The organism is Nocardioides pollutisoli (assembly GCF_040045055.1).
Lineage (GTDB): Bacteria > Actinomycetota > Actinomycetes > Propionibacteriales > Nocardioidaceae > Nocardioides > Nocardioides tweenelious.
The window spans coordinates 1-57671 of sequence record NZ_JBDZDU010000001.1; the positions used below are offsets into that span (position 1 = coordinate 1).

48 protein-coding genes and 2 tRNA genes are annotated in these 57671 nt (G+C 71.2%); 18 read left to right on the forward strand and 32 right to left on the reverse strand.

Annotation, left to right across the window (positions count from 1 at the left end):
* Positions 1–532 precede the first annotated feature (532 nt).
* Positions 533–1591 carry an alpha-hydroxy-acid oxidizing protein gene (locus ABLE68_RS00005; RefSeq protein ID WP_348869007.1) on the reverse strand — a complete coding sequence of 353 codons (1059 nt, stop codon included), beginning with the start codon at positions 1589–1591 and terminating at the stop codon, positions 533–535.
* A gap of 1 nt (position 1592) precedes the next feature.
* Positions 1593–2864: a tyrosine--tRNA ligase gene (gene tyrS / locus ABLE68_RS00010; RefSeq protein ID WP_348869008.1), complete on the reverse strand. Its 1272-nt coding sequence runs from the start codon at positions 2862–2864 to the stop codon at positions 1593–1595.
* A gap of 87 nt (positions 2865–2951) precedes the next feature.
* Between tyrS and ABLE68_RS00015 the strand changes: the two genes are divergently transcribed.
* Together ABLE68_RS00015 and ABLE68_RS00020 are read left to right on the forward strand one after the other, a co-directional pair.
* Entirely contained in the window at positions 2952–4325 is a 1374-nt protein-coding gene (locus tag ABLE68_RS00015) for a serine/threonine-protein kinase (protein WP_348869009.1), read from the forward strand.
* Between the two features lie 34 nt (positions 4326–4359).
* Entirely contained in the window at positions 4360–7563 is a 3204-nt protein-coding gene (locus ABLE68_RS00020; RefSeq protein WP_348869010.1) for a response regulator, read from the forward strand.
* A gap of 3 nt (positions 7564–7566) precedes the next feature.
* Here ABLE68_RS00020 and ABLE68_RS00025 read toward each other — a convergent pair whose 3' ends face one another.
* Positions 7567–7779 (reverse strand): DUF3099 domain-containing protein, encoded by a 213-nt coding sequence (locus ABLE68_RS00025; RefSeq protein WP_348869011.1) that lies wholly within the window; start codon positions 7777–7779, stop codon positions 7567–7569.
* A gap of 62 nt (positions 7780–7841) precedes the next feature.
* Between ABLE68_RS00025 and ABLE68_RS00030 the strand changes: the two genes are divergently transcribed.
* On the forward strand, positions 7842–8051 hold the full coding sequence (locus ABLE68_RS00030) for a hypothetical protein (protein WP_348869012.1): 210 nt from the start codon (positions 7842–7844) through the stop codon (positions 8049–8051).
* Between the two features lie 131 nt (positions 8052–8182).
* On the opposite strand, the gene ABLE68_RS00035 is transcribed toward ABLE68_RS00030, so the two are convergent.
* The 11 genes from ABLE68_RS00035 to ABLE68_RS00085 form a co-directional block, all read right to left on the reverse strand.
* Positions 8183–8569, reverse strand: a complete 387-nt coding sequence (locus tag ABLE68_RS00035) for a YybH family protein (RefSeq protein WP_348869013.1) — start codon at positions 8567–8569, stop codon at positions 8183–8185.
* A gap of 57 nt (positions 8570–8626) precedes the next feature.
* Positions 8627–10267 carry a PucR family transcriptional regulator gene (locus ABLE68_RS00040; RefSeq protein ID WP_348869014.1) on the reverse strand — a complete coding sequence of 547 codons (1641 nt, stop codon included), beginning with the start codon at positions 10265–10267 and terminating at the stop codon, positions 8627–8629.
* A gap of 108 nt (positions 10268–10375) precedes the next feature.
* Positions 10376–11482: an o-succinylbenzoate synthase gene (gene menC / locus ABLE68_RS00045; protein ID WP_348869015.1), complete on the reverse strand. Its 1107-nt coding sequence runs from the start codon at positions 11480–11482 to the stop codon at positions 10376–10378.
* On the reverse strand, positions 11479–12360 hold the full coding sequence (locus ABLE68_RS00050) for a GNAT family N-acetyltransferase (RefSeq protein ID WP_348873214.1): 882 nt from the start codon (positions 12358–12360) through the stop codon (positions 11479–11481). Before ABLE68_RS00050 ends, menC begins: the two co-directional genes overlap by 4 nt.
* A 23-nt stretch (positions 12361–12383) precedes the next feature.
* The gene (locus tag ABLE68_RS00055; RefSeq protein WP_348869016.1) at positions 12384–13529 is read right to left on the reverse strand and encodes a M20 family metallopeptidase; all 1146 of its coding nucleotides are present in this window, start codon (positions 13527–13529) and stop codon (positions 12384–12386) included.
* Positions 13529–16810, reverse strand: a complete 3282-nt coding sequence (locus ABLE68_RS00060) for a serine hydrolase (protein ID WP_348869017.1) — start codon at positions 16808–16810, stop codon at positions 13529–13531. The genes ABLE68_RS00055 and ABLE68_RS00060 overlap by 1 nt, the downstream gene beginning before the upstream one ends.
* On the reverse strand, positions 16807–17544 hold the full coding sequence (locus ABLE68_RS00065) for an ABC transporter ATP-binding protein (protein ID WP_348869018.1): 738 nt from the start codon (positions 17542–17544) through the stop codon (positions 16807–16809). Before ABLE68_RS00065 ends, ABLE68_RS00060 begins: the two co-directional genes overlap by 4 nt.
* The gene (locus ABLE68_RS00070) at positions 17541–19442 is read right to left on the reverse strand and encodes a dipeptide/oligopeptide/nickel ABC transporter permease/ATP-binding protein (RefSeq protein ID WP_348869019.1); all 1902 of its coding nucleotides are present in this window, start codon (positions 19440–19442) and stop codon (positions 17541–17543) included. Before ABLE68_RS00070 ends, ABLE68_RS00065 begins: the two co-directional genes overlap by 4 nt.
* A 15-nt stretch (positions 19443–19457) precedes the next feature.
* Positions 19458–20456 carry an ABC transporter permease gene (locus ABLE68_RS00075; protein WP_348869020.1) on the reverse strand — a complete coding sequence of 333 codons (999 nt, stop codon included), beginning with the start codon at positions 20454–20456 and terminating at the stop codon, positions 19458–19460.
* Positions 20457–20458: 2 nt separating this feature from the next.
* Positions 20459–22027, reverse strand: a complete 1569-nt coding sequence (locus ABLE68_RS00080) for an ABC transporter substrate-binding protein (protein WP_348869021.1) — start codon at positions 22025–22027, stop codon at positions 20459–20461.
* Between the two features lie 37 nt (positions 22028–22064).
* Positions 22065–23453 carry a serine hydrolase domain-containing protein gene (locus ABLE68_RS00085; RefSeq protein WP_348869022.1) on the reverse strand — a complete coding sequence of 463 codons (1389 nt, stop codon included), beginning with the start codon at positions 23451–23453 and terminating at the stop codon, positions 22065–22067.
* A 230-nt stretch (positions 23454–23683) separates the two neighbouring features.
* Here ABLE68_RS00085 and ABLE68_RS00090 point away from each other — a divergent pair, with 230 nt between their 5' ends.
* Positions 23684–24085 (forward strand): SHOCT domain-containing protein, encoded by a 402-nt coding sequence (locus ABLE68_RS00090; protein WP_348869023.1) that lies wholly within the window; start codon positions 23684–23686, stop codon positions 24083–24085.
* Between the two features lie 70 nt (positions 24086–24155).
* On the opposite strand, the gene ABLE68_RS00095 is transcribed toward ABLE68_RS00090, so the two are convergent.
* Both ABLE68_RS00095 and ABLE68_RS00100 read right to left on the reverse strand, forming a co-directional pair.
* Positions 24156–24458 carry an SHOCT domain-containing protein gene (locus ABLE68_RS00095; RefSeq protein WP_348869024.1) on the reverse strand — a complete coding sequence of 101 codons (303 nt, stop codon included), beginning with the start codon at positions 24456–24458 and terminating at the stop codon, positions 24156–24158.
* Positions 24459–24471: 13 nt separating this feature from the next.
* Positions 24472–24909, reverse strand: a complete 438-nt coding sequence (locus tag ABLE68_RS00100) for a DUF6325 family protein (protein WP_348869025.1) — start codon at positions 24907–24909, stop codon at positions 24472–24474.
* 123 nt (positions 24910–25032) lie between these two features.
* On the opposite strand from ABLE68_RS00100, the gene ABLE68_RS00105 reads away from it, so the two are divergent.
* The 4 genes from ABLE68_RS00105 to ABLE68_RS00120 are packed head-to-tail and all read left to right on the forward strand — an operon-like array spanning position 25033 to position 29513.
* On the forward strand, positions 25033–27774 hold the full coding sequence (locus ABLE68_RS00105; protein WP_348869026.1) for a cation-translocating P-type ATPase: 2742 nt from the start codon (positions 25033–25035) through the stop codon (positions 27772–27774).
* Positions 27771–28535, forward strand: a complete 765-nt coding sequence (locus ABLE68_RS00110) for a CYTH domain-containing protein (protein WP_348869027.1) — start codon at positions 27771–27773, stop codon at positions 28533–28535. Before ABLE68_RS00105 ends, ABLE68_RS00110 begins: the two co-directional genes overlap by 4 nt.
* A 2-nt stretch (positions 28536–28537) precedes the next feature.
* Positions 28538–29026, forward strand: coding sequence for a DUF1269 domain-containing protein (locus tag ABLE68_RS00115; protein WP_348869028.1), 489 nt, complete (start codon positions 28538–28540; stop codon positions 29024–29026).
* Entirely contained in the window at positions 29019–29513 is a 495-nt protein-coding gene (locus ABLE68_RS00120) for a hypothetical protein (protein ID WP_348869029.1), read from the forward strand. Before ABLE68_RS00115 ends, ABLE68_RS00120 begins: the two co-directional genes overlap by 8 nt.
* Here ABLE68_RS00120 and ABLE68_RS00125 read toward each other — a convergent pair.
* Positions 29494–31128: an MFS transporter gene (locus ABLE68_RS00125; protein ID WP_348869030.1), complete on the reverse strand. Its 1635-nt coding sequence runs from the start codon at positions 31126–31128 to the stop codon at positions 29494–29496. The two genes, ABLE68_RS00120 and ABLE68_RS00125, sit on opposite strands and share 20 nt — an antisense overlap.
* 132 nt (positions 31129–31260) lie before the next feature.
* On the opposite strand from ABLE68_RS00125, the gene ABLE68_RS00130 reads away from it, so the two are divergent.
* Positions 31261–31839 carry a hypothetical protein gene (locus tag ABLE68_RS00130; protein ID WP_348869031.1) on the forward strand — a complete coding sequence of 193 codons (579 nt, stop codon included), beginning with the start codon at positions 31261–31263 and terminating at the stop codon, positions 31837–31839.
* Here the strand turns inward: ABLE68_RS00130 and ABLE68_RS00135 are convergent.
* Both ABLE68_RS00135 and ABLE68_RS00140 read right to left on the reverse strand, forming a co-directional pair.
* Complete coding sequence (locus ABLE68_RS00135; protein WP_348869032.1) at positions 31812–34499, reverse strand: helix-turn-helix transcriptional regulator; 2688 nt, start codon at positions 34497–34499, stop codon at positions 31812–31814. The genes ABLE68_RS00130 and ABLE68_RS00135 overlap by 28 nt on opposite strands.
* A 287-nt stretch (positions 34500–34786) precedes the next feature.
* A tRNA-Ile gene (locus ABLE68_RS00140) sits at positions 34787–34863 on the reverse strand.
* Positions 34864–34963: 100 nt separating this feature from the next.
* On the opposite strand from ABLE68_RS00140, the gene ABLE68_RS00145 reads away from it, so the two are divergent.
* From ABLE68_RS00145 to ABLE68_RS00160, 4 genes are read left to right on the forward strand one after another with little or no spacing between them, the layout of a single operon-like run.
* Positions 34964–35380 (forward strand): hypothetical protein, encoded by a 417-nt coding sequence (locus ABLE68_RS00145; protein WP_348869033.1) that lies wholly within the window; start codon positions 34964–34966, stop codon positions 35378–35380.
* The gene (locus ABLE68_RS00150) at positions 35380–36765 is read left to right on the forward strand and encodes an anaerobic C4-dicarboxylate transporter family protein (protein WP_348869034.1); all 1386 of its coding nucleotides are present in this window, start codon (positions 35380–35382) and stop codon (positions 36763–36765) included. The genes ABLE68_RS00145 and ABLE68_RS00150 overlap by 1 nt, the downstream gene beginning before the upstream one ends.
* A 31-nt stretch (positions 36766–36796) precedes the next feature.
* Positions 36797–38149 (forward strand): M20/M25/M40 family metallo-hydrolase, encoded by a 1353-nt coding sequence (locus ABLE68_RS00155; RefSeq protein WP_348869035.1) that lies wholly within the window; start codon positions 36797–36799, stop codon positions 38147–38149.
* Positions 38149–39630, forward strand: coding sequence for an MFS transporter (locus ABLE68_RS00160; RefSeq protein ID WP_348869036.1), 1482 nt, complete (start codon positions 38149–38151; stop codon positions 39628–39630). The genes ABLE68_RS00155 and ABLE68_RS00160 overlap by 1 nt, the downstream gene beginning before the upstream one ends.
* 65 nt (positions 39631–39695) lie before the next feature.
* On the opposite strand, the gene ABLE68_RS00165 is transcribed toward ABLE68_RS00160, so the two are convergent.
* The 6 genes from ABLE68_RS00165 to ABLE68_RS00190 form a co-directional block, all read right to left on the reverse strand.
* A tRNA-Asn gene (locus ABLE68_RS00165) sits at positions 39696–39768 on the reverse strand.
* Positions 39769–39835: 67 nt separating this feature from the next.
* Positions 39836–40369, reverse strand: a complete 534-nt coding sequence (locus ABLE68_RS00170) for a hypothetical protein (RefSeq protein ID WP_348869037.1) — start codon at positions 40367–40369, stop codon at positions 39836–39838.
* Positions 40366–42240: a DNA primase gene (gene dnaG / locus ABLE68_RS00175; protein WP_348869038.1), complete on the reverse strand. Its 1875-nt coding sequence runs from the start codon at positions 42238–42240 to the stop codon at positions 40366–40368. Before dnaG ends, ABLE68_RS00170 begins: the two co-directional genes overlap by 4 nt.
* 20 nt (positions 42241–42260) lie before the next feature.
* On the reverse strand, positions 42261–43175 hold the full coding sequence (locus ABLE68_RS00180) for a 2-hydroxyacid dehydrogenase (RefSeq protein WP_348869039.1): 915 nt from the start codon (positions 43173–43175) through the stop codon (positions 42261–42263).
* A 15-nt stretch (positions 43176–43190) separates the two neighbouring features.
* On the reverse strand, positions 43191–45110 hold the full coding sequence (locus tag ABLE68_RS00185) for a potassium transporter Kup (RefSeq protein ID WP_348869040.1): 1920 nt from the start codon (positions 45108–45110) through the stop codon (positions 43191–43193).
* Between the two features lie 65 nt (positions 45111–45175).
* Complete coding sequence (locus ABLE68_RS00190; protein WP_348869041.1) at positions 45176–45655, reverse strand: helix-turn-helix domain-containing protein; 480 nt, start codon at positions 45653–45655, stop codon at positions 45176–45178.
* A 57-nt stretch (positions 45656–45712) separates the two neighbouring features.
* On the opposite strand from ABLE68_RS00190, the gene ABLE68_RS00195 reads away from it, so the two are divergent.
* On the forward strand, positions 45713–46555 hold the full coding sequence (locus tag ABLE68_RS00195) for a S41 family peptidase (RefSeq protein ID WP_348869042.1): 843 nt from the start codon (positions 45713–45715) through the stop codon (positions 46553–46555).
* Here the strand turns inward: ABLE68_RS00195 and ABLE68_RS00200 are convergent.
* The 6 genes from ABLE68_RS00200 to ABLE68_RS00225 all read right to left on the reverse strand — a co-directional run bounded on the left by ABLE68_RS00200 (position 46530) and on the right by ABLE68_RS00225 (position 52611).
* Positions 46530–47744, reverse strand: a complete 1215-nt coding sequence (locus ABLE68_RS00200; protein WP_348869043.1) for a deoxyguanosinetriphosphate triphosphohydrolase — start codon at positions 47742–47744, stop codon at positions 46530–46532. The two genes, ABLE68_RS00195 and ABLE68_RS00200, sit on opposite strands and share 26 nt — an antisense overlap.
* 40 nt (positions 47745–47784) lie before the next feature.
* Positions 47785–48666 (reverse strand): VldE C-terminal domain-containing protein, encoded by an 882-nt coding sequence (locus ABLE68_RS00205; protein ID WP_348869044.1) that lies wholly within the window; start codon positions 48664–48666, stop codon positions 47785–47787.
* 145 nt (positions 48667–48811) lie between these two features.
* Positions 48812–49948, reverse strand: coding sequence for a tRNA dihydrouridine synthase DusB (gene dusB, locus ABLE68_RS00210; RefSeq protein ID WP_348869045.1), 1137 nt, complete (start codon positions 49946–49948; stop codon positions 48812–48814).
* Between the two features lie 158 nt (positions 49949–50106).
* The gene (locus ABLE68_RS00215) at positions 50107–50805 is read right to left on the reverse strand and encodes a hypothetical protein (RefSeq protein WP_348869046.1); all 699 of its coding nucleotides are present in this window, start codon (positions 50803–50805) and stop codon (positions 50107–50109) included.
* Between the two features lie 26 nt (positions 50806–50831).
* The gene (locus tag ABLE68_RS00220; protein ID WP_348869047.1) at positions 50832–52232 is read right to left on the reverse strand and encodes a glycine--tRNA ligase; all 1401 of its coding nucleotides are present in this window, start codon (positions 52230–52232) and stop codon (positions 50832–50834) included.
* A 58-nt stretch (positions 52233–52290) separates the two neighbouring features.
* The gene (locus ABLE68_RS00225) at positions 52291–52611 is read right to left on the reverse strand and encodes an antibiotic biosynthesis monooxygenase family protein (RefSeq protein ID WP_348869048.1); all 321 of its coding nucleotides are present in this window, start codon (positions 52609–52611) and stop codon (positions 52291–52293) included.
* A 61-nt stretch (positions 52612–52672) separates the two neighbouring features.
* On the opposite strand from ABLE68_RS00225, the gene ABLE68_RS00230 reads away from it, so the two are divergent.
* The 4 genes from ABLE68_RS00230 to ABLE68_RS00245 are packed head-to-tail and all read left to right on the forward strand — an operon-like array spanning position 52673 to position 55767.
* Positions 52673–53566 carry a metal ABC transporter substrate-binding protein gene (locus ABLE68_RS00230; RefSeq protein ID WP_348869049.1) on the forward strand — a complete coding sequence of 298 codons (894 nt, stop codon included), beginning with the start codon at positions 52673–52675 and terminating at the stop codon, positions 53564–53566.
* The gene (locus tag ABLE68_RS00235) at positions 53563–54363 is read left to right on the forward strand and encodes a metal ABC transporter ATP-binding protein (RefSeq protein WP_348869050.1); all 801 of its coding nucleotides are present in this window, start codon (positions 53563–53565) and stop codon (positions 54361–54363) included. Before ABLE68_RS00230 ends, ABLE68_RS00235 begins: the two co-directional genes overlap by 4 nt.
* A complete protein-coding gene (locus tag ABLE68_RS00240) occupies positions 54360–55367 on the forward strand; it encodes a metal ABC transporter permease (protein WP_348869051.1) in 1008 nt (335 codons plus the stop codon). Before ABLE68_RS00235 ends, ABLE68_RS00240 begins: the two co-directional genes overlap by 4 nt.
* A complete protein-coding gene (locus tag ABLE68_RS00245) occupies positions 55354–55767 on the forward strand; it encodes a Fur family transcriptional regulator (protein ID WP_348869052.1) in 414 nt (137 codons plus the stop codon). Before ABLE68_RS00240 ends, ABLE68_RS00245 begins: the two co-directional genes overlap by 14 nt.
* Here ABLE68_RS00245 and ABLE68_RS00250 read toward each other — a convergent pair.
* Positions 55764–57389 (reverse strand): sensor histidine kinase, encoded by a 1626-nt coding sequence (locus tag ABLE68_RS00250; RefSeq protein WP_348869053.1) that lies wholly within the window; start codon positions 57387–57389, stop codon positions 55764–55766. The genes ABLE68_RS00245 and ABLE68_RS00250 overlap by 4 nt on opposite strands.
* Between the last annotated feature and the right edge of the window lie 282 nt (positions 57390–57671).

Below are 57671 nucleotides of genomic sequence, written 5' to 3' on the forward strand. Positions count from 1 at the left end.
CCGCCAGCGTTCGTCCTGAGCCAGGATCAAACTCTCCGTTGAAAACAAAAAGTTGCCCCTGACAGGAGACACTGACAAATTGTCAGAATCATTGTCAAAGAAATCGTCAACCAACCCGAACCCCCAAAGGGACCCAAGCCAGATCGACGGGTAAAACAAACAAACTAATTCGTCGACTATGACACACTGTTGAGTTCTCAAGAATCAGACGCACACCACGATTGAACCGATTTCTCGGCCGCTCTGCGGCGACTGGGTTAAACTTAGCGGCTGAATTCCTGCGGTGCAAATCCGCTTTCTTTCCGCCTCACTCCGCGCACGCACAACCGCTTCGAATTCTTCGCCGTGGCTTGCGCACACACCGAGGCATCCGAATCGATGCTGTGATGGAGTGGTCTGCCCGGGGCCGGAGGCCCGACCTGACTGGTCTTGCCTCCCGCCGCTCCCTGGCGACTCGGAGAACATTAGGCGAACACGGCACCGAGTTCAAATCGAGTAAACGTGAGCCGGACCACAGGCACGTTTGCGCAGGTCAGAGGGGGTTTGGCCGCCGACGCGCGGCGAGGCCGTGCGTGTCGGACACCGTCCTGGCGCCGGCCAACCGGAGCGCCTCGACGGTCTGCACGAGCAGCTCGCGGTGCATCCGGGCCACTCCGCCGGCACCGTCCACGAGCGCCAGCACGGGTGGGCGACCCAGGAACACCAGGTCGGCACCGAGGGACAGGGCAGCGACGACGTCGAGCCCGGAGCGCACTCCCCCGTCGACGTACACCTCGGCGTCGTCACCCACCGCGGCGACGACCTCGGGCAGGCAGTCGGCCGTGGCCTCTGCCCGGTCGAGCTGGCGACCGCCGTGGTTGGAGACCCACACGGCGGTGGCGCCGGCCTGGACACTGCGGACGGCGTCCTCGCCGCGGAGCACGCCCTTGACCACGACCGGGAGGCCGGTCCGGTCGGCCAGCCAGCCGATGTCGTGAGGCCCCAGGTCGAGTGCCTTCTCGGACCCGGGCTGGTCGTCGTAGCCGGGGTCGAAGTTCACCCGCAGCAGTCCCGGGTCGACGGTGTCCCACACGACGTCGGTGCCGGGGGCGGGGTACTTGGTGCCGACGACCGGCGTGTCGACGGTGAGCACGACTGCGCGCGCACCAGCCGCGACGGCACGCTCGAGCAGCGGCTCGGCGAGGATCCGGTCGGCAGGCAGGTAGGCCTGCAGCCACCAGTGCACGCCCGTCGCGCCGATCTCGGCGAAGGGTGTGCCGGCGTTGCTGGACACCACCATCACCGCGCCGGCAGCGGCGGTCGCCGTCGCCATGGCGACCTCACCCTCGGGGTGCACCGCACGCTGGAGCGTGGTCGGCGCGACCCCCCACGGCACGTCGAGGGGATGGCCGAGTGCCTCGACGCCGACGTCGACGTGGGTCACGTCGTGGAGCACCCGCGGCCGGAGGCGGAAGGAGCGCCAGGCCTCGACGGCCTCGGCGGTGGTCACCGAGCTGCGCGCCCCTTGGAGGAGGTAGTCGAGGACCGGGGCGGGCAGGGACGCGCGGGCACGCTCCTCGAGGGACTCGAGCCAGCGCGCCTCGTCGCTCAAGTCAGCGGACCTCGACGCCGGCGAAGTTCTTCTTGCCGCGCCGCAGCACCAACCAGGTGTCGCCGATCAGGTCCGCTGCACCGGGCACCAGGTCGGGATCCTCGACGCGCACGTTGTTGAGGTAGGCGCCGCCCTCGGAGATGGTCCGCCGCGCCTCGCCCTTGCTCTTCGCGAGCCCGGTGGCGACGAGGAGGTCGACCACGCTGGGCACGCCCTCGTCGCCGTCCACGCTGGTGCTCCCGGCCTCGCGGAGCGCGGCACCCAGGGTCGAGGTGCTGAGCCCGGTCAGGTCACCGCCGCCGAACAGGGCGGCCGAGGCCTCCCGGATCCGCTCGGTCTCCTCGGCGCCGTGGACCAGCGTCGTGACGGCCTCGGCGAGGGCGCGCTGCCCGGCACGGAGGAAGGGCTTCTCGGCGTGCTGCGCCTCGAGCTCCTCGATCTCCGGTCGCGACAGGAAGGTGAAGACGCGCAGCAGCTCGCCCACCTTCTCGTCCTCGACGTTGAGCCAGAACTGGTAGAAGGCGTACGGCGACATCATCTCCGGGTCGAGCCACAGGGCACCGCCCTCGGTCTTGCCGTACTTCGTGCCGTCGGCCTTCGTCATCAGCGGCGTGGCGATCGCGTGGGCGTGCCCGCCGTCGGCACGCCGGATCAGCTCGACGCCCGCGGTGAGGTTGCCCCACTGGTCGGAGCCGCCGAACTGCAGCGTGACGCCGTGGTCGCGGTAGAGGTTCAGGAAGTCGAGCGACTGCAGCAGCACGTAGCTGAACTCGGTGTAGCTGATGCCGGCCTCGAGCCGGGTCCGCACGACGTCGCGGGCGAGCATCCGGTTGACCGGGAAGTGCTTGCCGATGTCGCGGAGGAAGTCGATGGTCGACAGGCTCGCGGTCCAGTCGTAGTTGTTGACCATCGTGGCCGCGTTGTCGCCGTCGAAGGACAGGAACGGCTCGATCTGGCGGCGGACGCGCTCGACCCAGTCCTTGACCGTGTCGAGCGTGTTGAGCGTGCGCTCGCCCGACTCCTTCGGGTCACCGATCATGCCGGTCGCGCCGCCGACCAGGGCGTACGGCGTGTGGCCGGCGTCCTGGAGCCGCTTGGCGGTCAGCACCTGGACCAGGTGGCCCATGTGGAGGCTCGGAGCCGTGGGGTCGAAGCCGACGTAGAACCGGACGCTCCCCTCGGACAGCGCCGTGCGGAGCGCGTCGAGGTCCGTCGAGTTCGCGATGAGTCCGCGCCACTCGAGGTCGTCGAGGAGGGTCGGGTCGATGGCCACGGTGAACCTTTCCAGTCCGGATGTGCGGACCAAGCCTGCCATGGGCACCGGCGTCTAGGCTCATCGGATTGTGGGAAGGGATGTCGAGTGATCGCAGGCAGGTACACCGTCGACCGGGAGGTCGGTCGCGGTGGGTCAGGTGTCGTGTGGCTCGGCCGCGACGAGGTGCTCGGCCGCGAGGTCGCCCTCAAGAGGCTGGGCTTCGCCCCCGGCAGCGGCAGCCCGGACCTCGACCGCGCCGAGCGCGAGGCGCGGCTGGCGGCCCGGCTCAACCACCCGCACGTGGTCGCGGTCTACGACCTGGTGCAGGACGGCGACGACCAGTGGCTGGTGATGGAGTACGTCGCCGGCGAGACCCTGGCGGCGCTCGTCAAGCGCGAGGGCCCGCTCCGTCCCGACCAGGCCGGACCGATCATCGAGCAGGCGGCCGACGCCCTGGCCGCTGCGCACGCGGCCGGGATCGTCCACCGCGACGTGAAGCCGTCGAACATCCTGGTGACGCCCACCGGGCAGGTGAAGCTGTCCGACTTCGGGATCGCCCGGGCGCAGGCTGACGCGTCGCTGACCCAGACCGGCCTGGTGACCGGCTCTCCGGCGTACCTCGCCCCCGAGGTCGCGTCCGGCCAGACCGCCACCGAGGCGAGCGACGTGTGGTCGCTCGGGGCGACGCTCTACCACGCGCTGGCCGGGAGTCCGCCGTACGACGTGGGCGACAACGTGCTGGGTGCGCTCTACCGGATCGTGCACGAGGAGCCGCCGCGGCTCGCGAACGCCGGGTGGCTCGGTCCCGTCCTCGAGGGGACGATGACGCGCGAGCCCGGCGACCGCTGGCCGGCGACCGCTATCCGCGACGTCCTGATGGCCGGACCGTCGGCGCCAGTGCAGGTCGTGGTCCCCCGGCTTCCGGCGCCGGAGCCGGCCGTGGCGCACACGCAGCAGCTCACCTCCGGCGTACCTCCCGTGCCGCCGGTGACGCCACGGCGGAGGGGTCCGTTGCCGTTCCTCGCGGGGGCTGCGGCCCTCGTCGCCGTCGCGGTGATCGCCTGGCTCCTGGTCACGAGCGGCGACGACCCGAGCCCGTCCGCCGGCGACAAGGGGTCGTCCTCCGGGAAGCCCTCCTCGGGCTCGTCGTCGCCGCCGGCGAGCACGGGCGACGTGACCGCGGACGGGATGGAGAACTTCATCGAGGACTACCTCGCGACGGTGACCAGCGACCCCCAGACCGCGTGGACGATGCTGACCCCGGACTTCCAGGCGCAGAGCGGCAACTTCGGGCAGTACCAGAAGTTCTGGAGGCAGTTCCAGACCGCCGACATGACGACGTCGCAGGCCGACCCGGCGACCAAGCAGATCAGCTATCACGTCGAGTACCTCCACCAGGACGGCCAGAAGACGAGCGACGACGTGACGCTGCAGCTCGAGGGCACCGACGGGAACTACCTGATCGCGGGTGAGAGCTGAGGCTGGCCCCTATCGTTGTCCTCCGGGAGGGCTGATGGAGCTGGCGGCGCTGTACCGGGACATCGTCGAGAGGTCACCGGACGCGATCTGGGTGTGCGACCTCGAGGGCCGCACGATCTTCGCCAACCCCGCGATGCGCGCGCTCTACGGTGCCGACGAGGAGCAGATGGCGCGCACCACCGTCTACGACTCCCTCGACGAGCAGGGCAAGGTCGAGTTCGCCGCCCACCTCGAGCTCCTCAAGCGGGAGGGCGGCAACCCCGAGGACGTCGACGTCCTCTTCTGGCGCAGCGACGGTACGTCGCTCTGGGTCCTCGTCAGCGAGGTCGAGCTGCGCGACGAGGCCGGCACCATCGTCGGCTTCACCCACCGGATCAGTGACTACAGCGGCCGACGTCAGGCGCTGGACGCCCTCACCGAGAGCCGGGAGCGGCTGGCCGAGGCGCACCGGATCGCCCGGCTCGGCAGCTGGGAGTGGGACGTCCCCGCCGACGAGATCCATGCGTCCGAGGAGCTGTGCGCGCTCTACGGCTTCGATCCGGAGGACTTCCCCGCGTCGTACGAGAGCTTCCTCGAGGTCGTGCACCCGGACGACCGTCTCTCGGTCCACGAGGCTGTCGGCCAGGCGCTGCTCCGGCCCCGTGAGTTCCTGTTCGTGTGCCGCATCCAGGGCGAGGACGACTGGGTCTGGACGCGCGGACGGGGTGTCTCGGTCGCCGACGACAGCGGTCGGGTCGTCTGGATGTCGGGCACCCACCAGGACATCACCGGCACCAAGATGGCCGAGATCGCGCTCGAGGACCAGGTCGCGCAGAACACCCTGATGCAGGCCGTGGCGAGCGCCGCCAACGAGGCGCGCACGCTCGCCGAGGTGCTCGGCCAGGCCCAGCACCTCGTCCTCCTCCACGACGACTGGGAGCGCGGGCGCGCCTTCATCCCGGCGGAGGACGGCACCGGCGTCGTCCCCCTGTACGTCGCGGACGCCGACCAGGACGCCGACCTGCAGACGCCCCAGGAGTCGGCGATGGAGCTGGCGCTGGCCAACCGCGCCTTCCACGAGCGGGCCTCGGTGTGGGACGACAGCCGGCTGACGATCGCCTTCCCGGTGTCGTACGCCGACGAGGTCTGCGCGGTCGTGACGATCACGTCCGCTCCCCCGCTCTACCGCTTCGAGATGATCGAGTCGATGGTCGAGCAGGTGGCGGTGCAGCTCGGCCGGGTCGCGGAGCGCGAGCGCGCCGAGCGCGAGCTCGCCGACGCGCGTGACGGCGCCATGGAGGCATCGCGGCAGAAGTCGGAGTTCCTCGCGACCATGAGCCACGAGATCCGCACGCCCCTCAACGGCGTGATCGGGCTCAACGACCTGCTGCTGCGCACCGGCCTGGATGCCGACCAGCTGCGTCTCGCCTCCGGGGTGCAGGTCGCCAGCCGCGCGCTGCTCGCGATCATCAACGACGTCCTGGACTTCTCGAAGATCGAGGCCGGGATGCTCGAGCTCGAGAGGCTCGACTTCGAGGTCCGCGCGGTCTTCGACCAGGTCGCGAGCGTGCTGGCCGAGGCGGCGCGGGCGAAGGGCCTGGAGCTCATCGTCTCCTGCCACCCCGACGTGCCGGAGGTGCTGGCCGGCGACCCGACCCGGCTCGCCCAGGTGCTCACCAACCTGGGCTCGAACGCCGTGAAGTTCACCGAGTCCGGCGAGGTCTACGTCCGCGCGACCGCGACCCCGCGCGACGGCGGCGGCACGCTGCTGGAGGTCAGCGTCACCGACACCGGGGTCGGCGTCCCCGAGGGCGACGTCGACAGCCTCTTCGAGGCGTTCACCCAGGCCGACGCGTCGACCACGCGCAGGTACGGCGGCACCGGGCTCGGCCTGGCGATCTCGCGCGAGATCGTCGACGCGCTCGGCGGTGAGATCGGTCTGCGCCCCAACCCCGCGGGCGGCAGCGTCTTCTGGTTCACGGCGGAGTTCGGCGAGCCGACCGGCCCGGGGGTCGATCCCGACGACGAGTACGCCCGCAGCTGGCTCGCCGGGAGGCGGGTCCTGGTCGTCGACGACAACGCGCACAACCGGCTGATCCTCGAGGAGCAGGTCGCCCGGTGGAAGGTCCGGTGCGTGAGCGCTGTGGACGCCGATGCCGCGGAGGTCGCGCTGGCGCAGGCGATCGCCGACGGCGACCCGTTCGAGGGCGTGCTCCTCGACCTGACGATGCCCGACCGCGACGGCATGGACCTGGCGCGGGCCGTGCGGGCGAACCCGGCGTACGACGACCTGCGCCTGATCATGCTGACCTCGACGACCTCCCTGACCCCCGAGCAGCTGGCCGAGGTCGACCTCGCGGCCTGCCTCTCCAAGCCGACGCTGGCCTCGGAGATCCGCTCGGCGTTGCTGACCCACCTGGCCGGGACCGGGCCGCGGCCGAGGCCGGAGGTGCCGGCCTCCGGCGGCCGTTCGACCATCCCTCGGGTGCTGGTCGTCGAGGACAACCCGGTCAACCAGCTGGTGGCGGTCGGACTGCTCGAGGCGCTCGGCTACTCGTCGCTGACCGCGGAGGACGGGGAGGCCGCCCTGGTCGCGCTCGCCGAGGAGGACTTCGATGCCGTGCTGATGGACATCCAGATGCCGCGGATGGACGGGTACGCCGCCACGCGGGCGATCCGGGCGGCGGAGACCGACGTCCGGCTGCCGGTGATCGCGATGACCGCCGCCGCGGTCGAGGGTGAGCGCGAACGCTGCCTCGCGGCCGGCATGGACGACTTCCTGACCAAGCCGGTCGACCCGAGCGCGCTCGCCGCCGTACTCGACCAGTGGATAGCGGGGAGCGAGGAGCCGGCCCGACCCCGTAGCCTGCCGACCGTGTCCGACACCGACCCGTCGCCCGTCCAGGGCCTCGAGCTCTCGCGGCTCGACGAGCTCCGCGACCTCGATCCCGGCAACACCGCCTACCTCGACCGGGCGATCGGCAACTTCGTCGCCAACACCCCTGGCACGCTCGCCGCGATCCGCGAGGCCGTGGCCGACGGTGATGCAGCGACCCTGAAGGCGGTCTCCCACAAGCTGGCCGGCGGAGCCCTCAACCTGGGTGTCGTCGCGGCCGGGCGCACCGCCCAGCAGATCGAGCTGGTCGCGGACACCGGCTCGGTCGACGGTGTGGAGCACCTCCTGGAGCTGCTCGACACCGCCCTCGAGGACGGCCGCGCGGCGCTGCTCGCCTACCAGGCGGCGTACACCACGTCCTGACGGTCAGCGGTCGTCACCGGTCGGCGGCGCCGACCGGTCGAGTGCTCCCTGGTTGCCGACGAACGCGGCCACCGGCGGGATCAGCGCGGCGACGACGCTCATCACCACCGCCGCGGTGGTCGACCACAGCCGGACGACGTTCCAGGCGAGCAGGATCAGCACCACGCACGTGCCCATGAGCACGAAGTAGGTCCGGTGCCGGCGTTGGCGATCCATCGTCTCGACCGTAACGCGGCGCCGAGGGTTCGCGGTGACACCCAACGGGTACGACGTCCACCATGAAGACCCTGATCCTCGTCATCGTCCTGCTCTGGCTGGCCATCGGCGTCGCTGCCGCGTGGCAGCGCGGCTACTTCGGCGACGACCAGGACCTCACCTGCAAGACCGGAGGCGACACGGCGCTCACGATCGTCGCCGGTCCCCTCAACTACGTCGGCGCGAACCCGAAGGTCGACTGCGACGTGAAGGTCCCGCAGCCGTCCAACTGACGACTCCCCCGACCCCGGCCTGGTCCTGCGCCCCCGGGCCCGCAGGACCAGCCCGACCGCGACGCTAGGCCGGGCAGCTGCCGCGCGACGATGACCCAGGTGGGCCATCTCCGTGGCAGTACCACTGACGCTCAGCCGAGCGGGTCGGTGTGGTGGCCGATCATCGCCCAGCGGCCGCCCTCGCGGCGGTGCATGCTGGTCGCCCGGATGTCGACGGGTCGCGGCACACCGTCGATCTCGACGGACCCGCGCTCGAAGCCGACCACGAAGCCGAGGTCGGACGTCTCGACGTACCGCCGCTCCTCCCCGTCGACGCGACCGCCGAGGCGGGCTGCTGCCTGGTGGTCCCAGGACGCCTTGACCGCGGGCCAACCGACCAGGAGCTCGCCGAAGGGGCTCATGTAGGTGACGTCGTCCGCGTGCGACCAGTGCGCGAGCATCGGCTCCGCGTCGCCCGCGAACATCGCGTTCAGTGCTGCGTAGAACTCGGCGCTCGCGTGCTCGAGGGTCGTGGTCATGAGTGCTCCTGTGCCGGCCCGAGCTGTGGTCCGAGAGGTACGGCGAGCATGGCACGGTCAGGACTGGGGCGCGAGCACCCGCAGCTGCAGCATCGCGACGAACCGGGCCTCGGGGTCGCTCAGGTTGATCTCGCCGACCTCGGCCAGCCGGCGCAGCCGGTAGCGGAAGGTGTTGGGGTGGACGTAGAGCGCCTCGGACGCGGCGATCACGTCACCGAACGCGTCGAGCCAGGCCTGGAGCGTCTGCACCAGGTTGGCGTTGTGGCGCTGGTCGTAGTCCATCAGCCGGGCGAGCGAGCCGGTCGGCCGATCACCCCGCGAGGCCGCCAGGTCGCGCAGCTCGAGCATCAGCGACTCGACCTGGATGTCGGCCAAGCGGGCGACGCGTCGTTCGCCGCGAGCACCGCGCAGCACCCGGAGCGCGCGGTCGGCGCACGCCCGGGCGTGGGCGAGGCCGGCGAGGTCGGTGGCGATGGGGCCGATGCCGATCACCGGGCGCAGCCGGCCGCCGACCCGGTCGAGGAACTCGTTGGCCAGGCGTACGGCGCGCTCCTCACCGTCGTCGGCGCTGCCGGCGACCGGGACCAGGCCGTAGGCGACGCCACCCACCAGCGCGGCAGCGGAGCGCGGGTGTGCGGCGCCGAGGTGCAGCGCGAACGCGTCGGCGAGGCGTTGCCGCTCGTGGGCGAGCGCAGCGCCGTCGGGCACGATCGAGACGTCGTCGCCGTCCGAGAGCGCCACCCCCAGGACCATCAGGGGTTCGCCGGAGAGGCCGAGCCGGTCGAGCGCCTCGCGGGCGCCGGCACCACCCTCCAGCGCCGAGCTGAGCAGATCGGCGCGGAGCCGGCGCTGGACGTCGGCGCCGGCGCGGACCCGGAGCAGGTGGAGCGCGACCAGCTTGGCGGCGTCGCAGAACGCGTCGGTGCGCTCCTCGCTCAGCCGCTCGGGCACCGCGGCCCAGATCGAGCCGAGGACCTCGTCGCCCGCGCGGACCGCGACCGCGACGCGCGGCATCGAGAACGCCCCCTCCCCGTCGTGGGCGGGCTCGATGAAGACCGGCCTGTCACTGCGGTGGAGCTCGCGGAAGACGCCGCGCTCGTTGAGGATCCGCGAGTAGCGCTCCGGCACCTGGCGGCCCAGGATCGTCTCGACCCGCGACGGGTCGGCCTCGTCCTGGCGACCGGAGAACGCGAGCACCCGCGAGCTGCGGTCCTCGATCGTGATCGGTGCGTCGAGCAGGGCGGCGATCGCGTTGGCGACGGCGAACAGGTCACCGGACGGCAGGCCGCCCAGCGACTCGGACTCGGCGACACCGACGTCGCCCTCGGCCAGGAGCGAGCGCAGCATCGCGGCCAGGTGGGCCCAGGGCGCTCCCCTGCTCAGGCCGAGAAGGGCCACCCCTGAGGCGTCGACCGCGTCGCGGACCTCCGGCGTCAACGGGACCGGTGCGCGGAGCACGAGCCCGACCGCCTGCTCGCGACCGAGCTGGTCGAGCAGGGCGACGACGTCATCGGGGGCGTCGACACCGACGCCGAGGACCAGAGCGTGCCGGGGCAGGACCGGGGCGTCGGTGGGGTCGTGGATCACGACTCCCCCGATGTCGTGCGTCGACCCGGGATCGCCGTGGACGAGGTCGAGCAGCGTCGCTCCGAGGTCGTCGAGGACGCGACCGAGGCTGGCGCGGGGACGACTGTTCATGCCCGAGTTCATGGGAGGCAGCACCATCTGACGGTAGGGGTCTTCCCGTCAGCCTACTTCGTCCGCGCCGACCAGATCACTCGTCCTGTTGGTCGGAGCCGACAGCACTCAGGCGGGGACCCACTCCGTCGACACGGTGACCGCCGCCAGCTCGTCCTCGAGAGGTACGACGCCCAGTCCCGGGCCGGTGGGCACGGAGAGGTGGCCGTCGGCGAGCACGAACGGCTCGGTGATGTCGGTGCGGTAGTAGCGCCCCGACCCCGACGTGTCGCCCGGCAGCGTGAAGCCGGGCAGCGCGGCGAGGGCGACGTTCGCGGCCCGGCCGAGGCCGGTCTCGAGCATGCCGCCGCACCAGACCGGGATCCCCGCGGCGACGCAGACGTCGTGGATCCGGCGCGCCTCGAGGTAGCCGCCGACGCGGCCGGGCTTGATGTTGACGATCGCGGCCGCACCGAGCCGGATGGCCGCCGCGGCCGAGCGGGCCGACGTGATCGACTCGTCGAGGCAGACCGGCGTCGCGATCTGGCGGGCCAGGTCGGCGTGGCCGAGCACGTCGTCCTCGTCGAGGGGCTGCTCGATGAGCAGCAGGTCGAAGGGGTCGAGGCGGGCGAGGTGGCGCGCGTCGCCGATGGAGTACGCCGTGTTGGCGTCGACCTGCAGGAGCACGTCGTCGCCGTACGTCTCCCGGACGGCACGCACGGGCTCGATGTCCCAGCCGGGCTCGATCTTCAGCTTGATCCGGACGTAGCCCTCGTCGAGGTAGCCGCCGACCGCGTCGAGCAGCTGCGGGACGCTGTCCATGATGCCGACCGAGACACCGCACGGGACACGGTCGTGGACCGCCCCGAGCTCGCGGGCGAACGACCGGCCCTCGACGCGCAGCTCGGCGTCGAGGACGCCCATCTCCAGCGCGGCCTTGGCCATCCGGTGCGCCTTGAACGGCTCCAGCACGGTCGCCACCCGGTGCGCCTCGAGCGGCCCGCCGGCGGCCAGGGCCGGGACGAGGAAGCGACGCAGCACGTCGGCGGCGCCCTCGAGGTACTCCTCGGAGTAGAGCGGGTCGACCATCGCGACGCACTCGCCCCAGCCCTCGCCCTCGTCGGTGACGACGCGCAGGAGCAGCAGCTCGCGCGAGGTCTGGGTCCCGAAGGACGTCCGGAACGGCGACACCAGCGGCATCGAGATCCGACGCAGCTCCACACCCTCGAGCTTCACAGCCCTCTCCTCACGACGTACCAACCGGACCGGTCGAAGCCGGTGATGCTCGCGCCCTCGGCGACCAGGGCGGTGAGCGCCTCGCGCACGGCGGTGCGCCAGCGCTGCGCCGCCGCCGGGTCGGCGACCCGCAGCGACTCGATGTCGGGGGGTACGGCGACCAGCGAGGTCGTCCCGTCCAGCCGGCCGGGCTCCGGCTCGCCGGACTCGGTGACGCCCAGCGCGACCACGGCACCGGCAGCCAGCTCGTCGGCCACGAACGCCGGCGAGGTCGCGCCGGCGCAGGCCGCGACGACGCGCGGGTCGCGGAGCTGCCAGCTCACGAGCAGCCGGTCGGACTCGTCCCCGCCGTTGATGGCGTCGCGCATCGCGCCGTAGAAGTCGGGGAGGTACTCGACCGGCCGGGCGCCGAGCTTGACCAGGTTGAAGTAGGCGTTGCGGCTCACCAACGGGTCGAAGGTCCAGACGATCTCCGAGACCCCGCGCAGCATCGCCCAGGCGCGCTGGTGCAGCTTGAGCGCGAAGCCCACGTTGCGGCTGGTCGCTCCGGCCGCCACACCGGCGATGTGGCTGTGCAGCGCGTCCTCGGCCGGCGCGTGGAAGAAGCCCACGCACGCGCCCACGAGCGTGTCCTCGTGGAAGGCGCCGCCCACGTAGTTGCCGGCCTTGGTGAAGGCCCGCAGCAGCTCGAGGGTCATCGGCGGGTTGTCGCCGCGGCCCCAGATCGTGGCGTAGAGGGCCACCACCTCCAGGAGCTCGGCGATCTCGGTGACCTCGCGCACCGTCACGCCCGCGGCCTGGGCCGCGGCGTCGGCAGCCTGGACGGCACCGTCGAGGTCGGGTGCGCGGGAGGTGGTCAGGTTGGTCACGGTCCCCATGCTGCTGAGGTTCTCGCTGCTCGTCATGGTCGGTGCGCACCAGTCGTCTCGAGGTGGTTGGTCGCGGGCAACGGGTCGGCGAGGAGATCGGCGACCAGGGCGGCCAGGAGGGCGGTACGGCGGGGGATCTCGGCCACCAGCACGTGCTCGTCGTCGGCGTGCGCGCCACCCCCGACGGCGCCGAGCCCGTCCAGCGTGGGGGTGCCGACGCCGGCGGTGAAGTTGCCGTCGGAGGCGCCGCCGACCGCGACCGCGGTCAGGGGCGGGAGGCCGAGCCGGTCCGCGACCTCGCGGGTGCGCTCGAAGAGCGCCGTCGAGGACGCGGCGTCGAGGGGCGGACGGTTGGGTCCGCCGAGGACCTCGACCACGGCCCCGGGCAGCACGGGGCGGAGCGCCTGCATCGCCGCGTCCACCCGGTCCTGCTCCGCGACCGTGCGCACCCGGACGTCGACGGCGAAGCTGCCCTCGGCCGGGACGGTGTTGGTCGTGGTGCCGGCCCGGGCAGCGGTCGGCGTGACGGTCGTGCCGAGGGCCGGGTCGCCGAGGGCGCTCACGGCGAGCGCCTGGTGGGCCAGCTCGAGGGTGGCGTTGACGCCGAGCTCGGGCTCGAGGCCGGCGTGCGCCGCGCGGCCGGTCACGCGCACGTCGTACAGCGAGACGCCCTTGCGCTCGGTCTTCAGCGCGCCGCTGTCGGCGGACGCCTCCAGCACGAGCGCGGCCTCGGCCCCGCGGGCCTCGTCCTCGATCAGCCCGCGCGAGCTGGGCGAGCCGAGCTCCTCGTCGCCGGTGATCAGGAGCGTGACGCCCGTGGGGTCGTCGAGGGATGCGACGGCGTGGAAGGCCATCACGACGCCGGTGAGCATGTCGAAGCAGCCGGGGCCGCGGACGACGCCGTCGACGTTCGACCACGGGTGCGTGGTGAGCGAGCCGATCGGCCAGACCGTGTCGTGGTGGCCGACGAGCAGCACCCGGGTCGGACCGGTGCCGAGGCGCCAGCGCAGGTGGGTGCGCCCGTCGAGGACGATGCGCTCCGGCTCGGCGCCGAGCCGGTCGGTCCCGATCCGGGCGACGAGGTCCGCGGACCGGGCCACGGCGGCCAGGTCCGAGGACGGCGACTCGCACTCGACGAGCTCGCGCAGGTCCTCGAGGAGGAGAGCGAGGTCGTCCATCAGTCCACCCGCGGGGTCGCGCGCACGCCGAAGTGGACGTAGCGCTCGCCGGTCGGCAGCTCGTAGAAGGTCACCGGCGCCCAGGTGTCCGCGCCGGGCGGCTTGAGGGCGAAGAGCGCGGGGCCGACCGGGACGAGGTCGTACTCGTCGACGGGGTCGGGCACCATCTCCGCGATCGGGCCCATGACCGTGGTCCGCAGCCGCGGGCCGTCGTCGCCGACGAAGACCTCCATCCGGACCGACGCCCGCTCGTAGGTGCCGACGTACGGCGTCACGTCGACCTCGACCGGCTCGGCCGGCGGCGCGAACGGCGTCGACATCTCCACGCCGGCGACCTCGGCGTAGATCTCGCGGTAGAGGTCCTCGTAGAGGTCGCGGGTGTTGCCGCCGTTGGCGAGCAGCGCGACCGCCACTCCGCCGTGGTCGGCGGTCCCCGGGAGGATCCGGAGGAACCCGGCCTGGCCGAGGGTGTTGCCGTCGTGGCCGATCAGTCGGGTGCCGTTCCAGTCGAACCGGATCCAGCCGAGGCCCCACGAGTCGCCGAGGATGAACTTGTCGGGCAGGTCCGCCTGGTGGGTGGTCATCAGCGCCGTCGACTCGGCCGAGAGCACTCGCGTGCCGTCGGTGGCGAGGCCGTCGGAGAGGTGCATCCGGGCGAAGGCCAGGACGTCGCGGACCGTCGCCTTGATCAGCCCGGCCGGGCCGACCGAGCGCGGCAGGTCCCAGACGGGTGTGGGGACCTGCTCACCGTCCGCGTCGACGTGGCCGACCGCCGCGGCGAAGAGGATCGCCTCCTCGGCCAGGGTCACGGTGTGGGTCAGGCCGAGAGGCTTGAAGAGCCGCTCGGTCATCGCCTGGTCCCAGGTCAGGTCCGTGAGCACCTCGATCACGCGGCCGAGCAGCGACCAGCCGGAGTTGCAGTAGGACCACGTGGCGCCGAGCGGGTGGTTCTGGGCGACGTCGGCCAGCAGTGCGGTGTACTTCTCGAGCGCGTCGTCGCCTCGGCCGGTGTCGGTGAAGACGTCGCCGTCGATCCCGCTGGTGTGGGTGAGCAGGTGCCAGATCGTCACCTGCTTGGTGACGTCGGGATCGGAGAGCTGGAGCTCGGGGAGCACCTCGACGACCGGGGTGTCGAGGGCGATCCTGCCCTCGTCGATGAGCTGCATGACGACGGTCGCCGTCCAGACCTTGCTGATCGAGCCGATCTGGAAGACCGAGTCGGTGGTCGCGGGCTGGCCGGTGCGCTTGTTGAGGACGCCGTACGCCGCGTCGGCGATGTCGTCGCCGTCGAGGATGCCCAGCTGCGCACCGGGCACGTGGTGCTTCCGGGCGAGCACCTCGAGCCGGCGCTGCCAGTGGGCGCGGTCGAGGCGCGGGCGGCCGTCGCGGTCGACGTACTGGTCGAGCCAGGCCACCACGCGGCGGTTGTAGTCCATCCGCTCCGACGGCTTGCCGAGCAGGATGAAGACGTGTGACGCACCCGGGTAGAGCACGAGCTCGGTGGTGACCCCGCGGTCGCGCAGCGACGTGTGCCACTGCTGGGCCTGGCCGACCGGGCAGGTCAGGTCGTCCTTCCCGTGGAGCACGAGCGTCGGGGCCGTGACCTGGTCGACGTAGGTGATCGGCGACATCGCGGCGTACTGCTCGGGCGTGGTCCAGGGCGTGCCGGCCAGCTCGTAGCGGCCCATGAGCGGGCCGTCGTCGCTGGAGCCGTACTCGCTGGTGAGGTCGCTGACGACGCCGCCGGCGACCGCGGCCTTGAACCGGTTGGTGTGGGCGGTCAGCCAGCAGGTCATGAACCCGCCGTAGCTGTAGCCGGTGAGCGCGAGGCGTTCCGGGTCGACGAGACCCTCGGCCACGAGCGCGTCGATCGGCTCCAGGAAGTCCTGGGCGTCAGCGACACCCCATGCGCCGCTGACCGCGTTGTAGAACGCCGCGCCGTAGCCGTCGCTGCCGCGCGGGTTGACGAGCAGGACCGTCCATCCCCGGGCCGCGAGCTCCTGGTGGTAGAGGTGCATCTCGTCGGCCGCGCCGTTCCAGGCGTTGTGCGGACCGCCGTGGATGTCGAGCAGCAGCGGTCGCGGACCCTCGGCCGCGGGGTCGCGGACCAGCCAGGCCTGCACCTCGGTGCCGTCGGAGATCGTGAAGGTCCGCTCCTCGCGGACGAAGAGCTCGACGTCGGCGAACCCCGAGCCGTGGTCGGTCAGCACCGTCTCGGCACCGGAGGCGAGGTCGACCGCCACGATCTCGCCGTACGACGTCGCGGTGGCGAGCGCGACGACGGCGTGGTCGCCCACGACGGAGAGGCCGGAGACGACCCGGCCCGCACCGGCGAGCACGGGACCGTCCGCGGTCCACAGGTGGGAGCAGCCCTGGTCGCGGACGGCGAAGAGCAGCCGGCCGTCGGCGAGCTCGACCGGCCGCGCGCCGGGGTAGGCCGGACCGCCCGGCATGACGTTGCGGTCGAGGTGGCCGCTGAGGTCGACCGGTGCGCCGCCGTCGAGCGGCACCCGGACGAGGTGGGCGTGCCCGAGCGCGAGCTCCGGGTGGCCGACGACCAGCAGGCTCGCGCCGTCGACGGAGAAGGAGACGGTGCCGGCGACGCCGTCCTCGAACCCGACGACCCGCGGCGTGGCCTTGGCGTCGTCGACGTCGAGCAGGTGCACGGCGGTGCGGAACGTCAGGTCGCTGTCGGCGCCGAGCTTGCGGGTGAACGCCACGGTGTGGCCGTCCGGCGACCAGGCGGGCTGGCCGACGTGGTCGCCGTCGGTGAGCTGGCGGCAGCCGCCGGACTCCAGGTCGACGACGTGCAGCTGGTTGCGGACCGCGCCGAACATGCCGGCGCCGTCGGCCTGGTAGTCGATGCCCTTCGTGACGAGCGGACCGGTGCCGCCAGCGTCTCCGGCCGGGTCGACCGCGGCGGTGAAGGCGATCCGCGCACTGTCCGGGCTCCACACCGGCGCGCCGGCACCGAGTGGCAGGTCCGTGACCTTCTCGGGCTCTCCGCCGTCGGCGACCAGGACGTGCACCTGGCTGTCACGGACGAACGCGACCCTGCTGCCGTCGGGTGACCACGCCGGGGCGGTGTCGCTGGGGCCGGCGGTCAGCCGGCGCGGCGTGCCGCCCGCGGTCGGGACGGTCCAGAGCTGGTCGACGTTGCGGTCGCCCTCGCGGTCGAGGGTGCGCAGCACGTAGACGACGCGGGCGCCGTCCGGCGAGACGGCGGGCTGCGACGGGACGGCCAGCGTGGTGAGGTCGTCGATCGTGAGGCGTCGGGTCATCGAGCACTCCTGTTTCCGGGTACGGCGGCCAGCAGCTCGCGCGTGTAGTCGTGCTCGGGGGCGGCCAGGACCTGCGCGGTCGGGCCCTCCTCGACGATGCGGCCCTGGTGCATGACGGCGACGTGGGAGGCGACGTACCGCACCACCGCGAGGTTGTGGGAGATGAAGAGCATCGAGAGGCCGAGCTCGCGCTGGAGCTCGCGCACCAGGTTGAGGACGGCACCCTGGATCGAGACGTCGAGCGCGGAGGTGATCTCGTCGGCGATCACGACCGCGGGACGGCCGGCCAGGGCTCGCGCCAGTGCGACGCGCTGGCGCTGACCTCCGGAGAGCTCGGAGGGACGGGCACCCGCACGGGTCGGGTCGAGGTGGACCAGCTCCAGCAGCCGCTGGACCTCGGCCCTGCGCTCTGCTCGACCGGACCCGGGCGGGATCGCCTCGGCGATGCTCTCGCCGATGCTCATCCGCGGGTCGAGCGAGGAGTAGGGGTCCTGGAAGACCATCTGGAGCGGCCGGTTGCGGCCCGTGGTCGGGACAGGCCGGCCGTCGAGCGTGATCGTGCCCTCGGAGACCGGCGCCAGGCCGACCGCGGCGCGGGCGAGGGTCGACTTGCCGGAGCCCGACTCCCCCACGAGCCCGACGACCTGACCGGCGGGCACGGTCAGGCTGACGCCGTCGACGGCCAGGGTCGCGCCGTAGCGGACCCGGACGTCCTCGAAGCGGAGCTCGCTCATGCCTCGACCTCCTGCAGGGTCTGGATCTCGATGTCGATCGGCTCGCCGGCGTGCCAGCACGCGACCCGTCGGCCGGCCGCGTCGCTCTCCAGCGGCGGCTCCTCCGTGGTGCAGCGGGTCGTCGCGAGCGGGCAGCGGGCGGCGTACGCACACCCGAGAGGTACGTCGGCGGGGTCGACCGGACGGCCCGGGATCACCGCGAGCGGCTCGGCGAGATCCGTGTCCATGTCGGGCACGGCCGCGACCAGCGCACGGGTGTAGGGGTGCTGGGCCGTGGTCGCGAGGTCGGCCGCGGGCAGGTCCTCCACGATCTTGCCGGCGTACATCACGAGCACCCGGTCGCAGACCTCCCCGACCACCGTGACGTCGTGGCTGATCAGCACCAGGGCGACGTCGTCGGCCTCGCGGATCGCGGCGAGCAGGTCGAGCACCTGCTGCTGGACGGTGACGTCGAGCGCCGTGGTCGGCTCGTCGGCCACGATCAGCGCGGGCGAGCCCATCAGGCCCATGCCGATCATCGCCCGCTGGCGCATGCCGCCCGAGAACTCGTGGGGGTAGAGGTGGGCCCGGCGCTCCGCCTCGGTGATGCGGACCGCGCTCAGCCGGTCGATCGCGCGGGCCATGGCCTGCTTGCGGTCCATCCCCTGGTGGTGGCGAGCGACCTCGGCGAGCTGCCCGCCCATCCGGCGGGTGGGGTTGAACGACGTCATCGGGTCCTGGAAGACCATCGCCATTGAGGTGCCGAGGAACTGCCGCTGCGCCTTGGTGTCGGCCGTCCGCAGGTCGGTGCCGAGCAGCTCGAGGCGCGAGGCGTCGACCCGGCCGGGGTCGCCGACCAGGCGGGAGATCGCCAGCGCGGTCAAGGACTTGCCCGAGCCGGACTCCCCGACGACGCCGACGGCCTCGCCACGGCGTACGGCGAAGCTCACGCCCCGCACGGGGCGGATCGGCCCGTTCGGACCGGGGAAGGTGACCTCGAGGTCACGCACGTCGAGCACGAGCTCGGTGCCCTCGTGGTGGGTCTCCTCGACCGGCTCCTGCTCGTCGTCGAGGGTCGCGGCCATCGGCGGCAGCTCGGGGACGCCGCCGACCACACCGACGCCGAGACCCTTGGCGATGCACTCGCCGAAGAGGTTGAAGGCCAGGCCGGCGATCAGCACCGCGATGCCAGGGGCGAGCGCCGCGGCCGGGTTGACGTAGATCGAGCTGACGCCGTCGAAGAGCAGGCGGCCCCAGTCGTACTTCGGCTGCTGCACACCGAGGCCGAGGAAGGACAGGCCGGCGAAGGCCAGCAGCGCTCCGCCGGCGCCGATGGTCGCGTTGACGACCAGCGGCTCGGAGACGTTGGGCAGCACGTGCCGGCCGAGGATCCGGAACCGGCCGACGCCGGCGACCCGGGCCGCCGAGACGTAGTCGCGCGAGCCGACGCTGGCGACGAGGGTCTGGGTGAGGCGACCGAACGACGGCGCTCCGGCGAGGCCGATCGCGAGCACCGCGCCGGTCGCGCCGACACCGAAGATGACCGCGAAGAAGAGCGCGAGCAGGATGCCCGGGAACGCGACGGCGATGTTGATGCCGGCGCTGACCAGCCGCCCCGACCGGCGGCCGAGGAGGTAGGACGCGGTCCCGAGGACCAGACCGACCACCACCGCGATCGCGGTCGCGGCCAGGGCGAGCTCGACCGAGAGCCGCGTGGCCACGAGGGTGCGGTAGAAGATGTCGCGGCCGAGGTTGTCGGTGCCGGCCCAGTGGTCGGCGGACGGCCCAGCGAGGATGTTGCTGGTGTCGATCGCGTTCGCCTTGTCCGTCCAGAGGATCGGCGCCACGACGGCGAGGACCAGGACGCCGAACGTCAGCACGGTCGCGGCCAGCCCCAGCGGGGTGCGGAGGATGCTCATCCAGCGCTTCAACGCCTAGTCCTCTCGGATCATCGAGCGGGGGTCGAGGACGGCGAGCGCCACGTCGACCGCGGTGTTCACGAGCAGCACGCCCACGCCGTACACGAGCACGATGGCCTGCACGACCTGGTAGTCCTTGTTGAGGATCGACGACACGATCGTGCTGCCGAGCCCGGGCCAGGCGAAGAGGTTCTCGATGAGCACCGTGCCGGCGACCATCCCGCTGAGCAGGAGGCCACCGATCGTCAGCGACGCGGTCAGCGCGTTGGGCAGCGCGTGGCCGAGGTAGACGGTGCGCTTCGGCAGCCGCTTGGCGCGTGCGGTGCGGACGAAGTCGGCCTCGAGCACGGTCACCATCTCGACGCGGATGATCCGGGACAGGATCGCGGCCGGCCCGATCGCCAGGGCGAGGACCGGCAGGACGTACGCCGACGGGGTGTCGTTGCCGGCGACCGGGAGCCAGCCGAGGCTGACCCCGAACACGTAGACCAGCGCCACGCCGATCAGGAAGTCGGGGATGGTGCCGAGGACGACGCTGCCGGTGGTGAAGGCGAGCTCCGTGCGCCGGCCGTGACCGCGCCGGGTCAGGACGCCCATGAGGACACCCAGCGGCACCGCCACCGCGACCGCGACCAGGAACCCCAGCACTGCGAGCTCGAGGGTGGCCGGCAACCGCTGGGACACGATCTGCGAGACCGGCAGCTGCGAGATCAGCGAGGTGCCGAGGTCACCGGTGAAGAGGTTCTGGATGTAGTGCCAGTACTGCACCAGGATCGGGTCGTCGAGCCCCATCTCCGCGCGCTTGGCCGCGACCAGCGCGGGCGGCGCGGTCGGACCGAGGGCGGCCCGCACCGGGTCGCCCGGGATCAGGTGGATCATCAGGAACGACGCGGTGACCAGGACCCACAGAGACACCAGCAGGCGTCCGAGACGCCGTACGCCGAACCGGACCCACGGGTGGGAGAGGACTCCCACCCGTGGGATCGCCGGGGCGACCGAGCTCGCCAGAGACATCCTTACTTCGCCAGCATCCGCACGCTGGTGGGCATGAACGTGCCGGGGTACTCGAACTCGGCGCCGTTGCCGAACGTCTTCACCTGGTTGTTGGCGAAGGGGATGATGTCGGACGCGGCGACCAGCTTGGACTCGGCGTCGAGCCAGGAGTCGCAGCCCTCCGTGCCGTTCATGGCGCTCGCGGCCTTCACACCGGCCGAGTAGTCCGCGTTGTCGATGCCGGAGAAGTTCGTGCCGCCGTCGGCCAGGCCGGGGCCGGACAGGAACGGGACCAGCTGGTCGGGGCTGTTGACGTTGAGCGGGACCCAGGCGATGTCCCAGTCACCGGAGCCGAAGATCGCGCCCTGGAGAGCGGTCTCGTCGACGCCCTTGGCGGTCACCGTGGCACCGGCGGCCTCCCACTCCTGGACGGCGAGCTCCGCAGCCGCGGCCACGGCGCTGCCGGCAGCGCTCGAGTAGAGGAAGGTCAGCTTCGTGCCCGCGAGGGCGGCCTTGGCAGCGTCCACGTCCTGGGCCGGGAGCGCCGGGGTGATCGAGTCACCGGGGCAGGCGACCGGCTCGATCGCGGCGAAGGTGGTGGCCTGCGTGCCCTCGCCGGCCGTGGCGACCGAGGCGAGCTCCTTGAGGTCGAGCGCCTGCGTCAGCGCCGTACGCACGGCGGCGTCGCTGGTGTCGTGGCCGTCGTTGTGGTTGTACCACTGCTCCCCCACCATCGCGGGGGTGCTGGTGGAGAAGAGCTTCGCGGCGACCAGGCGCTTGGCGTCGGGGCCCTGGATCGTGGCGGCGTTGACCTCACCGGACAGGACCAGGTTGGCGGCGGTGCCCTCGTTCTGGATCACCTTCATGGTGATCGTGTCGGGCATGCCCTTCTCCGCCGTGGTCGCGCCGTCGGGGCCCCACGTGTAGCCGTCGCGGATCTTGTACGTGTAGTGGTCGCCCGGGACGGCCTCGGTCAGCTCGTACGGGCCGGTGCCGTCGGTGCCCGCGGAGAGCGTGCTGCGGTCCTTCATGCCGGCGTCGCAGACCATCGGCAGGCTGCCGAAGCCGTTGAGCACGAACGGCGCGGGCTGCGCGAGCGTCACGGTCACGGTGCCGGCCGTGTCGTCCGCCTTCGCGGTCGCACCGGCCGGGATGAAGACGCCGAGGTAGGGGCTCTTGTTCTTCGGGTCGCTGACGTAGGTGATGTTGTCGGCGGCGGTGGTCGCCGTGAAGGCGCTGCCGTCGGCGCAGGTGATGTCCTTCGCGAGCGTGAAGGTGACGGTCGTGCCGTCGACCTTCCAGTCCGTCGCGAGCTGGGACTGGATCTCGCCGGTCTTGCCGTCGACCGAGACCAGGTTGTCGTAGGCCAGCTGGTTGACCGTGAAGAGCTGGGTGCTCGCCGAGGACTGCGGGTCGAGCTTGCCCGGGTCGCCGGCGATCGCCATGGTGAACGTGCCTCCGTCGGCGTACTCGCTGTCACCCCCGCCGGACTTGGAGCCACCGTCGCTGCTGCCGCCACAGGCGGCGAGGAGGGCGGCGGTCGCGCAGAGCGCGACGGCGGTTCGGCTGAGGCGCAGGGTGCTCGGCTTCATGGACGGTTTCCTCTTCATCGCGGTGGGTGTGGGTGGATCAGGCGCCGGCGCGGCGTACGGCGCGGCCGACGTGCATGTAGAGGGCACGGCCGTGGCCGTCGTCGCCCACGAACGCGTGCGGCATGTGCATGCCCCGGTCGGCCTCGATCGGGATCAGGCTGTCGCCGGCGTAGTGGACGAGCTCCTTGCGGTCGGGCAGCTCGCCCATCTCCAGCGCGACGCCCTTCGGGGTCATGTCGAGCCAGATCCGGCCCTCGTCGTCCTGGCTGACGACCAGGTCGAAGACCTCGGCCGAGTAGGTGCCGAGGAAGCGCGTGGCGTCGACCTTCTCGGGCTCGGCCGGCGGAGCCGGGAGCGCGGGCAGCTCGAGGTCGCCCAGCTCGGCGAGCACGTGGGAGACGATGTCGCGGTAGAGCGAGAACGCGTCGCCACCGTTGGTCAGGACGCTGACCGCGAGGCCCTTCTCGGGCAGGGTCCGCAGGAACGCCGACTGGCCGATCGTGTTGCCGTCGTGGCCGACCAGCACGCCGTCGGGCGTCTGGAAGAGCTCCCAGCCGAGGCCCCAGTGGGTGCCCATCAGGCCGAGGTCGGGCAGCTCGACCTGGATCTCCTGCATCGCGGCGACCGAGGCCGACGAGAGCACCCGGGTGCCGTCGGCGGCGACGCCGTCGTTGAGATGCATGGCCGCGAAGGCCAGCAGGTCACGCGGGCGCATCGCGAGCATCGCGCCGGCCGGGGCGTTCGATCGCACCAGCGCCCAGACGGGTGCCGGGCCGAGCGTTCCCTCGGCGTCGACCGGGATGTGACCGACCGCCGCGCGGTAGAGGATCGCCTCGTAGGGGCCGGTGGCCGCGTGGGTCAGGCCGAGCGGGGTGAAGAGGTGGTCGCGCAGTGCGGCGTCGTACGACTTCTCGCGCAGCACCTCGACCAGGCGGCCGAGGACGCAGTAGCCCGCGTTGTTGTAGGAGAACTGCTCGCCGGGCGGGAAGAGCTGCGGGACGTCGTGGATGACCTCCATGTACTTCTCGACGGCGTCGTCGCCGACACCCGTGTCGGTGAAGATGTCGCCCTCGAAGCCGGCCGTGTGGCAGAGCAGCTGGCGGACGGTGATCGCGGCCGCCGCGTCCTTGTCGCCGATCGCGAACTCGGGCAGGTAGGTCTGCACGGTCGTGTCGAGGTCGACCTTGCCCTCGTCGACCAGCTGCATCACCAGCGTGGCGGTCCACACCTTGGTGATCGAGCCGATCTGGAAGACCGAGTCGGCGGTCGCCTCGACCTTCGTCGACATGCTCAGGAGACCGGCGGCGTCGTCGACGACCTCTCCCCCGGCGAGGACGGCCACGGCGGCGGCGGGCACGTCGTACTTCTCGATGAGCGCGGGCAGCTGCTCCGCGATCCAGGCCTTCACGTCGGACAGGGTGCTCATGGGCCCACCGTAGGAATGACCCGCGTCACCGTGTTCGTCGACGGACACAACTCTCGGTGGTCGGTCTGTGCGAACCGACAGACAGATGTTGCGGTCCGGTAACGCCGGGTCCGAGGAGCAGCCACCCCACCCGGGGTGATGCGTTCCCACCCGCGGCCGACCGACGATCGGCCCACGGGCCGTCACGAGGGCGGCTCACGGCAGCGGCGAAGCCGCAGTGGAGGTTCATCGTGGTCACCGCGTTGGAGTACAGCCCCGGCGACGTCTTCCTGAGCATGCTCTGGTTCTTCTTGTTCTTCATCTGGATCTGGCTGCTGATCTCGGTCTTCGGCGACATCTTCCGCAGCCACGACATGGGGGGCTGGAGCAAGGCGCTGTGGACGGTCTTCGTGATCGTGCTGCCCTACCTCGGCGTCTTCGTCTACCTGATCGCGCGCGGCCACAAGATGGGCGAGCACGCGGTGGAGGACGCCGCCCGCCAGGAGCAGCAGATGCGCTCCTACGTGCAGAGTGTCGCCGGCTCGTCCGGCGGCGGTACGGCGGCCGAGATCGCGCACCTCGCGGAGCTCAAGGACGCCGGCACCATCACCGAGGCGGAGTTCCAGCAGGCGAAGGCCAAGCTGCTCGCCTGACCCGTCGTACGACGAGAAGGCCCCCGCGCATCGCGCGGGGGCCTTCTTCGTCCGCTGGGTGACGTCGGGCTCAGAGCCCCGCCAGCACCTTCGCCTTCTGCGCCTCGAACTCGGCATCGGTCAAGATGCCCTGGTCGCGCAGGGCGCCCAGCTTCTGGAGCTTCTCGATCATGTCGTCGGAGCCGCTGGCGGCCGGAGCCGCAGCGACGGGCGCCGGAGCCGGGGGTGGAGCCGCCTGCTGCTGCTGGTAGGCCTGGGCGTCGGCCTGCTGGGACCACCGGTTCGCCTGGCGGCGGGACACGTTGTTGGAGACGTGGGTGGCGGTGCCGGCGATGACGGCCGTGCGCGCCATGGTTCCGAGGAGTCGTGGCATGGTGGTGGTCCTCTCAGGCTTCGGTCGCGAGCGCTGAGAGCGCCGCATTGACGGTGTCAGCGGGAATCCGGCCGCTGGCGATGAACTCGGCGCCGTTCTTGCGCATCGCCGTCACGAACGGCTCCGCCCAGGTGTTCTCGTAGACGATCAGGGCCACCGCGTTGCCCGGCTCGATCAGCCCGGCCGCCTCGGCGATGTCGTCGTCGTCGAGCAGTCCCGAGCGCACTCCCTCGAAGACCACGAGATCGAGCTCGCCGTCGCCGTCGACGTCGGTCAGCTCGACGGCGGTGAAGGACCCGTCCTCCTCCACGAGCGCGACGACCGCGTCGAGGATGCGGATGATCCCCCGGTCGGTGAGGTCGACCAGCGCTGCGAGCCCCTCGCCGTTCATCTTCTGCGTCGGTATCTCGATCGCCAGGTAGTCGATCGGGCCGGCGTCCAACTCGGTCATGCGCTCCTCCTCGGTGACGAGCCGTAGTGGTTTCTCCGTGCACCGTGCCACGTGACCGGGTGGGCGGGACCCACCCGTGACCGGGTGAGGCGTGACCACCCGCGCGGTCACGAGCATCGGGGCATGACGACCGACGCACGGCTGTCCCTCGCCGGCGCACAGACCGACCCGGTGTCGGCCACCGCCGAGGAGGTCGCCCAGGGCCTCGGCGTCGACGTCGCACAGGGACTCTCCCCTGCCGAGGCGGCTGCGCGGCTCGCGTCCGACGGACCCAACGCCCTGACCGGGTCGACGAAGGAGCCCGCCTGGCGCGGGTTCGTCCGGCAGTACGAGGACTTCATGCAGCTCGTGCTGCTGGCTGCGGCGCTGGTCAACCAGCTGGTCACCGGTGACACCGGGACTACGGTCGTCCTCGCCGGCCTCACCGTCTTCAACGCGGTGATCGGTTTGCGCCAGGAGGCCAAGGCCGAGGAGAGCGTGAAGGCGCTGTCCCAGATGATGAAGACCATCGCACGCGTACGCCGTGGTGGTCAGGCGATCGAGATCGACGCATCGGAGCTCGTGCCTGGTGACGTCGTGCTCGTCGAGGCCGGCAACCGCGTGCCCGCGGACGGTCGCGTCGCGCTGGCCGCCACCCTCGAGATCGAGGAGGCCGCCCTCACCGGGGAGAGCCTCCCGGTGGGCAAGAGCACCGACCCGGTGCTCGGCGACGACGTCCCCCTGGGTGACCGCGTCTGCATGGCCTACATGAACACCTCGGTGACCCGCGGCCGCGGCGAGCTCATCGTCACCTCCACGGGCATGGACACCGAGATCGGCCACATCGCCGACATGCTCGCCCACACCGAGACGAGCAAGACCCCGCTGCAGAAGCAGCTCGACTCCCTCTCGAAGATCATCGCGTCCATCGCGGGCGTCGCCCTGGTCCTGGTGGTCCTGCTGGGCCTCGCCCAGGGCCAGAGCTTCGACACCCTCTTCATCACCGGCGTCGCGCTCGCCGTCGCGGCGATCCCGACCGGTCTTCCCGCCGTCGTCACCGCGTTGCTCTCCATGGGCACCCGCGAGATCGCCCGCCGCAACGCGATCGTCAAGCGCCTCCCGGCGGTGGAGACGCTCGGGTCGACCTCGGCGATCTGCTCGGACAAGACCGGCACACTGACGCTCAACAAGATGACGGCCCGGGAGATCGTGATCCCGGGGCAGAACCGTTACACGGTCACCGGGGAGGGCTACAGCACCGCCGGTGAGATCCGGCACGTCGGCGGCCAGCGGCACGACCTGGACCCCTACCTGCTGCCGATGGTGCTGTGCGCCGACGCCGTCCTGGACGGTGAGGCCCTGATCGGTGATCCGACCGAGGGCGCGCTGATCGTGCTCGGCGCGAAGGGTGGGTTGGACATCACCGAGACCCGGGCTGCTCTTCCCCGGGTCGCCGAGGTGCCGTTCGACTCGGACTACAAGTTCATGGCGACCTTCCACGAGATGACCGGCGACGGCGGCCGGCCCGTGGTGCGCTGCTACGTCAAGGGCGCCCCCGACGTCCTCATCGCGCGCAGCACGACGCTCCGTCTGCCCGACGGGTCGCTCGTCCCGATCACCGACGACAACCGGCACCTGGCCCTCGAGGCCAACGACCAGATCGCGAACGCCGGCGAGCGGGTCATGGTCGTCGCCCAGCGCGACTTCGAGGCCGGCACGATCCAGGCCGGCAACGACCTGATCGGCCTGGTCGAGGGGCTCACCCTCCTCGCGATGGTCGGCATCGTCGACCCACCGCGCCCCGAGGCGAAGGCGGCCATCGCCGAGTGCCACGACGCAGGCATCCGGGTCCGGATGATCACCGGCGACCACGCGACGACCGCGGCCGCGATCGCGACCGAGCTCGGGATCGAAGGTCGCGCGATCACCGGCGCCCAGTTCGCGGCGATGAGCGACGAGCAGCTCATCGCCGAGATCGACGACATCGGCGTGATCGCCCGGGTGGCACCGGAGGACAAGGTCCGGCTGGTGCGGATCCTCAAGGAGAAGGACAACGTCGTCGCGATGACCGGGGACGGCGTCAACGACGCCCCCGCGCTCAAGACCGCCGACATCGGCGTCGCGATGGGCATCACCGGCACCGAGGTCTCCCAGGAGGCCGCCGTCATGATCCTCACCGATGACAACTTCGCGACGATTGTCGGCGCCGTCGCCTACGGGCGGGCCCTCTACGACAACCTGCTGAAGTACCTGCGCTTCCAGATGTCCACGCTGGTCGCCTACATCGCGATCTTCATCGGTGCCGGGGTCTTCAGCATCGCCGCCGGCTCACCGCTGAACCCGTTGCAGATCCTGTGGCTCAACATGGTCGTCGACATCCCGCTCGCCCTGGCCCTCGGTTTCGACCAGCCGGCCCGCGGCCTGATGGCCCGGCCACCCCGGCCCGTCGGTGCCCCCGTGCTCTCACGCGCGAACTGGATCCGACTCTGCATCCAGGGAGCGGTGATGACGGTCGGAGCGCTCGCGGCGTACCAGATCGGCGATCACCAGTCCGACGCGCTGGTCGCCTCGACCATGCTGCTCACCACGCTGTCCTTCTTCCACCTGGTCGGCGCGCTCCTCTCCCGCGACCAGGTCGGCACGATCTTCGACCGCGACGCCCTGCCGGGTGTCGTCCAGCTGCGTCGCTACGCACTCGCGCTGATCGCGATCGTCGCGGTGACCGGGCTCGACTTCCTCAACCGGATCGTCGGCACCACAGGGCTGAGCTTCGACCAGTGGTGCATCTGCCTGGGCATCGCCGTGTCCCTCCTCGTGGTCGAGGAGCTCATCAAGCTCGTCCTGCGCCGTCAGCACGCAGGCTCGGTCCCCGGAGGCGTTGCATGACGGCCCTGCCGACCTACGACCCCGAGCAGCTCGTCGGCGTCCTCGAGATCCTGCCCGGTGTCGATGACGTCGAGCTGAAGCTCACGGTCCCGGCGACGGACCACCGCGCGGTCGTGCAGTCCCTGGAGATCGACTCGATCGATGCCGTCGTCCGCCAGGTGGCCTTCATCGACACCCTCGACCTGCGGCTGTCGGCCGCCGGACTGGTGCTGCGCGTCCGGCGTACGCAACGCAAGCCCGCGGACGTCACGGTCAAGCTGCGACCGATGCTGCCCGCGGACGTGCCCGAGGGGTTGCGGTCAGTGCCCGGGTTCAAGGTCGAGCTCGACGCGTCGCCGACGGGCTACGCCTGCTCGTGCTCGCTGACGGCGGAGCTGTCGGACGGCAAGGCCAAGGACGTCCTCGCCGGCAAGCGATCGGTCCTGGACGTCCTCACGGACGTCCAGCGCACCCTGGTCATGGATCGGCTGCCCGAGTCGCTCGACGTCGCCGACCTGCGGGTGCTCGGTCCCGTGCACCTGCTCAAGTGCAGGTTCGAGCCGACCGGATACCCGCGCCGGATGGTCGCCGAGCTGTGGTTCCTCCCCGACGGGACCCGGATCCTCGAGCTGTCCGCGAAGAGCGCGCCGGGAGCGGCGTTCCAGGCGGCAGCCGAGACCAAGGTGTTCCTCAACGGGTTGGGCATCGACCTCGGTGCACCCCAGGAGATGAAGACCAGATCCGCCCTCGCCGCCCTGGTGGCGGCTCTCGACAAGGAGTGATGATGACTGCGTTCACCGTCTGGAAGTTCGACGACCCCGAAGGCGCCGCGCGCGTCGAGGCCTCTCTCAAGTCCGCCGCGTCCGAGGGGCTGGTCAAGATCGTCGACCACGCGGTCATGTCGTGGCCCGAGGGTGCCGACAAGCCGTCGCTCCACCACGAGCACGACGACCCCAAGCGCGGCGCGGCGTGGGGAGCCCTCTGGGGCATCCTCGGCGGTGCGCTCTTCATGGTCCCGGTCGCCGGCGTCGTGCTCGGGGCCGGGATCGGAGCGCTGGCCAAGGCGACCGACGGCACCGGCATCACCAAGAAGGACCTCGAGCGGATCCGCACCGAGATCGTGCCCGGGACGTCCGCACTGTTCATGGTCACCGAGGACGCCGACCTGGACCGTCTCGGCGAGCGGGTCGCAGCGCGTGATGCCACACTGATCAGCACCAACCTGACCGAGGCTGAGAGGGCGACGATGTTGGAGACCTTTGGCGGTGCCTGACGACACTGAGCGCAGGGACCCGTTCGGGCTCGTCTCGGGCGAGGGCGTCATCACCGGGACCGTCGTGTGCGCAGCGGCGATCGCGTACTCCGCGGGGCACACCAAGTCGATCGCCACGCTCTCCGCCCTGATCCTGGGCACGGTCATCGTCTACTGGCTCGCCCACCTGCACGCGGTGACGATCGGCCGGGCCGTCAACCACCGCCACCACCCGTTGGCAGCCTTCGAGCACGCGCTCGCCGAGACCTGGCCGATCGCGGGTGCGTCGATCGTCCCGCTCGGGGTGCTGCTGGTCGCTGCACTGCTGGGCGCGGAGCTCAAGACCGCCGCCTGGATCGCCCTGATCGCCTCGATCGCCCTGCTGACGGCGTACAGCTATGTCGCCGGCGCCCGGGGCGGCCTGGGGCTGTGGGGGCGGCTCGGCAGTGCGGTCGCCGGCCTGGCGCTCGGCCTTCTCGTCGTGCTCCTCAAGGTGTCCCTGCACTGACGGGATCCGACGACCCGACCGGGCGAGTCGGAAGGAGGCGGGTCAGGAAGATCGCGAGCATCGCGATCACGGCGAGCACCGTCAGGCTGCTGCGGAGCGCGGCCAGCCGCGCGTCGGAGTTCTCGTCCAGGATCGCGTCGGCCTCGGCCGCCGACAGGTCCGTCGTGGCCAGCGTCGCCTCGAGGTCCTTGTCGGACACGAAGGGCACTCCGCTGACGAGCTCGGTCCGGGCGTGCTCGGCCACCGGGTCAGCGATCGCCGGGTTGTCCTCGATCCCGATGAAGAAGCTCGACGTCAGTGCACCGATCAGCACGGACCCGGCGAGCGCCGTGCCGAGCGAGGCGCCGAGGTTGGTCCCGGTGTTCTGGATGCCTCCGACCTCACCGCTGCGCTCGTCGGGTACGGCGGACACGGTGACCGCCCCGAGCTGCGAGGAGAGCGCACCCACGCCGAGCCCCGCCAGCAGCAGCGGCACGGTGACCACCTCCGGACCCGCGCCCGCCTGGAGGGCGCTGATCAGGGAGACGATGCCGGCGAGCAGCGCGGCCAGGCCCCAGCTGACGACGCGGCGCGGTGACGCGTCCGGCCAGACCCGCGGGATCCCCATCGCGGCGATCAGCAACGTCACCGAGAGCGGAAGCAGCCGGATGCCGGTGTCGAGGGCGCTGAGGCCGAGCGCGACCGACAGGAAGAGCGGGATCACGAAGAACAGCCCGGCCTGCAGCAGGAACTGGAAGAAGAACATCGTCAGTCCGCCGACGAGCCGGGCGTTGCGCAGCAGCCCGAGATCGAGGAGCGGCTCCCGCCCGCGGTCGACCTGGAGCTGCTCCCACCAGATGAAGACGCGCAGCACGACCAGCCCGCCGAGGATCAGCCAGACCGTCATCGAGATCCCGAACAGGTCGGGAGCGTCCGGCCGCGCCTGCACCCAGCCCCACTCCCCGGACCGCAGCACGCCGAAGACCGCCAGCCCGAGGCCGAGCGCCGAGAGCACGACACCGAGCAGGTCGATCCGTGCGCGTGCGCCCGGCGCCGCATCCTGGATCTTGCGGGTCATCGCCAGGATCCCGATCACCACGACGACCTCCCCGGCGAAGACCAGTCGCCAGGTCCAGTACGTCGTGACCGCGCCACCGATCAGCGGTCCAGCGGCCACCGCGATCGCTCCGGCGGAGGCGATCAGGCCGTAGGCGCGCGGCCGCCCCGAGGCCGGAAAGTTGCCGGCGACCAGGGCGACGATCGCGGGCATGATCAGCGCCGCACCGATCCCCTCGAGGCCGGACCAGCCGATGATCAGGACGGTCAGGCTCGGCGCCAGCGCCGTGGTCAGCGAGCCGGCGCCGTAGATCACGCAGCCGATGGCGAACGCCCGGCGGTGGCCGATCATCGTGCCGATCTTGCCGCCGGTGATCATCATCGTGGCCATCACCAGGGTGTAGAGCGTGATCGCGGTCTGGACGCCGGTGATCGTCGTACCGACGTCCTCGGCGACCTGGGCGATGGACACGTTCATGACCGAGCTGTCGAGCGTCATGAGGAACTGACCCGAGGCCAGGGTGAGCAGGACGGTGCCCGAGGCAGCCACGGCTCGACCGGGCGTCGCCGCAGAGGACATGGACAGACCTTCCCGTCGAGTGGTGGCCCTACCTTCGCGATGCGGGGGGTAGCGACGCCTCACCCCTGGTGGGGTGGGGTCGAGCCACCCACGCGACCCCGAGACTGCAGCCACGGAGAGTGGGAGCGCACGGTGAGCGGACAGGGAAGCGGGGCAACCGATCTCGACCTGGTCGAGTACCTCCTCGTCTGCGCGCCCCGACCCGCCGACCTCGGCGCGCTCGCTGCCTCCGTCGTCGAGCTCGTCGAAAGCCGGACGATCCGGCTCATCGACGTGGTGGTGCTGCACCGCCGACCGGGTCAGGTCGAGGTGACCACGACCGGTGGGAGCGACGTCCCGGAGCTCGCGTCGTACGCCGATCACCGGATCCGGCTCAGTCACCACGACGTCGAGCTCGCAGCCGTGACGCTGGCACCCGGGACGTCCGCGCTCCTGCTGCTGCTGGAGGACCGCTGGGCGGGCACGCTCGCGTCCGCCGCGCGCGGCGTGGGCGGACGCGTCGTCGCAGGAGAGCGGATCACCCGGGAGCGGCTCCGGGCCGGCCGCGACCTGATCGGTCGCAGTCCGACCCTGGGTCACCCGCTGGCGACGGACAGCGCTCCCCCGGTCGACCCGGCACAGCAGATCGGCGATCTCGCGTCGTTGGTGTCGCGAGGAGTGCTGTCGCTGGACCAGTACGAGCTTCAGCGGCGCCGGGTGCTGGGCGGCTGAGTCGAGTGCCGCAGCCCGGCCAGCGAGCGCGCGACGTCAGCTGCTTCGGCCCGCGAGCCGCAGCCGAGCTTGTGGTAGATCACCTTGAGGTGGAACTTCAGGGTGTTGATCGAGATGAAGAGCTCGTCGGCGATCTCGCGCAGGGTCAGCCGGCTGGGAAGCATCCGCAGCACCTCCAGCTCCCGATCGGTCAACGACTCCACGTGCGCCGCGACCCCCGGCGACCCCGGTCCGTAGCCGGACGCGCAAGCGCGGCGCAACCGGCCCAACCACATCGGCGGCGCCTGCCAGGCCAGTCGCTCGACGGCCTCGACCACGTCGCCGCCCTCCGACGCGATGGTCTGGATCAGGCCGTGGGTAGAGGCGAGCCTGACCGCATCGAGCAGGCAACGCTCCGACTCGCAGGGGTCGGCCGTGGCGCGGGACTGGAGCAGGTCGTGGAGCACCCGGTGCCGCAGGTTGCGCGGCTCGGCGGTCTTGAGCGCGTCGCCAGCGGCGGCGGCGTCACCCGTCGACAGCAGCACCCGTGCCGTGGTGATCCCTGACCAGAACGGGTCGACGACCTGAGCGGCCCACCGCCGAGCGTCGTCGAGCTCGCCGCAGGCCAGCTCGAGGACCGTCCCGGTCCGGGCGAGCCAGGTCCGGGCGCCCGGCCCGGGCATCTCGGTCTCGACCAGCTCGGCGGACCGCGTGAACGCGATCCGGGCAGCCGCGGTGTTGCCCTCGTCGAGCCTGACCCGGGTCAGCTCGAGCCCTGCCAGGAGCTGGCAGTGAGCCGCTGCCTCGACGGGTTCCTCGCAGAGCTCGAGGAGTGCGACGAGTGCGGCGTCCGGTTCACCCAGCTCCCGGTGGGCGACCGCCTCGGCCGCGAGGACCTCGGTGCGGAGGATGGTCCGGTTGGCCACCTCGAACGTCCTGCGTGCACCCGCCGCCACGCGCAGGGCGTCGACCGGGCGCCCGGCCAGCGCCTCCGCCAGGGCACGGGTGCCCTCGAACGCGATCCGCCGGTCGGGCGCGATGCCCAGGGCCCGGACGACCCGCCGGGACTCCGGCCCGGACTCGTCCCAGCGCTCCGACAGCGCGATGTCGCGGGCGACCATGTTCCAGCTGAACTGCCCGACCGGGTCGAGCCACCAGGTCTCGCCGAAGGTCTGGAGCGCGGACCGGGCAAGGGCACCTCCGTCGGCCCAGTTGCCGCACAGCGTGGTGGCCATCGACTGCAGGACCTCGATCCGGGCACCCTGCACGGCGTCCAGGTCGAGGTCGTCGCGGACCCTTCGACCCAGGCTCTCGACCAGGGACACGAACCGCCGCCGGTCGACCAGGAGGTTCGAGATCGTGAACTCGATCATGGTCTGCACGTCGCTCGACGCGACGCTGTCGGGGATCGCCTCGATCGTCCGCCTGATCGTGCTCTCGTGCCCTCCGTCGTACAGGCTCGCGCCCTCGGCCGCCACCAGCCGGATCGCGTCATGCGGCCGCCCGGCTCGCAGCCAGTGCTCGAGCGCGGAGACGACCTCGCCGTGCGCCTCGTGCCAGCCCGCGGCCCAGGCGTGCAGCTGCGGGAGCCGGTCCGGGGACCGGCGGGAGAGGATCGAGAGGAGCACCTCGCGGACCAGGCGATGCACCTCGAAGTGTCCCGACGGCTCGACCTGGTTCACGAAGAGACCGCGCGCCTGCGCCAGGGTGAGCAGATCGACCGCGTCGGGCCGCGACGCCAGGATCAGCGCGAGACCGGGGTCGATCCGCTCGACGACCGAGGTCGCCAGCAGCACGTCGACGAGCTCCTCGCTCTCCGAGGCCAGGATCTCGTTCCACACGTAGTCCTCGAGGTAGTGCCGGTCCCCGGTCGCCGGCAGGACCCGGCCGCCACGAGCGCGCGCCGAACGCTGCGCGAGGGCAGCGAGCTGGATGCTCGCTGCCCACCCGCCTGCGGCGGTCGCGATCTCGTCGAGGTCGTAGGGATCGAGGTCGGGGATCAGGCGGGCGAGCATCGCGGCCGCCTCGTCGAAGGAGAACCGGAGCTCGGCGAAGTGCACCTCTCCCAGCTGCCCCCGGGCCCGCAGCCGGTGGACCGGGAGCCGCGGCTCACGCCGGCTCGCGACCACGACGTGCAACCAGGGCGGGAGGTGCTGCAGGAAGAGGGACAGGGAGGCGACCACGGCCTCGTCCTCGTCGACGAGCTGAACGTCGTCGATGATCAGGACACGGTCGTCGTACGAGCGCGACTCCAGGTCGTCGAGGAGCGCCGCGATCCCCTTGGGCAGCCCGCCTCGGCGCCGGATGAGGTCCGCGCACGTGGCGGCGCTCCCGGGGGCGATGCCCTCGAGTGCTGCCAGGATCCCCCGCCACAGCTGCACGGGGTCGCGGTCGGCCTCGTCCAGGGACAACCAGGCGTACGTCGTCGCGGTCTGCGCGACCCAGCCACTCAGCAGAGACGTCTTGCCAGAGCCGGCGGGCGCGACGACGAGCGTGAGCGGACCCGCGACCGCCTCGTCGACCAGCTGGTGCAGCCGCGGGCGAGGGACGAGGTACGCCGGTGTCACCGGCGGCCGGAGCTTGGCGGGGAGGACGGTGGTCCGGGCGGCCCGGGACTGCGCGGCGAGCATCGCCAGCCCGTCGCTGCCTCGCGTCGTGGAGTCGCCGTGAGCTCCGGTCACTGCGCTCCCTTCCGAGGTGATTTCCCACCGCCAGCACACCAGAAGCCCGCGGGTTGCACACCACCCGAAACGGACCACCCCGCAGGGTGGCCCCACTTCGGGCGTCCCCATCGCCTGCGGGGGTGCGACGCCCGCCGTACGGTGCCGACATGACCACTCGCCTGCGCACCGCTGCCGCCCTCGCCATCGTCGGTGCTCGCTGCACTGCCACGTGCGCTGCACGCACGAGCACCGCGTGGTGACGTTCACGTTCTTCCCGCACGGCTTCTGAGCGGCCGGCGGCACAGTGGTGGGGAGGGTGGGGCTCGAACCCACGACCCAAGGATTATGAGTCCCTTGCTCTGACCGACTGAGCTACCTCCCCAGGGGCTGGCCCCTCGGGCCCGCAGCCTAGTGGGCGGGCGGTCGGACCACCCGCTGCCGGGTGGTCCCGACCCGCCCCGCCCACCCGTAACTTCCGTTGCATGAGCAGGTGGCGCGTCATCGTGGGTGTCGCCACAGCGGCGACCCTCCTGGCCGGCTGCGGGGAGGCACAGACCTCTCCCGAGGACGACCTGTGCGTGCGGTACGACCTGCTCACTCACCAGGTCAGCGTCCTGGCTGACCTGGACCCGACCGTGGCCGATGCTGACGACCTCAGCGACAGTGCCGAGCAGGTCGAGGACCAGCTCGATGCGCTGCAGGCCGTCGCCGAGGGCCAGCTGGACGCTCGGATCTCTGCACTGCGCACGTCGCTCGGTGACCTGGTGGACGCGGCCGACGCTGCCGGTCACGGAGCGCTCGAGGCCACCCGGCCACTGCTCGAAGACACGGTCGACGACGTGAACGAGGCATGGGCCGCGCTCGAGCAGGTCGCTGACGTCAAGTGCGCGGAGGCGTGATGAGTGCAGACAACGTGAAGTTCCTGGCCGAGGCGCTCGTCGTACTGGGGTGCATCGTGATGGGCACCCGCGCCGGCGGCGTGGGAGTGGGCCTCTGGGGCGGTCTCGGAACCGGGGTCCTCGTGTTCGGCTTCGGTGAGGCACCCGGCGAGCCGCCCGCGGCCGCGTTGGCCATCATCCTGGCCGTCGTCACCGCGGCCGCCATGATGCAGGCGGCAGGCGGCATCGACTGGATGGTCGTGATGGCGGCCCGGGTGATCGAGAAGCGCCCGCACCAGATCACCCTCATCGCGCCACTGACCGCCTTCGTGTTCTCGATCGGTGCAGGAACGAGCAACATCATCTATCCCCTGCTGCCGGTCATCTACGACGTGTCCTACCGCAACAGGATCCGGCCCGCGCGACCGCTCACGGTCACGGTCGTCCAGTCGGGCATGGCGCTGGCGGCCTCGCCGGTCTCGGCAGCGATGGCCGCCATGCTCACGCTGACCGACGTCGGACCGTACAACCTCGGACTGACGCAGATCCTCGCCATCACCATCCCCTCCTGCGTCATCGGCATTGTCGTGACGTCCCTCGTGGTGAACCGGATGTGGAAGGACCTCGATGACGATCCGGACGTGCAGGCGAAGATCGCGTCCGGCGAGCTGGCTGCGCCCGGGGCGCCCGCGGCGGGCAGCGACGCGAGCGCTGCCGGGACCCCGGCGTCGGCGGCCCTGACCTACACGGCCGCAGGTCGCAACTCGGCCCTGGCGTTCTTCGCCGGCGTCGTCGTCATCGTGATCCTCGGACTCTTCCCCGACCTACGCCCCTCCTTCGACGTCGAGGGTGAAGGCAGCGTGTCCATCGACATGACCACGACGATCGTGATGGTGATGTTCGCGGTCGGTGTCGCGATCCTCTTCCTGGGCCGACCCAACGTCGCCGAGGTGCCCGACCAGTCGGTGTTCAAGGCCGGCATGATCTCGGCGATCGCCCTCTTCGGGATCGCCTGGCTGACGGCGACCTTCATCTCCGCGCACGAGGAGCAGATCATCGACACGATCGGGGGCTGGGTCACCGACTGGAAGGTGCTCTTCGCGCTCGCCGTCTTCCTCGTGGCGGCCCTGACGACCAGCCAGTCCACCGCGACGAGGACCATCGTGCCGATCGGGCTGGCGGCCGGCCTGTCGCCGGGGCTGGTCACCGGCATGTGGGCTGGAGCGCTCAGCGGCGTCTACACCCTGCCCGCCAACGGCACCCAGATCGCGGCCGCCAACTTCGACCTCAGCGGGACCACGAAGCTCGGCAACAAGCTGCTCGACCACAGCTTCTTCGTCCCGATGCTGATCATGACCGTCGTGACGGTCGCCGTCGGCGCGCTGATCGGTTCCATCGTCGCCTGACGCCACTCTCCCACCTCCCAAGGAGGACCTGATGGAGCTCCACGAGATCGAAGCCCGGGCAACGGCACTGATGCCGTCGCTGATCGGCCAGCTCGAGCAGCTGGTCGCCATCCCGTCGGTCGCCTTCCCCGGCTACCCGGAGGAGCCGGTGCACCAGATGGCCGCGGCCACCCTCGACCTCTTCCGCGAGGCGGGCTTCAGCGACGCGCGGCTGATGGACGTCCCCCACGGCTACCCCCCGATCTACGCGGAGGTCGACGGACCGGTGGGGTCGCCCGTCGTCATGCTCTACGCCCACTACGACGTGCAGCCGGCGCCGCCGGAACAGGGCTGGACGTCGGACCCGTGGACCGCGACGCACAAGGACGACGGCCGGATCTACGGCCGGGGCGCCGCCGACGACAAGGGCGGGCTGGTCGCCCATCTCGGCACGATGCACGTCTTCGACGGTCGGCCGCCGTGCACGGTCAAGCTGATCCTCGAAGGCATGGAAGAGACCGAGAGCAACCTCGAGGAGTTCGTCGAGGCGCATCCCGATCTCTTCCAGTGCGACGTCTTCATCGTCTGCGACATGGGGAACCTGACCGTCGGGGAGCCCGTCCTCACGACCGCGCTGCGTGGCGACGTCGCCTGCGTCGTATCGGTCCGGACGCTCGAGCACCCCCTGCACTCCGGTGTCTTCGGCGGCCCCGCCCCCGACGCGATGATGTCGCTCGCCCGCCTCCTCGCCACGCTCCATGACGACGACGGTAACGTCGCGGTCGACGGGGTATCGGTCGGTGAGTGGGAGGGCGCGGACATGAGCGCCGACGACTTCCGTGCGAGCGCGGACCTCGTCGACGGGGTCCGGCTCGCCGGCACCGGCACGATCGGAACCCAGCTGTGGGCACGCCCATCGGTGTCGGCGATCGGGGTCGACATGACCCGCATCGCCGGGTCCTCCAACGTGCTCATCCCCGAGGCCACGGCGAAGATCTCGATGCGGATCGTCCCGGGCTCCGATCCCGTCCGCGAGCTCGACGCGCTCGTCGCGCACCTGGAGTCGCACGCACCGTACGGCGCCCGGGTCGAGGTCACCCGGACCAAGGAGGCGCCTCCGTTCCGGTGCGCGACCGACGGCCGTGGCTACGACGCCGCCCGGTCAGCACTGGCCGAGGCCTACGGGAAGCCCGCCGCCGAGGCCGGCTCCGGCGGGTCGATCCCGCTGTTGCGCACCCTCCAGCGGAACTGTCCGGCTGCTGAGTTCATCCTCTGGGGTCCCGAGGACGTCGCGAAGGCCCGGATCCACGCCTCCGACGAGAGCGTCGACCCCGCGGAGATCGAGAAGATGGTGGTCGCGCAGGCACGGCTGCTGGTGCACCTCGCCGACGGCGCTGCCTCCTGATGGACGGCGGTCGGGCGACGGGCGTGCTGGTCGCGACCTGCGTCTCCACGCTGGTGGTCAACGCCAACACCTCGGCGGTCGCGATCCTGCTGCCCGCGATCAGCGAGGACACCGGTACGTCGGTCAACACCCTGCAGTGGGCGGTCACCGGCTACTCGCTGGTCGGAGCAGCTGTGATCATCACCTCCGGCTCGCTCGGTGACGTCTTCGGCCGCAAGCGGATCTTCCAGCTCGGACTGCTGCTCTTCGTTGCGTCCTGCGTGCTGATCGCCCTGGCGGGCTCGGGCGAGATGGTCATCGCGGGCCGGATGATCCAGGGCGCCGCAGGGTCGACGATCCTGGCGTGCGGCCTGAGCCTGCTGACCGTCGCCTACGACGGTCAGGAACAGGTGCGGGTCGTGTCCCTCTGGGGTGCCGCGGCGGCTGTCGGCGCGGCCGCCGGGCCGCTGGTCGGCGGCGTGCTCGTCGACACCACCGGCTGGCAGGGCCTCTTCTGGATCGACGCCGCGGTCGCCGCAGGCTGCATGGCGCTCACCGCGGCGACCGTCGCGGAGTCTCGTGACGCGAACCGCCCACGATCGGTCGACTACGTCGGCACCGTCCTCGTCGCCCTGACCCTCGGGCCGTTCATCCTGGCTCTGAGCAAGGGCAGCGACTGGGGCTGGGTGTCCGGCCAGACGATCGGGTGCGTGGTCCTGGCGATCGCCTCCGGTGCGGCGTTCGTCGCCGTCGAGCGCCGGATCGCGCTCCCCCTGCTCGACCTTGCCCTCCTCCGCAACCGGGTGCTCGTCGGCGCCACGATCGCGATTCTCATCGGCGCCGGCACCATCAACGCACTGATGTACGTCCTCAGCCTCTACTTCCAGGACCCCAGCACCCTGGGCTTCAGTCCTCTCGAGGCAGGCCTCGCCACCCTGCCCGCCACGGTCGGCCTGGTGATCTCGGCCCCCCTGGTGCCACGGTTCGCCGCCAAGATCGGCGGGCGTCAGGTCGTCGGCATCGGCTTCCTGCTGACGACGATCGGGTTCGCCTGGATCGGGTTCGCGGACCAGTCGTGGGCCTACTCGGCGTTCGTCATCCCGCTCATCGCCGCCGCCGTCGGCATGGGCCTCTCGAACGGACCGTCGTCGGCAGCCGCGACCGCGTCCGTGCCCGCCAACCAGGTGGGCGAGGCATCCGGGGTGTCCAACATGGCCAGGTATGTCGGCGCCGCCGTCGCCACCGCCCTCGCCGCGACGCTGTACAGCTCGGTGACCGCGGATCGGCTCTCCGACGGCGACCCGGCGTCCGTCGCGCTCACCGCCGGTCTCGGCACCACCGCGTGGGTGATGGCGTTGCTGAGCCTGCTGGGCGTCATCATGGCGGTGGTCATGGGGCGGCACCCGCAGGCACGTGGCTCTCTGGGCGACGCAGCCGCCGCCGCGGCCTCTTCGGCGCACACCCTGCCGACCACGGCAACGCCGACCCTGGAGCGCTCCTAGGCGCGACCAGCGTCCTCCTCCAGGAAAACCAGAAGGGCCTGGCACCAGCCAGGCCCTTCTCTCTGCTCCCCCGGTTGGACTCGAACCAACAACCCTCCGATTAACAGTCGAATGCTCTGCCAGTTGAGCTACAGGGGATCGGGTGCAGCCCGCACAGATTAGCAATCAGTGCGGAGAGTGAAAAATCGAGGTCGCCCTCGCCCGCTCAGGGCATGCCGATATCCGCGCGGGCGGTCGTCAACGCGTCGTCCGCGACCTGCTGCACCGCCGGGTCGTCCGGGTCGATGCCCTCGTCGTACTCGTAGAGCCAGACCACCGGACGGTCGCCGCGGGGCGCGCGGCGCGCGATGATGCGTACGCCGCGGCTGCCGGTGACCGCCACGTGGCGCTGGAGCAGCACGCTCGCCGTGACCCGCTCGCGGACCAGCTCGAGCAGGCGCCCCGGTGACTCGAGGGTGAACTCGTGGACCGGTCGTGGCTCGCCCCAGCTGCCGACCTCGGTGACGCGCAGGACGCCGGACTCGAGGTCCCAGTCGGCGGCCTCGACCTCCTCCCACGGGATCCGGACCGTCTGGGTCAGGTCGAAGGAGCCGCCGCCGAGCGCGCTGACGACGTAGAGCGCGTCGCGGGTGCCGCCCAGGTGGGCGCCCTCGGCGACCGCGTCGGCGAGGAGCTTCTCCCCGCGCTCGACCCGGATCGGGGTGGGGTTGCGGTTGCCCCACCAGTTGAGGGGACTCACTGGGGAGCACCGGCCAGGCGGTCGCGCAGCGCCCGGCGGTGCGCCTCGAGGGCGGCGAGCTCGCCGAACATCTTGTTGAACTCCTCGGGCTCGTCGACCGGGTTGGTGCGCTGCAGCTTGGACTTGATCGCGTCGATCCGGCGGCCGGTCGTGCGCTCGAGGAGCCTGAGCACGTGCTGGGCGACGTACGCCGCGTCCGGCTCCTTCTTCAGCGGCTCGACGGCCAGCTCGCCGATCGCCGCGGCGACGGCAGGCTCGGTGGCGGTGTCGCGCAGCTTGTTGCCCCAGCCGTCGTCGCCCGCGCCCGCCCCGGGGCCGCCGGCAGCCGCGACCAGCTCCCAGACGGCCCGGTAGGTCGGGTGGATGAAGTCGTTGGGCCCGATCTCGGAGGTCGAGCGGCCGATGATCATCGGGTGCTGGACCACCAGCTTGAGTGTCTCGCGCTCGAGGGAGAAGCGCGGGTCGCGCAGGTCAGGGACGGCGGAGCGCGGTGGTGCGGGCTGCTCGGGTGCCGCCGCGCCGCGTGCGTCCGGGGCCGGGCGCCGGTTGGCAGCACGCCGTACCTCCGAACGGGCCTCGTCGACGTCGACGCCGATCATCCCGGCGATCTCGCGCGCGAAGGCGTCGACCTTCGACTTGTCGCGGATGCTCGAGACGAGCCGGGCGCTCTCGCGCAGGGCGTCGATCCGGCCGTCGGCACGGTCGAGGTCGTACTTGCCGACGATGTTGGAGAGCACGAACCGGTAGAGCGGCACCCGCCGGGCCACCAGCTCGCGCACGGCAGCGTCGCCCTTCTTGATCCGCACGTCGCAGGGGTCGAGGCCGTCCGGCTCGACGGCGACGTAGGTCTGGGAGACGAAGTTCTGGTCGCCACCGAAGGCGCGGATCGCGGCCTTCTGACCGGCGGCGTCGCCGTCGAAGGTGAAGATCACCTCGCCGCGGAACTCCTCGTGGTCGTTGAGGAACCGGCGCAGCACCCGCGAGTGGTCGTCACCGAAGGCGGTGCCGCACGTCGCGACGGCGGTCCCGACGCCGGCGAGGTGGCAGGCCATCACGTCGGTGTAGCCCTCGACGATCACGGCCTGGGACGACCTCGCGATCTCGCGCCGGGCCAGGTCGATGCCGTAGAGCACCTGGCTCTTCTTGTAGATCTTGGTCTCGGGAGTGTTGAGGTACTTCGCCTCGATCCGGTCGTCCTCGAAGATCCGCCGCGCGCCGAACCCGATCGTGTCGCCGGGAGCGTCGCGGATCGGCCACAGCAGGCGGCCGCGGAAGCGGTCGTACGCCGAGCGCCCGATCGCCACGAGCCCGGCCTCGACCGTCTCCTCCTGGGTGAAACCGCGGCCGCGCAGGTGCTTGAGCAGCGCCTCGCCGTCGCGTGGGGCGAAGCCCATGCCGAACGTCGTCGCTGCCTCCTGGTCGAAGCCGCGCTCGGCGAGGAACTGACGGCCGGTCAGGGCGTCGGCCGTCTGGAGCTGCTCGGCGTAGAACTCCTGGGCGACCTTGTTGGCCTCGATCAGGCGCTGGCGGGGCGGGCCCTTGGGCCGCTCCTCGCGGACGTCGCCCTCCTCGCGCCGCAGCGTGACGCCGTACTTGTCCGCGAGCCGCTCGACCGTCTCGGTGAAGGTCAGCCCGTCCATCTTCATCAGGAAGCTGATGACGTCGCCGCTCTCGCTGCAGCCGAAGCAGTGGTAGAAGCCGCGGGCCGGCGTGACGTGGAAGGACGGCGACTTCTCGTCGTGGAAGGGGCACAGCCCCTTCTGGGAGCCGCCGCCGGCGTTGCGGAGCGTGACGTACTGCGAGACGACGTCGTCGATGCGCGCCTTCTCGCGCACCTCGGCGATGTCCTCATCGCGAATCCGTCCTGCCACGCGGCGATCCTACGGGCGCGTCAGTACTCGCCGGTCATGACGTTCACTAGTGGTTCCCCCGCGGCGTAGCGGTGGAGCTGGTCGCGCACCAGCCGGTGGGCGCGCGGCCACATCGCGCTGCTGGCTCCCCCGACGTGCGGGGAGACCAGCAACCCGGGCGCGGACCAGAACGGGTGGTCGTCGGGGACCGGCTCCGGGTCGACCACGTCGACCGCCGCGCGCAGGCGCCCGGCGGTGAGCTCGGCGACCAGGGCGTCGTTGTCGACGACCGGCCCGCGAGCGACGTTCACGAGCAGGGCCCCGTCGGGCATCGCGGCCAGGAAGGCGGCGTCGACGAGCCCCCGGGTCTCGTCGGTGAGGGGTACGACGAGCACGACGACGTCCGCGTCGGGGAGCAGCCCCGGCAGGTCCGCGATCGCATGCACCCCGTCGCGAGCGCTGCGGGCGACCCGGACGACCTCGACCTCGAAGGGCTCCAGGCGTCGCTCGATCGCCTCGCCGATCGCGCCGTACCCGACCAGCAGGACGCGCTTGTCCGCAAGCGCCGGCCGCCAGCCGGGCTTCCACTCGTGGCGGTCCTGGGCGCGGACCCAGTCGGGGATGCCGCGCAGGCTGGCGAGCATCAGGGTGAGCGCGAGCTCGGCCGTCGACGTGTCGTGGATGCCGCGACCGTTGCAGAGCGTCACGCCCTCGGGCACGGCGGCACGGACGTTGTCGACGCCGGCGGTCAGGGTCTGGACGACCTCGAGGCTGGACATCTGCGCCAGCACGTCGCTGACCTTCGGTCCGACGAGGTACGGCGGGACGTAGAACCGCACCTCACCCACGCTGTGCGGCACCGAGCGGGTCGGGTCGACCACCTCGTAGCGCAGTCCGGCCGGCGGGTCGCCCAGCAGGGCGGGTTCGAACGGCAGCCAGACGAGGGGGTCACTCACGGTCGTCGAGCCTAGTCAGACGATGATCTGCGAGCCCATGATCACGGTGCGGTCACGCGGCAGGTTGAAGTAGTCGGCAGCGTCCGCGGTGATGCTCGACGTGGCCACGAAGAGCTGCTTGCGCCACTGCGGCATGCCGGGACCGTCGCCGACCCGGAGCTCGATGGTCGACAGGAAGTACGACGTGTCCTCCGGCTCCGACGTGAGCTCCGGGCTGGAGCGCTTGGCCAGCTCCAGCAGCGCCGGGACGTCGGGTGTCTCCATGTAGCCGCACCGCGCGTTGACGTGCACGATCCCGTCGTCGGAGTGACCGAGGTTGTCCACCTCGATCCGGTCCTCCTCCTCGACGATCGGCACCGGCATGGTCTCGATCGACAGGATGACGACGTGCTCGTGCAGGGTCCGGTTGTGCTCGACGTTGGCCCGCATCGCGAGCGGCGTCGTGTCCTTGCCGCGGTTGAGGAAGACCGCCGTCCCGGGCGAGCGCGAGAGCGGAGGCTGGGCCGCGTAGAGGTCCTCGACGAAATCCCGCAGTGACCCCTCGTCCGCCTCGCGCTGACGGGTCACCAGCGCGCGCCCGCGCTGCCAGGTGGTGAGCACCGTGAACGTGAAGACGGCGATCAGCAGGGGCAGCCAGGCCCCGTGCGGGATCTTGGTGACGTTGGCGGCCAGGAAGAGCAGCTCGACGCTCAGGAAGAAGGCGGCGCCGACCACGACCAGCCACAACGGCGTGCCCCACCGGGACCGGACGAGGTAGAAGAACAGGATCGTCGTGATCGTGATCGTCCCCGTGACCGTCATGCCGTAGGCGTAGGCGAGCGCCGCCGAGCTCTCGAACGCGAAGACCAGCGCGAGCACCGAGATCATCAGAACCCAGTTGATCCAGGGGACGTAGATCTGCCCCTGCGTCTCGGCCGAGGTGTGGGAGATTCGCAGGCGCGGCAGGTAGCCGAGCTGGACGGCCTGACGGGCGACCGAGAACGCTCCGGTGATCACGGCCTGGGCGGCGATGACGGTCGCGGCGGTCGCCAGCACGACCATCGGCACCAGGAGGTGGTCGGGCACCAGCAGGAAGAACGGGCTCGCGATCGCGTGCTGCGGGTCGTCGATGATCAACGCCCCCTGCCCCAGGTAGCTCAGGATGCAGGCCGGGAACACCAGCCCGAGCCAGGCCCGGGCGATCGGGCTGCGCCCGAAGTGGCCGAGGTCGGCGTACAACGCCTCGGCGCCGGTGACGGCCAGGACGACCGCGGCCAGCGCGAAGAACGCGGTCGTGAAGTCCCCGACGAGGAAGCTGACGGCGTGGGTCGGCGACAGCGCCTCCAGCACGCGCGGCTCGCGGACGATCCCGCCGATGCCGCAGGCCCCGATGGCGGTGAACCAGACGATCATCACCGGGCCGAAGAGCCGGCCGACGCGTTCGGTGCCGAACCGCTGGGTCGCGAAGAGCAGGACGATGATGACCGCGGTGATCGGCACGACGTACGGCGAGAACGACGGCTCGACGAGCTTGATCCCCTCGACGGCCGAGAGCACCGAGATCGCCGGGGTGATGATGCTGTCGCCGAAGAAGAGGGACGCCCCGAAGATCCCGAGCCCCGCCAGGATCGCCTTCGTCCGCGCGGAGCCGCCGACGGCACGTCGCTTGATCAGGGTGATCAGCGAGAGGACCCCGCCCTCCCCGTCGTTGTCCGCGCGCAGGACGAGCAGGATGTACTTGATCGTCACGATGATCGTCACCGACCAGAAGATCAGCGACACGATGCCGTAGACGTGGTCGGCGACGGCGTCCACCGGGTGCGGGTCGTCGGGGTTGAAGACCGTCTGGATCGTGTAGATCGGGCTGGTGCCGATGTCGCCGAAGACGACGCCGAGCGCTGCCACCGTCAGGGCCGCGCGGGCGGGGCTGTGGGTGCGGTCGTTCTGGCCGGTCATGCGTCTCCTCGATCTGTGCCGGCGACTGCTGGCAGGGCGACTGTACGGAACGCCGTACCCGCCCCTCAGCGGCGGTAGACGCTGACGAGCACGCCGTACGACGCCTCCCGCTCCCCCGCCGGCTCCAGCTCGACGGTCACCCGGTCGAGGTGCTCGGCCAGGGCCTTCGCCTGGCGCCGGGTGAGCCGGATCGTGCGGTAGTTGAGCAGCGGGTCCGGGTCGGCCTCGAGCTCCTCGGCGACGACGGCGAACATCGCGTGCCGCGCCTCGCGGACCTCCCCCGCCAGCTTCAGCTTGCGGGAGGTCGCGACGTAGTACTGCTCGGTGCCGCCGCGGACGGTGCGGGTGCGGCTGGGAGCCAGCAGACCCGCCGCCACCAGGACCTTCACGTGGTGGGCGACGTTGCCCTTGTTGGTCGCGAGCCGGTTGGTCAGCTGGCTGACCGTGGCACCGTCCGGTCCGACCTCGCGCCAGATCCGGACCCGCATCGGGTGGGAGAAGGCCTGCAGCTGGGCCGGGCTGGCGATCTGTGTCGGGTCGGTCACCCATCAAGCGTCAAGAGCAATAGACGCTTTGTCAACGGTCGCGCGACGCTGCTCCGCATGATCACCGCACTCATCCAGGACCTGGTCCGCACCCACTACGTCTTCCCCGACGTCGCCGAGCAGGTCGCCGGTCTGCTCGACGGCGTGACGCCCACGGGCGACGACGCGGCGGACGCCGCCGCCCTCACCGCCCCCCTCCAGTCGGTCAACGGCGACCGGCACCTGCGCGTGCAGCACTACCCCGAGGGTGTGCCGCCCGACCAGGACGAGGAGGAGGTGCTCGCCTGGCTCGCCGAGATGGCGCGCACCGAGGGTCCCGGCATCACCGACGTACGACGCCTCGAGGGCAACACCGGCCTGGTCGTGGTCGGTCCGGTCGTCCTGTCGCCCGAGCACGTCGGGCCGGCCGCGGCCGCGGCGTTCACCCTGCTGGCCGGCGTCGAGCGCCTCGTCCTCGACCTGCGCGGCTGCCGCGGCGGCGTCCCGGAGTCGGTCGCGCTGCTGGTCAGCCACTTCACCGGCGACGAGCCCGTGCACCTGCAGGACCTCGTCCACCGAGACGGCAGGGTGGTGGTCTCGTCGACCACACCGTCGGTGTCGCCGAAGGTCCCGGCCGACGTGCCGGTCGTCGTCCTCACCAGCGCGCAGACCTTCAGCGGCGGCGAGGAGCTGGCCTACGACCTGCAGGCACTGGGTCGAGCGCGGGTGATCGGTGAGACCACGCGTGGCGGCGCCCACCCGCGCGAGGCCTACGACCTCACGCCCCACCTCCAGCTGCACGTGCCGATCGCCCGCTCCGTCAACGCGGTGACCGGGACCAACTGGGAGGGCGTCGGCGTCGTGCCCGACGTCGCCTGCCCCGCGGAGGAGGCGCTCAGCAGAGCCGTTGGTGCCAGCTGACGGCGCTGGCGTCGGTGAGGGACGAGACCTGGTCGAGGACGACCCGCAGACGGGCCCGGTCGTCCGGGGCGGACGCCCAGTCGTCCGCGAACGGCCGGTCCAGTGCGTCAGGCCCACGCACGACCAGGACCTCCACCAGCTCGCCCAGCAGCTCGCGCTGCCGCTCCATCAGCGCGACCCGGTCGTCGGCGCGCATCACGTAGTGGGCGGCGACGCCCTTGAGCACCGCCATCTCCAGACGGGACTGCTCCGGGACGACCAGGTCGGCGGCGTACCGCACGAAGGGGCCGTCGCTGGCCGCGAAGGTGGCGTGCTGGACCGACCCGCAGAAACGCCCGATCAGGTCGCTGGTGAGGTTCTTGAGGGCGGCCAGCGACCGTCGGCTCGCGTCGTACGGCCCGGTCGGCCAGCTGCCCACCTCGCGCAGTCCGGCCAGCGTCGCGTCGAGGACGTCGTCGGTCGCGGTCGGGAGGTACCAGTCGCGGACCGCCTGCCAGACCGCGGCGGTGTCGAGCTCGGTGAGCTCGACCCGTCCCGCGACCACACCGTCCTCGATGTCGTGGACGGAGTAGGCGACGTCGTCGGCGAGGTCCATCACCTGCGCCTCGAGGCACCGGCGGACGCCGACGGCGCCCGTGCGCATCCAGTCGAAGACCGGGAGGTCGTCGTCGTAGACACCGAACTTGCCGTCGGTGCCGGCGTCGGTGACCCGCCAGGGGTACTTCGTGCAGGCGTCGAGGGTCGCGCGGGTCAGGTTGAGCCCGGCCCCGTCGGTCTTGGCCTCCAGCCGGGTGAGCAGGCGCAGGGTCTGGGCGTTGCCCTCGAAGCCACCGCAGGACTCCCCCATCTCGGCCAGCACGCGCTCGCCGTTGTGGCCGAACGGCGGGTGCCCGAGGTCGTGCGCGAGCGCGGCCGTCTCCGCGATGTCGGGCTGGCTGCCGAGCGCGCGGGACAGGTCGCGGGCGACCTGGGCCACCTCGAGGCTGTGGGTGAGCCGGTTGCGGACGAAGTCGTCGCTCTGCGGCCCGACCACCTGGGTCTTCGCCGCCAGCCGGCGCGACGCGGCCGCGTGCACCACCCGGGCGCGGTCGCGCTCGAACGCGGTGCGGATGGGCGCGTCCACCCGCTTGGGCGGCTCCTCGACGAGTCGCTCACGCGCGGCGTCGTCGTACAGGTCGTGGTCGGTCATCGCAGGCCGAGCCTAGAGGGCAGTTCGACCCCGGTCGGCGTCAGTAGGTGGAGACGTGCACGTGGTCGTAGTGGTTGGCCGTCGCCGAGCCACGTGACGGGAAGGTCCGCCAGCCCTCGCTGGCGCGGACCGGGGTCCAGATCTGCTGGCGCCACAGGATGTCGTAGAGGTGCAGCTCCGAGGAGTGCGACTGCAGGAACGCCGCGATCGCGTTGCCGAGCGCCACGTCGCTGGTCATGATGTCGAGCGCGCGGCCCGAGGAGTGCTCGCCGTGGGCGTCCCAGCCGCCGTACGACGTGATCTGCGGGAAGGCGTGGCAGACCGAGCGGTAGACGTAGACGGCGTTGGAGGTCAGGCCGTTCTCGACCGACGGGTCGGGGCAGGGGGCCATCGACAGGCCGGCCGCTGCTGCCACGGGCTTGTCGTCGGAGAGGTAGCCCGCGGTCACCCACCGGGCGGCGCCGTCGACCACGACCTCGACCCGGTCGTCCGCCGCACGGCCGGTCACCAGGACCTGCTTGCCGGCCGCGATCTCGCCGTCCTGGGTCGCGTCCTCACCCGAGTCGGTCCAGAGGTTGAGGTCCGTGGTGGTCCACATCTTCGTGTGGGCCGAGGCGACGGCGGCCTTGGTCGCCTTCGTGGCCGCGCGCACCTGGATGCGGTCCACCGCCTTGTTCAGCTCCACCGGGTTGAGCCGGGAGTCGGAGCGGGAGACCGCGGGGCCTGCTGCGGCACGCGCAGCGACCGTGCCGACGTCTGCCGAGTCCTGCGCGAGCAGGGTGCCCGAGCCGGCCGGGTGGGAGGCGAGGATGCCGAGGGTCACCGCTGAGGCCGTCGCCACCAGGGCGATCGGACCGGCCACGTAAGAGGCGCGGGGCGTGCGGCGGGCATTGGTGTCCCGCTTGTGGCGATGCTCTGCCACAGCGCTGATCCTTTGCTGTTGCGGTCAGGACTGCGTCACCGAGCAACCCCCGAGAAAGGTCACGAATCGGCAACGACGGACCGCAGTCAATCACACGAATTGTCGACCGGAGGAATCGACATTGCGCTGTCGGGGGTGTTCCCCGTCACCCGCCGGTGGTCTCGTTCGCATCCTCGTGGACGTAGCAGCCGCTGCCGTCGGCGTCGTCGAGCCACCCCTCGGGGAGCACGACACGATCGCGCGGCGAGCCCTGGCGACCGCGCGGGGTGCCGAGCTCTCCGACCGGGAAGGCCTCGGTCGGGTCCAGCTCGGCGAGCAGGCGGTCGAGGTCGGCGAGGGTGTTGACCAGGCCCAGCGAGCGGCGCATCTCGCCGCCGGCCGCGAAGCCCTTGAGGTACCACGCGACGTGCTTGCGGAACTCCTTGCAGCCCCGCTCCTCCCCCATGTGCTGACAGAGGAGCTCGGCGTGGCGGCGCATCATCGCCGTCACCTCACCGAGGTTCGGCAGGGTCGCGACCTGCTCACCGGCGAAGGCCGCAGCCAGGTCGCGGAAGATCCACGGACGGCCCAGGCAGCCGCGCCCGACCACGACCCCGGCGGCACCGGTCTGCTCGACCATCCGGACCGCGTCGGCGGCCTCCCAGATGTCGCCGTTGCCGAGCACCGGGATGTCGACGTGGTCGACGAGCGCGGCGATCGCCTCCCAGTCGGCCTGCCCCGAGTAGGCCTGCGCGACCGTGCGCCCGTGCAGTGCGATGGCGGCGACGCCGCTCTCCTGCGCGATCCGGCCGGCGTCGAGGTAGGTCAGGTGGTTGTCGTCGATGCCCTTGCGGGTCTTCATCGTCACCGGCACGTCGTACGGCGTGGCCGCGGCGACCGCGTGCTCGAGGATCTCGGCGAGCAGCCCGCGCTTCCACGGCAGCGCACCGCCGCCGCCCTTGCGGGTCACCTTGGGGACCGGGCAGCCGAAGTTGAGGTCGATGTGCGCGACGCCGTACTCCGCGCAGAGGATCTCGGCCGCCTTGCCGACGTAGACCGGGTCGGTGCCGTAGAGCTGGACCGAGCGCGTGGTCTCCAGCTCGTCGAAGACCAGCATGTCCTTGGTGTGCTCGTCGCCCTCGACCAGCCCGCGGCTGGTGATCATCTCGCAGACGTAGAGCCCGGCCCCCTGCTCGGCGCAGAGCCGGCGGTACGCCGCGTTGGTGATGCCCGCCATCGGCGCGAGCACCACGGGGGTGTCCACGCGCACGGACCCGAGGGTCAGCGAGGTCGGCAGGGGCATGGCTCCATTGTCCGACCCGACGGGTGAGCGACCCAAATCCGACTCCGGTGGTTGAGGAGGGACGACGTCCCGTCCCGAAACCCCGGCACCGGACGTACTGCCTTCGCTGCGGGGGTTTCGAGACGGTTGCTAGCGCAACCTCCTCAACCACCGGAGCGTCAGTTCTTGCCCTTGCCCTTGCCGTTCTTCTTGCCCTTGCCGGGCTTGTCCGACTTCTCGGACTTCGGCGGCTTGGCCTTCGAGACCTCGCCGGTCCAGGTGATCGGGTTGAAGGACTCGTCCGGGCGGAAGCTGACGGCGTCGAGGGTGCCGTGGTCGGGCAGCAGGTAGACCAGGCAGGCGTCGACGCTCTTGCCGGAGGGGAACTTGTCCGGGAACGGTGTGCTCGGGCAGGGCTCGAAGGAGCTGGCGAACGGCGTCGACTCGACGAGGACGTTCTGGTCGTTGACCACGTAGAGCGGGATCCGGCGACCGCCGAGGTCCGTGTCGCCGACGTTCTCGACGGTGACGTCGACGAAGTACGGCGTCGACTTCTTCTGCTCGTCGCTGAGCTGCCAGGCAGCGAAGGAGTCCTTGATCGACGTCTTCTGCAGCTTGGTCACCGTGATGTCGAGCGCGCCGACCTGGTCCTGGCGCGGCTCGTAGGCGACGACCGCGGAGTCACCGACCTCGAGATGGGTGCCGGGCGGGGTCAGGGACACCCCGTCGGGCACCGGGAGGTACGGCGAGGCACTCGCCGAGCCGCTCGTGCTGGGCGTGCCGTCGGAACCACCGGCCGAGTCGCTGCCGGAGCACCCGGCCAGCCCGCCGGCGACGAGGACGACGCCGGTGGCCAGCCCGAGAAGACGCGAGTTCATGCCTGCAGTGTGCATCGGCATCCGGCTCAGCAGCCGATGAAACGCTCGGCGAAGTAGGCCGTGATCCGGTCGAGCGACACCCGCTCCTGCTCCATGGTGTCGCGCTCGCGCACGGTCACCGCCAGGTCGTCGAGGGTCTCGAAGTCGACCGTGACGCAGTACGGCGTACCGATCTCGTCCTGGCGGCGGTAGCGGCGACCGATCGCGCCGGAGTCGTCGAAGTCGACGTTCCAGCCGGCCTTCCGCAGCTCCATGGACAGGTCCTTGGCCTTCGGCGAGAGGTCGGCGTTGCGCGACAGCGGCAGCACCGCGACCTTCACCGGCGCGAGGCGCGGGTCGAGCTTGAGCACGACCCGCTTGTCGACGCCGCCCTTGGTGTTGGGCGCCTCGTCCTCGGTGTAGGCGTCGACCAGGAAGGTCATCAGGCTGCGCGAGAGACCGGCCGCCGGCTCGATGACGTAGGGCAGGTAGCGCTCGTTGTTGGCCTGGTCGAAGTAGGACAGGTCCTGGCCGGAGTGCTTGGAGTGCGTGGCCAGGTCGAAGTCGGTGCGGTTGGCGATGCCCTCGAGCTCGCCCCACTCGGAGCCGGCGAACTTGAAGCGGTACTCGATGTCGACGGTGCGCTTGGAGTAGTGGCTGAGCTTCTCCTGCGCGTGCTCGTAGTGACGCAGGTTGTCGGGGTCGATCCCGAGGTCGACGTACCAGGCCGTCCGCTGGTCGATCCAGTACTGGTGCCACTCCTCGTCCTCACCCGGCTTGACGAAGAACTCCATCTCCATCTGCTCGAACTCGCGGGTGCGGAAGATGAAGTTGCCGGGGGTGATCTCGTTGCGGAAGCTCTTGCCGATCTGGGCGATGCCGAACGGCGGCTTCTGGCGGCTCGAGGTCACCACGTTGGCGAAGTTGATGAAGATGCCCTGGGCGGTCTCGGGCCGCAGGTAGGCCAGGCCGTTCTCGTCCTCGGTCACACCGAGGTAGGTCTTGAGCAGGCCGGAGAACTGGCGCGGCTCGGTCCAGGCGCCGCGGGTGCCGCAGTTGGGGCACGCGACCGTGGAGAGGTCGACGTCGTCGGGGTTGTCGAGCCCCTTCTTCTCCGCGACCTCCTCCTGGAGGTGGTCGTAGCGGTAGCGCTTGTGGCAGGACTGGCACTCGGTCAGCGGGTCGCTGAAGGTCTCGACGTGGCCACTGGCCTCCCAGACCTGGCGCGGCAGGATGATGCTCGAGTCGAGGCCGACCATGTCGTCACGCATGGTGACCATGGACTTCCACCACTGACGCTTGATGTTCTCCTTGAGCTCCACGCCGAGCGGGCCGTAGTCCCACGCGGAGCGGGTACCGCCGTAGATCTCGCCGCACGGGTAGACGAAACCGCGGCGCTTGGCCAGGGAGACGACGTGGTCGACGGTGGACGGGGGCGGCTTGGCCACGGTGGAGCTCCTGCTGGTTCGGCCGGCTGGCTGCCGGTCTGGCGAATCGTGCGAGCGTTCAGCCTAACGACCGTGACGAGCCGATATTGAGGGTGGTGCCCGGCTCGGCGGCCTCGTAGGCCGACGGCTCCTCGATCGCGCGGCTCAGGACGGGGACCGCGCGGAGCTTCACGTCGTACGACGAGAGGGCGCGGCGGTAGCTCCCGACGTTCTCCCACCGGGTGGTGAGCACCCACAGCTCGGGGTCGTCGACGTTGCGGCCGATCTCGCCTCCGACGTACCCCACGCACGCGGCGAGCGCCTGTCGCGCGGTGTCGAGGTCGACCCGGAAGCCCTCACCCTCGGCGAGCGGCACCCGGAACCTGTTCACGACCAGCACGACTCGAGAGTAGTGGACAGTGAGTTGACAATCGTTCTCAACTAGTCTGAGAATGATTCTCATGAAGGCGCTGCTCGCACTCCTGCTCCCCGTCACCCTGGCCACCGCAGGGTGCTCGGCCTTCACCGACGACACCGTCGGGCTGGACAACGGGGTGCAGGTCGCCGCCGCGTTCTACCCGCTGCAGTACGTCGCCGACCGGGTCGCCGGCGGGCACGCCCAGGTCGAGAACCTGACCGCCCCCGGCAGAGAGCCGCACGACCTGGAGCCCACCGTGGCCGAGACCGCACAGATCGCCCAGGCCGACCTGGTGCTGTACGAACGCGGCTTCCAGCCCTCCGTCGACGACGCCGTCGACGAGAACGCCGCCGGTGACGTGCTCGACGTGGCGAGCATCGTCCACCTGGTGCCGTTCCGCGAGCACGGCGTCGACTCCGACGAGGACGACCCGCACTTCTGGCAGGACCCCCTGCTGCTCGCCTCGGTCGCCGACGCGGTGGCCGACCAGCTCTCGAAGGTCGACCCCGACCACGCGGACGACTACGCCGCCAACGCGGCCGACCTGCGCAGCGACCTCGAGGCGCTCGACCACGAGTACTCCACTGGCCTGGCGCACTGCCAGCGGGACACGATCGTGGTGAGCCACGACGCGTTCGGCTACCTGCAGCGCTACGGCCTGACCATGGAGGCGATCCTCGGCCTCTCCCCCGACTCCGAACCCAGCCCGGCCGACCTGGCCCGGCTGCAGGACCTGATCCGGAAGGACGGCGTCACCACGGTCTTCTCCGAGACCCTCGCGAGTCCCAAGACCGCGGACTCGCTCGCCGACGACATGGGCGTGCAGAGCAAGGTGCTCGACCCGATCGAGGGCCTCAGCGACGAGACGGCGGACCAGGACTACCTTTCCCTCATGCGTTCCAACCTCGCCGCCCTCGAGGAGGCGAACGGCTGTTGAGCGCCTCGCCCGAGACCGTCATCGAGCTGGAGCAGGCCGCGGTCGCGATCGCCGGCCGGCCGATCCTGCGCGGCATCGACCTGTCCGTCCATGCCGGCGAGTTCGTCGCACTGATGGGCGCCAACGGGTCCGGCAAGTCGACGCTCGTGCGGGCGTTGACCGGGCTGCGGCCGCTCGCGACCGGCTCGCTGCGCCTCTTCGGGACGCCCCTCGACGACTTCAAGGACTGGCAGCGGATCGGCTTCGTGCCGCAGCGCGGCGGTGCCGGCTCCGGCGTACCCGCCTCGGTGTGGGAGGTCGTCGCCTCCGGCCGGCTCACCCACCGCAAGCTGCTGCGCCCTCTCGGCCGTCGCGACCGCGCCGCGATCAGCGAGGCGCTCGACGTCGTCGGCCTCGCCGACCGGGCCCGCGACGGGGTCTCGAACCTGTCCGGCGGTCAGCAGCAGCGGGTGCTCATCGCCCGCGCGCTGGCCGGCGAGCCGGAGCTCTTCTTCCTCGACGAGCCGACCGCCGGGGTCGACCTGCCCAACCAGCACGTGCTCGCCGACACCCTCGAGACCCTCTCGCAGCGCGGCTCCACGATCGTGCTCGTCGCCCACGAGCTCGGCCCGATGGCCACGCTCATCGACCGCGCGGTCGTGATGCGCGACGGCAGGGTCGCCTACGACGGCCCACCGCTGGCCAGCGAGCAGGTGGCCACGGCGCACCTCGACGGCCACCACCACCATCACGCGGAGCCCGAGCGTCACGACCACGCACCCCACATCGGGTCTCCGATCGAGAGGGACCACCGATGAGCGACTACCTCGACCTGCTCGGTCTGCCCTTCATGCAGCGGGCGATCCTGGCCGCGGTCTTCACCGGCTTCGCGGCACCCGCGGTCGGGACCTACCTGGTGCAGCGACGGCTCGCCCTGATGGGCGACGGCATCGGTCACGTCGCCGTCACCGGTGTCGCGCTCGGCCTGCTCACGGGCCTGTCCCCCACGTGGACCGCGGTCGGCGTGGCGGTGATCGGCGCCGTCGTGATCGAGGTCATCCGCGAGCGCGGCCACGCGAACGGCGACGTCGCGCTCGCGCTGCTCTTCTACGGCGGCCTCGCCGGCGGCGTGCTCATCACCGGTCTCGCCGGGCAGAGCGGCGCGCGGCTGCAGCAGTACCTCTTCGGCTCGATCACGACCATCTCGGCCAGCGACGTGGTGGTGACCATGGTGCTCGCGGCCGTCGTCGTGGTCGTCTGCCTCGGGCTCGCCCCGCAGCTGTTCGCGGTGGCGCAGGACCAGGAGTTCGCGCGGGTGGCCGGTCTCAACATCCGGGTCTACAACCTGCTCGTCGCGGTCCTCGCCGCGGTCAGCGTGACCGTCGCGATGCGGACCGTCGGCCTGCTGCTGGTCTCGGCCCTGATGGTGGTGCCGGTGGCGACCGCCCAGCAGGTGAGCCGGACCTTCCGCTCGACGCTGGCGGCGGCGATGGTGCTCGGCACGCTGGCCTCGGTCGGCGGGCTCCTGCTGTCGGCGGCTGCCCCGGCCGGCACGCGCGTGGCGCCAGGCCCCACGATCGTGCTGCTCGCGCTCGCGGGCTTCGTCGCGGCGTGGCCGGTCGGCGTCTGGCTGCGGTCCCGCCGCCGGCTGCGACAGCCGTTCCCGGTCGTCGAGGCGGCCGTGCACGCCACCATCGAGGAGCACCCGCACGAGCACGGTGACGAGTGCGGGCACGTCGCCGTACCGCACGGCGACCACGTCGACTACGTCCATGGCGGCCACCGCCACGCGCCCCACGGGAAGCACTATGACGAGCACTGACCAGCCACCCCCGTCCGCACCAGCGCTGCGGCCGACCAAGCAGCGCAAGGCCGTCACCGAGGCGATGGGGTCGTTCACCGACTTCCGCTCGGCCCAGGAGATCCACGAGCTGCTCGGTGAGCGCGGCGAGGCCGTCGGTCTGGCGACGGTCTACCGCACCCTCCAACGGCTCGCCGAGGCCGGTGACGTCGACGTGCTCCGCACCGAGGACGGCGAGGCGATCTACCGCCGCTGCTCCGACAGCCATCACCACCACCTCGTCTGCCGTGAGTGCGGTGCGACCGTGGAGGTCGAGGGACCGACCGTCGAGCGGTGGACCCGCAGCATCGCCGCCGAGCACGGCTACGCCGACGTCAGCCACACCCTGGAGATCTTCGGGACCTGCCCGAGCTGCAGCTAGGGGCGGAGCGGGAGGCAGACGCGGAAGACGCTGCCCTGGCCGATCTCGCTCTCGACCTCGATCACGCCTCCGTGGCTCTCGACGATGTCCTTGGTGATGCTGAGCCCGAGACCGGCTCCGGAGACCGCGCGGCGTTCTGCGTCGGACGTGCGGAAGAAGCGGGTGAAGAGCTGTTCACGGTCGCGCGGCGAGATGCCGATGCCGCTGTCGACGACCTCGAGCTCGACCCGCTCCTCGTCCACGGCCAGCCGGACCTGCACCAAGCCGCCGGACTCGGTGTACTTGATGGCGTTGGACACCAGGTTGTCGACCACCTGCGCCATCCGCTGCGGATCGAGGCTCATCGTCAGGGTCTCGGGCGACGTCAGCTCGAGCTCGATGCCGGCGTCCGCGGCGGCCGGTCGGGCGGCCTCGACCGACTCCTGGACGATCGAGGCGAGGTCGCTCGGCGCCAGGTTGATCGGCATCGGTGCGCCGTCGCGCTGGGCGGTGTCGAGGAGGTCGGCGATCAACCGGCGCAGGCGCTCGGCGTTGCGCTGCACGACGGCGAGCTGGTCGACAGCGTGCGGTGGCAGCTCCGGGTCCTCCTCGAGCAGCTGGACGTAGCCGACGATCGAGGTCAGCGGCGTACGCAGCTCGTGGGAGACCAGGGCGATGAACTCGTCCTTCACCCGGAGCGCACGCATGAAGTCGGTGACGTCGGTGTAGCCGAGTGCAGCTCCCGCGAACTCACCTCGGTCGGTCCGCACGGTCCGCGCCGACACCGAGAGGGCGCGCCTGTCCTCGGGGTCGACCCCGATCCACATCCGGAGGTCGTCGAACTCCTCGCCCTGGCTGGCCCGGTAGGTCGGCATCTGCTCGCGGACCAGCGGGGTGCGGCCGTCGACGTCGAAGACCGCGCCGAGCTGGCCGGCTCGGCCACCGTGACCGTCGGGGAAGCCGAGCTCCATGAACTGGGCGTGGCGGCGGTTCATGCCGGCGTACTTCCCGGTGCTGTCGAGCAGGACGAGCCCGACGTCGACCGTGTCGAAGATCGCCTGGGACACCCGGCGCTGGTGCTCGATGGTGTCCAGGGCGCTGGCCAGCTCACCGTGGTGGGCCCGGGCCTGGTCCATGCCCGCCGCGATCGAGAGCGACGCGACGACGGCGACCACCGGGATGAGCAAGGTGCGGGAGAGCAGGACCGGGTCGGCGCCGTTGTAGATCAACCCGGGCACCACGATCAGCGCGAGGCAGCCGATCCCGGTCACCACCGCACCGGTCCGGCCCCACCGTCGCCCGAGCCACAGCGCCGGGATCACGACCAGCAGGCCGTTGCCGCCCTCAGGAGTGAGCCGGGTGACGCCGATGACGGCCAGGTCGATCAGCGGCAGCATCATCGGCGCCGACGGGCTCAACCGGTCCCACGGGGCGAGGACCCCCAGCAACAACGCGGCGATCGCCAGGAACAGACCGACCGCCGGCCACGACGTCCACGCGAACCGGAAGCCGAAGGTGATCCGCAGGCCGACGTCGAGCGCGTAGAGCGCCGTGAAGCCGATCTGGAACCCGCGAGGATCGGCCATCGACAGCACCCAGCGGTGCCAGCGGTAGTTCGCCTGCTCAGAACCGAGCGCCGTCACTCGTCCTCCTTGGTTGCCGGGACGAACTCTGCCAGCAGTCCCCGCTCGTGGGGCAGACCCCCGCCGTACGCGTCGGAAGTTGGCGTGGGTGGCGGCTCGGTGGTTGAGGAGGTCGCTCCGAGCCTGTCTCGAAACCCCCGCAGGACTGCCCTCGGCCTTCAGGCCGGCGGTGGTTGCGGTCGCGGATGACGAGGAACGTGGTCACCGTCCGCGGTGGTTGCGGTGGCGATTTCCAGTCGCTGGCCGGCTTGCGGGTGCGCTCGGGTCGACCGTCGTGGTTGC

What these genes read in the sequence shown, in the direction of transcription:
- ABLE68_RS00020 (WP_348869010.1), top strand. Translation starts at nt 4,360, where the DNA reads ATGGAGCTGGCGGCGCTGTACCGGGACATCGTCGAGAGGTCACCGGAC.
- ABLE68_RS00025 (WP_348869011.1), bottom strand. Translation starts at nt 7,779, where the DNA reads ATGGATCGCCAACGCCGGCACCGGACCTACTTCGTGCTCATGGGCACG.
- ABLE68_RS00030 (WP_348869012.1), top strand. Translation starts at nt 7,842, where the DNA reads ATGAAGACCCTGATCCTCGTCATCGTCCTGCTCTGGCTGGCCATCGGC.
- ABLE68_RS00035 (WP_348869013.1), bottom strand. Translation starts at nt 8,569, where the DNA reads ATGACCACGACCCTCGAGCACGCGAGCGCCGAGTTCTACGCAGCACTG.
- ABLE68_RS00040 (WP_348869014.1), bottom strand. Translation starts at nt 10,267, where the DNA reads ATGAACAGTCGTCCCCGCGCCAGCCTCGGTCGCGTCCTCGACGACCTC.
- ABLE68_RS00050 (WP_348873214.1), bottom strand. Translation starts at nt 12,360, where the DNA reads ATGGGGACCGTGACCAACCTGACCACCTCCCGCGCACCCGACCTCGAC.
- ABLE68_RS00055 (WP_348869016.1), bottom strand. Translation starts at nt 13,529, where the DNA reads ATGGACGACCTCGCTCTCCTCCTCGAGGACCTGCGCGAGCTCGTCGAG.
- ABLE68_RS00060 (WP_348869017.1), bottom strand. Translation starts at nt 16,810, where the DNA reads ATGACCCGACGCCTCACGATCGACGACCTCACCACGCTGGCCGTCCCG.
- ABLE68_RS00065 (WP_348869018.1), bottom strand. Translation starts at nt 17,544, where the DNA reads ATGAGCGAGCTCCGCTTCGAGGACGTCCGGGTCCGCTACGGCGCGACC.
- ABLE68_RS00070 (WP_348869019.1), bottom strand. Translation starts at nt 19,442, where the DNA reads ATGAGCATCCTCCGCACCCCGCTGGGGCTGGCCGCGACCGTGCTGACG.
- ABLE68_RS00075 (WP_348869020.1), bottom strand. Translation starts at nt 20,456, where the DNA reads ATGTCTCTGGCGAGCTCGGTCGCCCCGGCGATCCCACGGGTGGGAGTC.
- ABLE68_RS00080 (WP_348869021.1), bottom strand. Translation starts at nt 22,027, where the DNA reads ATGAAGCCGAGCACCCTGCGCCTCAGCCGAACCGCCGTCGCGCTCTGC.
- ABLE68_RS00085 (WP_348869022.1), bottom strand. Translation starts at nt 23,453, where the DNA reads ATGAGCACCCTGTCCGACGTGAAGGCCTGGATCGCGGAGCAGCTGCCC.
- ABLE68_RS00095 (WP_348869024.1), bottom strand. Translation starts at nt 24,458, where the DNA reads ATGCCACGACTCCTCGGAACCATGGCGCGCACGGCCGTCATCGCCGGC.
- ABLE68_RS00100 (WP_348869025.1), bottom strand. Translation starts at nt 24,909, where the DNA reads ATGACCGAGTTGGACGCCGGCCCGATCGACTACCTGGCGATCGAGATA.
- ABLE68_RS00105 (WP_348869026.1), top strand. Translation starts at nt 25,033, where the DNA reads ATGACGACCGACGCACGGCTGTCCCTCGCCGGCGCACAGACCGACCCG.
- ABLE68_RS00110 (WP_348869027.1), top strand. Translation starts at nt 27,771, where the DNA reads ATGACGGCCCTGCCGACCTACGACCCCGAGCAGCTCGTCGGCGTCCTC.
- ABLE68_RS00115 (WP_348869028.1), top strand. Translation starts at nt 28,538, where the DNA reads ATGACTGCGTTCACCGTCTGGAAGTTCGACGACCCCGAAGGCGCCGCG.
- ABLE68_RS00125 (WP_348869030.1), bottom strand. Translation starts at nt 31,128, where the DNA reads ATGTCCTCTGCGGCGACGCCCGGTCGAGCCGTGGCTGCCTCGGGCACC.
- ABLE68_RS00145 (WP_348869033.1), top strand. Translation starts at nt 34,964, where the DNA reads ATGAGCAGGTGGCGCGTCATCGTGGGTGTCGCCACAGCGGCGACCCTC.
- ABLE68_RS00150 (WP_348869034.1), top strand. Translation starts at nt 35,380, where the DNA reads ATGAGTGCAGACAACGTGAAGTTCCTGGCCGAGGCGCTCGTCGTACTG.
- ABLE68_RS00155 (WP_348869035.1), top strand. Translation starts at nt 36,797, where the DNA reads ATGGAGCTCCACGAGATCGAAGCCCGGGCAACGGCACTGATGCCGTCG.
- ABLE68_RS00160 (WP_348869036.1), top strand. Translation starts at nt 38,149, where the DNA reads ATGGACGGCGGTCGGGCGACGGGCGTGCTGGTCGCGACCTGCGTCTCC.
- ABLE68_RS00185 (WP_348869040.1), bottom strand. Translation starts at nt 45,110, where the DNA reads ATGACCGGCCAGAACGACCGCACCCACAGCCCCGCCCGCGCGGCCCTG.
- ABLE68_RS00195 (WP_348869042.1), top strand. Translation starts at nt 45,713, where the DNA reads ATGATCACCGCACTCATCCAGGACCTGGTCCGCACCCACTACGTCTTC.
- ABLE68_RS00200 (WP_348869043.1), bottom strand. Translation starts at nt 47,744, where the DNA reads ATGACCGACCACGACCTGTACGACGACGCCGCGCGTGAGCGACTCGTC.
- dusB (WP_348869045.1), bottom strand. Translation starts at nt 49,948, where the DNA reads ATGCCCCTGCCGACCTCGCTGACCCTCGGGTCCGTGCGCGTGGACACC.
- ABLE68_RS00215 (WP_348869046.1), bottom strand. Translation starts at nt 50,805, where the DNA reads ATGAACTCGCGTCTTCTCGGGCTGGCCACCGGCGTCGTCCTCGTCGCC.
- ABLE68_RS00230 (WP_348869049.1), top strand. Translation starts at nt 52,673, where the DNA reads ATGAAGGCGCTGCTCGCACTCCTGCTCCCCGTCACCCTGGCCACCGCA.
- ABLE68_RS00240 (WP_348869051.1), top strand. Translation starts at nt 54,360, where the DNA reads ATGAGCGACTACCTCGACCTGCTCGGTCTGCCCTTCATGCAGCGGGCG.
- ABLE68_RS00245 (WP_348869052.1), top strand. Translation starts at nt 55,354, where the DNA reads ATGACGAGCACTGACCAGCCACCCCCGTCCGCACCAGCGCTGCGGCCG.